Origin of the sequence: Clostridium bornimense, assembly GCF_000577895.1 — a bacterium.
Taxonomy (GTDB): domain Bacteria; phylum Bacillota; class Clostridia; order Clostridiales; family Clostridiaceae; genus Clostridium_AN; species Clostridium_AN bornimense.
This window is the reverse complement of record NZ_HG917868.1, coordinates 749,730-807,400: the sequence shown is the minus strand read 5'-3', so window position 1 is coordinate 807,400 and position 57,671 is coordinate 749,730. Positions and strand designations below refer to the sequence as shown.

Genomic DNA, 57,671 nt, shown 5'->3' with positions numbered 1-57,671 from the left:
ACTTTGTCCAACTAATCCATATATTTCACCTTTATTTATAGTTAGATTAATGTCTTTTAAAACTGATACATCGCCAAAACTTTTAGTTAAGTTTTTTATTTCAATCATAATATTTCCTCCAAATACCTTATACATAATTCCTATTACTATACTAGGTTTTCTATTCATCATCATTTAACTAAATTAGCAATCTTCATAGAAATAAATAAAACTCGAGGAAAACTCGAGTTTTTATACGATCTTCCTCATCTTTCAGCTTAATACTGATGGATTTAGCACCTTAATTTCTCAGGTTGCTGGGCTTCATCGGGCCATTCCCTCCGCCTCTCTTGATAAGTCAATATTTAATTATGTTATATACATTATATTTTGATGATTTAATATTGTCAACACCTTTATTTTTTAATTATTCTATTGTGACATTGCAAATTATATTTGTCCTACATATAATATAATTGAGAAAAATATTCAATTATGCTATTATACGGTTGAGAATAATTTTCATGACCAATAATATTTTATTGTTCATATTCTTATATTTTTTACATAAACTTTAAATTAGGAGGAATATATGAGTTTAATAGAGCTAAAATTAGGACAACCAGCCTTAATCACAAAAATAGACTGTGATAAAAAACTAGTAAAAAGATTAAATGCTTTAGGTTGCCTAGAAGGAACAGAAATAAAAATTAAAAGAAAAGCTCCACTAGGAGATCCTATAATAGTTAATTTTAGAGGGTTTGATTTAGCCTTAAGAAAAAAAGATGCTAAAAATATATTCATCAAGGAGGCATAAAATGTTAACAGCCGCACTAATCGGTAATCCCAACGTTGGTAAAACTACACTATTCAACACTTTAACAGGTTCCAATTATAAAGTTGGCAACTGGGCTGGGGTAACCGTCGAAAAAAAAGAAGGTTTTTTAAATAAAAATATTAAAATTGTAGACTTGCCCGGAATTTATGCAATGGATACTTATTCTAATGAAGAAAAAGTTGCTAAAACTTTCCTTGAAACAGAAGAAGTCGATGTAATCTTAAATATTGTAGATGCATCAAATTTATCAAGAAATTTGTATCTTACTACAGAATTAAAAAAATTCAACAAGCCTATTATACTATTACTAAATATGATGGATATTGCTGAAGAAAAAGGTATCAATTATGATTTAGCAAAGCTAGAAGCTAATTTAGATTTATATATAGTTCCTATTTCTGCCACTAACTCAAAAACTTTAAATAAAGTTATAAAACTTCTCGAATCTGAAGATTTTAGTAGTTTATCTACTTCCTCTAAATATAACTTTACCTCAGAAGCTGAAACTTACAAATATATAGATAGAATTCTAAAAGATTCAACTATCTCTTTAGGAAGTAACGATGAAGATAAATGGACTAAAATTTTAGATTCTATTGTACTAAATAGATTTTTAGCTTTTCCTATATTCTTCTTACTTTTATTTTTAATTTTTAAACTTACTTTCTCATGGGTAGGACAACCACTTTCTGATCTTTTAGGAGATATTATGGAAAACAACCTTATTCCTTATTTATCTAATTTACTAAAAGATTCTTCACCTTGGTTTTCTTCACTTATTGTAGATGGAATTATTGGAGGTGTAGGTCAAGTTATTGTTTTTCTTCCTGTTATCCTTTGTTTATTCTTAGGAATATCAGCTTTGGAAGATAGTGGCTATATGGCTAGAACCGCTTTTATAATGGATAAATTGATGCGAAGTATGGGATTATCAGGCAAAGCTTTTATTCCTTTTATTATAGGATTTGGATGCTCTGTTCCTGCTGTAATGTCATCTAGAACTCTAGAAAGTGAAAAAGATAGAAAACTTTCTGCACTTTTAGTACCATTTATAAGTTGTAATGCCCGTTTACCTGTTTACACATTGTTTGCTAGTGTATTTTTCTTTGGTTATGAAACAGAAATTATTTTTTCATTGTACTTACTAGGTATATTTGTAGCTTTTTTAATGGGAATTTTACTTTCTAAGACTTCATTTAAAAATGATGATGAACCGTTAGTTATCGAAATACCTAGATATCAAATTCCAAACATAAAAAATCTTTGTCGTAACACTTTAGAGAAAGCTTCTGGATTTATAAAAAAAGCTGGAACTTTAATTTTCTCAATGTCTGTACTGATTTGGATTCTGTCTTCTTTTAATTTAACAGGATATATAAGCAATGATAATATTAATGACTCTTTTCTTGCTTATATAGGAAAATTTATTGCACCTATTTTTACTCCTCTTGGATTTGGAGATTGGCAAAGTTCTGTTTCTCTTATAACTGGTATAATGGCTAAAGAAGTTATATTAGGCACAATGGGTGTAATTTATGGTGCTGGGCAACAGCTATCTAGTGTTTTACCATCACATTTCACAGCTGTTTCCTCTTACTCCTTTTTAGTATTTGTACTTCTTTATACTCCTTGTATATCTGTTATTGGTGCTATGAAAAAAGAATTCGGAGGTAAATTTGCTACCTTCTCAGTAATATTTCAATTTGTTGTAGCTTGGATTGCAAGTTTTATAATTTTTAATATTGGATCTGCAATATTCTAAGGAGGATATTTTATGGAAATAGTTATAGGTGCTTTGATAATATTATTAGCTATATATCTTCTTTATTCTAATATAAAAAAAAGCAAATCGGGATGTCACTGTAAAAATTGTTCATCTAAATGCCCTGCATATAAAAAAGATGATAAAAGTAATACTGGCTTAAAATAAGCCAGTATTATTTTTTTTAAATTATATCTCCATTAATTATGTCAAAACCATCAATACTTATAATATTTCCTGTTGCTGAACTATTAGCACTTCCTGTATACTCTATTGTTATTGTGTGTGTTCCTGATGATAAGTTCTTATCTGAATATACATATGTCCTTGGTACAAAATTATTACTATACATGTCTACATTATATACTTTCCCATCTATTGTTACTTTTGCTATTCCTCTATTAGATTTTTTTGATGCTATTATGCTTATTCCTGTTCCTGTAAACTTAAATGTTGCTTTTGATCCTTTTATATTTGTTCCTAGCGCTTTTCCTTTGCTATAGTCTTTATACTCTAATATATTCCACTTGCCGCTATAACTTATCTTTTCATTATCTTCTTCTATTCTCTTTGTTATTGGCTTTGTTTCAGTCTCTACAATATCTCCATCTATTATATCCACTCCATCAAAGCCCATTGTTGCATTTGCATCACTTGTCATTGATAACCCTGTATACTCTATGGTTATTGTATGCTTTCCTGATGATAATCCCTTCTTCTGGAACATATATACTCTTGGTTGTGATGTGCTACTATACATATCTACTGTATATACTGTTCCATCTATTGTTACTTTTGCTATTCCTCTTGTATTATCCTTTGGTCCTATTAAGCTTATTGATGTTCCTGTAAATGTAAATTCTGCCTTTGCTCCACTTTGGCTTGTTGTCTTTATAGTACTTCCACTGTATTTATCTCCATTTACTGTCTTCCAACTTCCTGTATACTTGATATTTGTATTTGTTTCTTCTACTCTTACAGTTTTTCCTTTTACAACATAATTCATTTTTCCATAAATAACATTACCTTTTGAATCCTTCACATCAACCCATATTTTATAATTTCCTGATGATTTTGGTGTCCATGTTACTGTATTTGATGTTCCATATTCTCTTAACGTACTCCATCCACTATTAGATTCATATATAGAAAATCTATATTCTTTTGCATTATTAGCCTTTGCAGTTATCTTTATTGAAGTTCCAGTTACTTGTGGTGATGCCTTATCTGTTGTTATCACTATGTCTTCATCTGATTCTTCTACTGTACAACTTGCACTATCTGAATCACTATTTCCATCACTATCTTTAACGTAAACTAATAATTCATAGTCTCCTGCAACTGATGGTGTCCAAGTTGCTGTCTTAGTAGTTGAATAATCTCTTATTACTGTTTCCTTACTATCTTTTCTAGCTACAAATTTATATTGTACTGTTCCACTTCCACCAGATGCACTTGCTGATAATTTTACTGTTTCTCCTACCTTTACAGACTTGGAACTTACTGTAAAACTATCTATTGATAAATTGATTGTTTTCTTTTTTATTGTATAAGTTATAGAATCATAATCTCTATTTCCATCTTCATCTTTTACAGTAACTTTAATATTGTAATCTCCCTTAGTATCCGGCTTCCATGTATAAGTGCTTTTATCAGAATATTCTTGTACTACTTCTCCATCTATTTCAAATCTATAAAGAAGATCTCCAACACCACCTGATGCATTTGCAGTAATTTTAATTGTACTACCTTCTAATTGTGGTGATGCTAAATTAGTTGTTATACTATCTAAAGAAAGTTCTTCATTTCCTTTAACCTTTTTAAATTTGTATTCTTCTTCCGCTTTATTATTTCCATTTGTTGCTACCAATTTTACTGTTATAGTGTCTCCAACGTTACTATCTTCACCTATAGTAATTTTTTCACCATTAGTATAAGCTCCTTTTTTTACACCATCTATATAATAAACTGCTGATGTAGCATTAGTATATCCTAATGTTAATGTCAACTTGTCTACAAACTCTCCTCCAGATTGTGATATAGAAACTGTTGGTTTCTTATTTGGATTATCATAAGGCTCCCATGATCCATCTTTATAAATCATAGATCCTTCAACGGTTAATCCTGGAGTATCTATTCCAGTTGGATATTTATTACCTTCCTTAGTTCCATCAGTAAATATTATTCTTGCATTACTATAGTCTTCTGGCATTTCATAATAATATATTCCATCATCACCTTTTGTCATAGGTAATCCTGGCCATTTAGCATTTTCTTTTACTGTAGCTGCTGTAGGATCATCATTATAAACATATGCATAAGCATTAGGCCATGATGATGGCTTTTCCATATATGCTATATTTCTTTCATTTGGATCCTTTTTCTTAAAAGTATAAGTTACTGGATCTGAAGTTTTTGTTCCATCTGTAGCTGTTAATGTAACTTTTACTGTTTCTCCTACTTCTTTATCCTTACCAATTGTAATTTTTTCTCCATTAGAATATGTTTTCTTTGCTCCACCATCAATACTATAAGTACCTGATGTTGCATTAGTATATCCTAATGTTAAAGTTAAGGAATCAATAAAGCTTCCTCCTTCTTGTGAAATTGTTGCTTTTGGCTCCTTTACTATAACTGGTTCTTTATATATAAATGCAGTTTTACCACTTTGAACTTTACCTGTTAACACTCCACCAGAAACCCTAAATGTTCCACCACTAGTTCCTAAATCCTTATATTCTCCATCTGGTAAATCTACTTTAACATTAACGTCAGCTCCGCCATCCATATTTATTACTGCTACACCTTTATTTCCACGTTTTATTATCAATGTGTTATTATTTATTGCTTCAATATATTCCTTTTCTCCAATCATAGCATTGTGAAATTTATTAGTTGCTATTACTTCAGCATCTTTCCACATATTTTGTGATACTCCCATAGGTCCACCTAAACCATAAGTACCTGGCCACTTCGCTGTTCTTTCTACCATTCCTGTAAAAGCTGGCCTATCATAAAATAATGGAGTTCCCTTTTCTCTTGATGCCACTATTGTATAACCTTTTTCCATTTGCCAATTATTAAAATATCTAGTACCTCCATTTACGTTAGGAGTACTCCCTGTATCATTAGCAAAATGATCATGTGTTTCAATATATGTTACTAACCTACTAGGATCTGCACCATCACAACAATAATTAAGAATTGCGTTAACATTACTTATGTTATTATTATTAATAACATTATCTCTAAGATTACGTGAATAACTATCGGCGCCAGTAAACATAATTTTATTATATTCTGTATAATTAGAAGTAGCATCTTGTAATACTTCTCCATAAACAAATGCATCTGACTTCTTTTTATAAATAGCATCTAAAATTGTAGGCCAAAAATCACTTCCACCATCATCATTAGGAAGCTCTATATGTTTTGCCATATCAAATCTAAAACCATCTGCACCATCATCGATACACTTATTTAAAAATTGTATAACATAATTTTGAACATCCTTATTAGAAGTATTTAAATCAGGTAAATCAACAGCTAAATCCCCATGTGTTACTTTCCATCTATTATTTTCATAATCACTACCATTTATTACCCCTGCATTATGAAAATATGCATTATTATCTTTTAAACTTGGATCTGTTTCATTATCTCTTATTAAATGATTTGCTACTACATCTACTATTATCTTTACTCCGTACTTATCTGCTTCTTTGCACATCTCTTTAAATTCTTCTTCAGTACCAACAATATGATTTCCTATTGAATATCCAGTTGGACGATACGTGAAAACCCATTCCCAAACATTCTGTCCTGGAGAACTTGAACACTGTTGTATTGGAGATACTTGTACTGCAGAATAACCATTCTCCGCTATTTCTTTCATTCTATCCTTAATAGTATTAAACCTCCATGTAAATGCATGTAGTATAACTCCATCTTTTGTTTCTTTTGCTAATCCATATTCATTTGTGTAATCAGTTGCCGCATGAACTTCAATTTGTGGACTTATTTTTATATCACCACAGATTAAACTAACAGTCAAGATAGTTGTAGTTACTAAACTAGTTAATCTTTTTAATGCTTTCCCCATATTTACCCTCCTTGATTTTTAACATAATAACGTTTACATTGATAATAATAAAATTTTAGAAATTTACCAATAACACCTTCTTTTTAATATTATTTTACGAGGATAACTAGTATATAAATTTCTATTAATCAAATAAATATTTATCTAGCAACTATAAATCATAATTAAAATTATACATCAACGTCACCAAATGAAATTACTATAATTTATATAAATATTTTACTATATTTTATACATTTTTTCAATATAATTATATTTTTTATAAAAATAAAGAGTATTTTATCCTGGCTTTTGCCATTCTAAAATACTCTTTATTACTATATTTTATATATTACATCTCTTCTACAGTTTCTAATCCAATTAAATAAAGTGCTTTTTTAATTACTATAGAAGTTGCTTCTACCAACTTTAATCTTGCTTTCTTAACTTCTTCTTCTGCTGTACCTATTGGTAATGCGTTATATACTTTATTAAATGCTTTTGCTACATCTATAACATATCTAGTAACTACAGAAGGTTCGTTTCTTTCTATACCATTTAATATAGCATCATTTAATCCATCTAATGTCTTTATAAGTTCAAACTCTTCTTTAGATGTTAATAAGCTATAATTTACATCTCCTTCAACTGTTCCAAACTTTCTTAAGATAGACTTCGCTCTAGCATAAGTATATTGTACATATGGACCTGTTTCTCCATCAAAAGAAAGCATATCATTCCAATCAAATACAATATCTTTATCTCTTGAATTTTTAAGGTAAGTAAATACCATTGCACCTATACCAACTTTTTCTGCAACTTCTTCTTTATTTTCGAGATTTGGATTTTTTTCGTTAATTATTTCAAGAGTCTTATTTACTGATTCTTTTAATAAATCATCAAGGAAAATAACTTCTCCTTTTCTAGTTGAAAGTTTTCTATCAGCAAACTTAACTAATCCAAAGCTAACATGAACACAATCCTTAGCCCACTCATGTCCTGCTAATTCTAAAGTTTTAAATACTTGCTTAAAATGTAATGCTTGTGGTCCTCCAACTACATAAAGACTCTTTACAAAATTGTATTTTTTCTTTCTATATAATGCTGCGGCTAAGTCTCTTGTAGCATAGATTGTCGCTCCATCTGACTTTAAGATTATACATGGTGGCATATTATATTCATCTAGGTTTACAACTTGAGCGCCATTACTTTCTGTAAGAAGATTCTTATCTTTTAACTCCTGTACTACAACGTCCATTTTGTCGTTATAGAAAGCTTCTCCATTATATGAGTCAAATTTTACGCCAAGTCTATCATAAACCTTTTGGAATTCTTTAAGTGAAGATTCTCTAAATTTCTTCCATAATGCTACAGCCTCTTCATCTCCATCTTCTAATTTTTTGAAATACGCTCTTCCTTCATCTTCTAATGATGGATCTATATCTGCTTCATCATGAAATTTAACATATATTCTTAAAAGTTCTTTTATTGCATCTTTTTCAAGAGCCTCTTCATCAACCCATCTCTTATATGCAGATATTAACTTACCGAACTGTGTTCCCCAATCTCCTAAATGATTTATTCCTACAGAATTATATCCTTGAGAATTGTACATTCTATATAATGCATTACCAATAGCAGTGGAAAATAAATGTCCAACATGGAACGGCTTTGCTATATTAGGTGATGAGAAATCTATAACAACATTTCCACCTTTACCAATATTAGAATTTCCATACTCTTCTCCAGCTTGTAAAACACCTTCTAATACTTGTTTTCCAAAAGCCGATTTATCTAAAAAGAAATTTAAGTATGGTCCTAATGCTTCAACCTTCTCTAAATTGTCCTTATTAATTTTTTCTGCAAGGTCAATAGCTATTAAATTAGGAGCTTTTTTCATAACTTTTGAAAGAATAAAACATGGAAATGCAAAATCTCCCATATCTGATTTAGGTGGTATTTCTATTTTATCTACTATAGTATTGGCATCTAAATCAACTATTTCTGCAATTTTTTCACTAATTAAAACTTTATAATCCATATTACAACCTCCATATATAAATAATATTCACAAAAAATAAATCCGTCTCATATAAAGAGACGGATTATCCGCGGTACCACTCTATTTGACATAATGTCCACTTGTATAAGAAACTCTCCAACAGCTCTTTTCGCATATATCCACTGTAGAACTTCCACCATCATCTACTCTCTATAAGCTTATTATATGTTACTTTTCTCTTTCACCGAGTTAAAATATTTAATTACTTAATTAAATATTATTTTATTCCTTAATTATTGTCAAGATTATTATAAACTATTTTCCCATCTATTATTGTATACAAAATTTTACTAACATATTTAAATGGATTATTATCAAAAATCACTAAGTCACAATCTTTACCTACTTCAATACTACCGACTCTTTTATCAATTCCTGAAATTTTCGCTGCACTTATTGTAATCATCTTTAAGGCATCCTCTTCATCCACTCCATTTTTACATGCTTCAATAGCAGTATTAAGTAAACCTGAAAATGGCATTACAGGATAATCTGTAGTTAAAGCCATTTCTAGTCCTTCATTGAACAATTCTGTAATAGTACTTATTCTTTTATTCTTTAGCTCTTGTTTTCCTCTAGATGAAAGCATAGGTCCAACTATAACTGGTAATTGATTTTCTTTTATATATTCTTTAATAAGGTGTCCCTCTGTACAATGGTCTAGAGTTATATCTATATTAAACTCCTTCTTTATCCTGATTGCAGTCGCTATGTCATCAGCTCTATGACAATGGCATTTTAATGGGATCTCTTTATTTAAAACTTTCACTAAAGCTTCTAATTTTAAGTTTCTTTCATAATACTCTCCCTTTGATTTTAGAATATTTACTCTATGATTATAACTCTCAGCCTTATAAAAATTTTCTCTTAAAATTGCTGCCACTCCCATTCTAGTTGACGGCATTTTATTTTTACTTTTATAAATTCTTCTTGGATTATCTCCAAAAGCCGCCTTAAGTGCAGCTTCTTCTTTTATTACCATTTTATCAACTACTATTCCTTTAGTCTTTATAGCAGCAAAGGTTCCACCAATTACATTCGCCGAACCTGGACCTGTAAGAACAGTAGTTACTCCTGCTTCTCTAGCGTCTTGAAATCCGCTATCAAAAGGATTTATACCATCTATAGCTCTCAGCGATGCTGTAATAGGATCAGTGCTTTCATTAATATCTATTCCTTCACCGGCTCCTACATCTTGACCATGTAATCCTACATGGCAATGGGATTCTATAAAGCCTGGAGATACATATGCACCATTCAATTCAATAGATTCACATCCCTCTATATTTATATTAGCCCCAATATCTTTTATCTTGCCATTATCTATAAGTATATCACCATAGAAGATCCCATTAGTAACTGTATGAATCTCCCCGTTTTTTAACAAAATCACTTTATCACCTTACTTCTTAACATTTACTCATTGTTCTTTATTCCTCTTAATTATATATACTAACAATACAAGTGCGAATAATAACCATATTAAGTATGGTAATAGTAATATAGCTGATAATATATCTAATTTAATTAAAGAAATTATCAATGATATTACTAATAATATTAATATAATGATAGTAAATAATGCAAGTTTCCTTTTCTTAAACTTAAAAAAGATAAAACTCCATAAATAATTAATTATTAACTGAGATATAAATAATGTTAATTGTATAACTGTGTTTTCTCCGGTATTAGTAATCAAAATAATTCTATATAATGACCATGCCATAAGTATGTATAGTATTATCCATATGATCTTAAATAAAATAGCTGGTGGCGCAAATTTAGGTCTACTAAAACTATAATACTCTTCTTTTGTATTTGGATTAAATAACGATACTACTATAGACATCATTATCATAGCTAAAACAATAGCTACTAATAAAATAAGGTCATATTCTCCTTTAAATGATATAAGCTCCACATTCTCCCCCTAATTTATTATTACTTTATATAAATCTATATGATTTACGTAAAAAAATATTACCAATAATTAAACACATAACTATTGGTAATACTTTATACTATAAATTCATAATCCATAACCAATATACAATTATAGATATAATAGAAAAGGAATATAAATATGGTATATAACTATTTAGAGGATCATAATCTAATTTTTCTACAGTAAGTATCATATTTAACACAAGTACCATATCTAAAATAGTTAACAAAAATACCATAGCTAAATTAGTAATAAAATAATAAAATATTATCCATAAAACAAATATAAGTATTTGCAGACCAGCTATAATTATTACTTCTTTAACTATTTTTTTTGAATAACTACCTTTACTTTTTAGTGGGTATACTTTATATATGGTGTATGCCAACAAACCTAAATATATAATCCATAATAGAAAAAGAATGATGGAAGCTGCTGAACTGATCATAAAAAACCTCCATTTTAAATTAATCGATTTCTATTAATATATGTTACTAATATTAATTTTGCTATTACTATATCTTTTATGTTAAAATATAATTTACAACACTAGGAGGTGTGAATATTGAACTTAGGAAAATTCAATAATTTAAAGGTTGATAGAAAAGTAGAGTTTGGTTATTACCTTATTGACGCTGATGGTAATGATGTTCTATTACCTAAAAAATCATTAAATAACAAGAAAATTGCTGTAGGTGACAATGTAGATGCATTTATATATAGAGATTCATCTGATAGAATTATAGCTACATTAAAAGAACCTTTATTAACGGTAGGTAAGATAGGATATCTTAAGGTTACTGATATAACAAAATTCGGAGCATTTGTAAGCATTGGTCTAGAAAGAGATGTACTAGTTCCTTTTAAACAACAAACTTTCAAACTAGTAAAAGGCGGATCATATCTTTTTAGCCTTTATGTTGATAAGACAGGTAGACTCGCTGCTACCCCTAAAGTAGATGATTTTATCAAATTTGCAACTGATATAGCAGTTGGAGATATCGTAGATGGCTATGTTTATGGATTCTCTTCTGTTAATTCTGCTTATGTTGCAGTAAAAGGTTTATATAAAGGTATATTAGTTCATAATGAATATTTTGATACTCTTCATCACGGTCAAAAACTTACTGTTAGAGTAAAGAAAATATATGAAGATGGCACTCTTTCATTAACAACAAGAATTAACTCACTAAAAGATGAAAGATTACTTATTGAAGATAAAATTTTAAATCTTCTTAAAGAAAATGATGGTTTCATTCCTTTCTGTGATGCTAGTTCACCAGAAGAAATTAAAGAAGTCTTTAATTGTTCAAAAAATTACTTTAAAAAAGCTTTAGGTGGTTTAATGAAACAAAGACTTATTACTCAAGACTCTGAAGGAACTTACTTAGTTAAATAACATTAATGTTAAATTTAGAAAAATGGCTGTCGCAATAACGATTAAATTTCGTAAGCGAGAGCCCTTTTTAGTGCACAGGAATTAAGAAATAAGTAAGAGTAAATAGCTTTCATTTATTTGAATCCCCATGATTTTCCCAAGCATCTATATATTTCTCCATATTTTCTTGCATTTTCAAAAACAACTTCTTTTCCAACAAGTATTCCCATGGAACTAAATTTACTCATATCGTAACTGATATTATTTATATATAACGGTATACTTTCAAATCTATTAACATACATATAATCTTTAATTATTTGTTCTACTTCAGATATTTCTACTTTTGTATCTAATAAGCTCTTTTTTATAACAGAGTTATTTTCAATATAAGATACTACAATAGATCTTTCTGTTTTTGAAACTGCAACGTACTTCTCTTTCTCCATATTTAATATTGAACATTGTTCAACAAAGGATATTTTACTTGCATTTAAATATTCCTTAGAATATTCCTCTAAAATTACTTTGTCTATATAATTTGCATCATCTTCTAATAAGCAAAATAAGCTATTTTTTATTCTTTCATTATTTTTACTCCTAAAATCGCCTTCTAAACTACTACTATCATAAAGATAGTGATAAAAAGGTACATTAGGATTTAATTTTGCATTTTCTAAAAATAGAATCTCTTCTTTACCATCAGGATACCTATGGTAAAAATTATTTTTGCCTACTGCTAAAAAATAGCCTTCTTTTTTGATATTAAACATATCAATCCCCCATTTGATAAAAAATCAGATATTTTAATATATTACTTATACTATTTTATTCTAAATAAAGTTATTTTTCTATATTTTTACATTTAAATTTACAAACTTAATTATTTTTTTATCAATCTACATACTTTTTAATTAAAAAACCTAAACTATTTAAAATAAATATAGTTTTAGTGTTGACTTTTTGTTAATTAATAATTATTATTAAATAGTAATCATTAAACAATAATAATTATTAAATAATAATTCAAATTTAGGAGGATGATTTTATGTCATTAATAAATAAAAAAGTATCAGATTTCAAAGTTCAAGCTTATCACAATGGAGATTTCAAAGAAATTTCTTTAGATTCAACTAAAGGTCAATGGTCAGTATTCTTCTTCTATCCAGCAGACTTTACTTTTGTTTGCCCAACAGAATTAGGAGACCTTGCTGATAACTATGAAAAATTCAAAGAAATCGGATGTGAAGTTTACTCAGTATCAACAGATACTCACTTCGTTCACAAGGCATGGGCTGATGCTTCAGAAACAATTGCAAAAATTAAATACCCAATGCTTGGTGATCCAACAGGAACATTAGCTAGAGATTTTGGTGTTATGATTGAAGAAGAAGGTTTAGCTCTAAGAGGAACTTTCATCGTAAATCCAGAAGGAGAAATCAAAGCTTACGAAGTTCATGATTTAGGAATTGGAAGAAATGCTGAAGAATTATTAAGAAAAGTTCAAGCTGCTCAATTCGTAGCTGCTCACGGCGATCAAGTTTGCCCAGCAAAATGGACTCCAGGAGCTGAAACTTTAACTCCAGGATTAGATTTAGTTGGTAAACTATAATATTTAAAATTCCTTAATTAAATCCCTATAGAAATGTTTTTATAGATGGGGCTATTGCAAAAAGCTTATTTGCAATGCCCCATTATATTAATAATAAATTAAAAATGTAGAATTGATATCACAATATGTCAACTGTACATTTTTAATTTAAATGCTTTTAGGAGGTATATATGAATACAATTTATGACTTAATTATAATAGGTGCCGGACCAGCTGGGATATCATCAGCTATATATGCTGGACGTGCAAAATTAAATACACTAGTTCTTGAAAAAGAAAGCATCGGTGGACAAATCAAAACTACTTCAGAAATAGTAAATTATCCTGGTGTTATTCATCATAGTGGTAGTGGATTAATGGAAGATATGAGAACTCAGGCTAGCAACTTTGGAGTTAAATTTCAAGATGCTGAAGTAACTTCTGTAGATTTTAATGGTGAAGTTAAAAAGTTATATACTAATAAAGGTGAATTAAAATCAAGAGCTATTATAATTGCTACTGGAGCTTCACCAAGAAAACTTGGATTCCCTGGTGAAAAGGAATTTGCTGGACGCGGAATTGCATATTGTGCTACTTGTGATGGAGAATTTTTTAAAGATTTAGATGTTTTTGTAGTAGGTGCAGGATTTGCTGCTGCTGAAGAAGCTATATTCCTTACTAGATTTGCAAAAAAAGTTACTGTTATTGCTAGAGAGCCAGAATTTACTTGTGCAAAATCTATTGCCGATAAAGTACTAGCACATCCTAAAATTGAAGTTAAATTCAATACTGAAATAGTTGAAGCTTCTGGTGACGGTGTTTTAAATCATTGTAAATTTATAAACAATATTACAAAAGAAACTTTTGAATATACTGCTTCTGAGGAAGATGGAACATTCGGTATATTTATATTTGTAGGATATCAACCACAGACTTCACTATTTAAAGATTCTGTAGATATGGATAACTTTGGATATATAATTACTAATGAAAATATGGAAACAAATATTCCTGGAGTATATGCTGCTGGTGACTTAAGACCTAAAGTTCTTAGACAAGTTGTAACTGCAGTTGCTGACGGTGCTATTGCTGCAACTTGTGCTGAGAGATATGTTTCTGAAGAAAAAGAAAGATTAGGAATAAAAGATGACTTTGAACCTACACCAGAAAAAGTAGAAAAAGACACGACTACTTCTACTACAAATGAAGTTATAGGCGGACAAAGTAAATTATTAAATGATAACTTACGCAATCAACTTAAAGGTGTTTTCTCTAGATTGACAAAAGCTGTTACATTAGTCTCTATTGTTGATGAATCTTTACCTAAATCTATAGAACTTCGTGATCTAATATTAGATATTTCTAATCTTAGTGATAAACTAGAAGCTGAAATCTATAAAAAAGGTGAAAATCCAGCTATTGAAAATAAAATAAATGCTGATAAATTTCCAATAGTTGCATTCTTAGATTCTGATGGAAACTATAGTGGTGTTAAATTCCATGGCGTTCCTGGCGGACATGAATTAAATTCATTTGTACTTTCTATTTACAACTTAGGAAGTGATGGTCAACCTATAGAAAACTCAACATTAGAAGCTATAAAGAGTATCGATAAACCAACTAACATAAAAGTTGCTGTATCTCTTGCTTGTCATTTCTGCCCAGATGTAGTTGTAGCATCTCAAAGAATCGCTATAGAAAACCAAAACGTGGAGGCTGAAATGATTGATTTATCTGAATTTGGAGATATAAAAACTAAATTCAAAGTAATGAGTGTACCAGCAATTATTATAAATGATAAAGAAATTCACTTTGGAGCTAAAAAGATAGATGAAATAATATCTATAATTAAATAATACAAAAGAGGAATGTTACACAATAAATTTTGTGCAACATTCCTCTTTTTATTATACTGAAAAAATTACTTTCACTATTACTTCTTAAAATCTTTTATTTCTCTTCTTCAGTAGAATCAGATATCCTATCCATACTACAACACCTATAACACTTACAAGTTGTGCCATTTTAAAGGGACCTATCATCAAACTATCAGTTCGTAATCCTTCTATAAACACTCTTCCTAAAGAATATAGACCTATATATGTAAAAAATACTACCCCAACAGTCTTTACTTTTATTATTAAGTATATCAATATCACAAACACTAATATATTCCATATTGACTCATATAAAAATGTCGGATGATAATAAACCCCATTTATATTCATGCCATCTATAATAAATTTAGGAAAATGGCTTATAAACTCTGTACTAACAGGTCCACCATGAGCCTCTCCATTAAGGAAATTTCCCCATCTTCCTAAAGCTTGTGCTAATATTATTGAAGGCGCCGCTACATCTGCAAAATCTAAAAATCTAAATTTTTTTATTTTACAATAAATCAGTGCAGTTATTATAGCAGTTATTATTCCACCATGAATAGCTAATCCACCTTCTCGTGTATTTATAACATCAATAAAGCTATGATAATTTTCATAATTGAAAATTACATAATATAATCTAGCTCCTATAAAACTTATAGGCAATATAATTAATACTGCTGTCAAAAGATCATCATAGTTTACCTTTCTTATCTTACATGTATAACTTGCTACTAATAGTCCTAATAACATACCGGTAGCTATTAATATACCATACCACTTTATTTCTAATCCTAGTATAGTAAACGCCGTTGGATTCATAACTATTTCTCCTTTATATATTATTGTTATTTTATATTGTAAATATCTATTATACTAATTGCAACTAATTCTCATTTATATAATTAAAAGATTATATATCTAAAATATGTTCTGAAATAGTCGCTATCATTTTTTCTGAACATTTTGATATTATATATCCACCTCTATCTCCTATAATATAGGCTAGTGTTCCTCCTACAAAACTGCAAACTACTGCTCCAACGTTTCCTAATAACATTCCTATATTCATTCCTATTATTGTTCCATTATTAGAAGCTATTACTGCTGTAAATGTTGATATTGTCGCTTCTATCATCTTTATTATTCCATTTTTTATTGTCAATTCTCCTGTTGATATTCGTATAAGTACTTTTATATTATCTACTTGCACCGAAATTATATTACTTAACTTAGTAAATGACGTACTTTTAGGTATAAAAACTAAAATTCTTTTATCTGTAGCACTCTTAATAACTATGGCAGATACAGATTTAATAGTAAAATCTATTGCTGTAAATATAGACTTTTTAAGTATCTCTCCCTTATTCATCAATTCATTCTTTATGACCTCTTCTATTCCCTCTATACTCCCACCAACAATAGCCCCTTGAATAGCTGAATATGTTATAATACTTCCACTATTTATATGTTCCATTTCTTACTCCAAAAGTCACAGTACTCATATATTTATAATAGTTATAAACCTTGCGATAAGTTACTACTTATATTCTTTAGTTCATTAATAAAGTATATGATATAATCAACTTATAACAATTTTTTGAAATTAAGGAGTAATCGAAATACATAATTTAAGTAAAATATATTTACCTATAACTGCAACACCATAATGATAAAAAAGAAACAATCTCCACCTTTGCTATTAGATTTTATCCATGGACTGCAATTCTATTTTCAGAAGATTCTATGACTAATGTACAGAATAATTTTTTTAATCCAAATCAACATTTTTCAAAATTAAAATCATCTATCGAACCTATATTATTTGATATATCTACTATGAAAGAATAAAAGTAACTGAAAAATTACTTCTTAATAACTTACATTTAAATAAGAGAAATTTCATATTAGAAAATGCTCTATTTTCCATCTTGAAAAGTAAAGGAATTTTAAAAAATATTGCAAATTTACTATATACTAACATCATTAGTAGATAAAATAACATTAATAAAATGAAAGAGAGGTATATTATTTATGATGATTTCAAAAGAAACATATCTTGAAATAAAAACATGGATATATAGAAATGCAAGAAATATTGAATTAAGTCTTTGGAAATATCATTTTGAAAATGGAACTAAAGAGGATGTACTATCAGCTTTAAGTGTTTATCAAAATGAAGATGGTGGCTTTGGTAATGCTCTAGAACCTGATAGTTGGAATCCTAACTCTTCCCCCTATACAACACTGTATGCTATTAATATTTTAAAGAGTATAAATTATTTTGATTTAACTCACCCTATCTATAAAGGAATTACAAAATACCTGTTTAGCGAAAAAGATTTTGAGGAATATGGATGGAGATTTTCTATACATAGCAATGATCACTATCCACATGCTCCTTGGATGAATTTTAATGAAGAAACAAATATCACAGAAAGCATTGGAGTAACTGCAGAACTATCTGCCTTTATTCTGGAATATATAGATAATAATACTGATTTATATCAAAAAATAATAAACTTAATACATAAATTATTTTATAAGCTTACTAGTGATAATAATTTAGGAGAAATGGGTATAGGTGGTTTCATTGTACTTTTCAATACTATAAAAAAATTAAAAATGCGTGACTTTGATTATACTTGTATAGAAAAAAAATTAAATTATCTTGTTAAAAATTCAATTGAATATGATATTTCAAAATGGATATTTTATGGCGTACGTCCATCTAGGTATATTAGAACTCCAAATAGTATTTATTATGAAGAAAATAAGGAAATTCTCCGTAAAGAATTAAATTATATTATTGAAACAAAACCTAAAGATGATGTTTGGGGAATCACTTGGACATGGTTTGAGAATAATGAAAAATATCCAAAAGAATTTACTCTTAGTGAGAATTGGTGGAAAGCCTATAAAGCAATAGAAAATCTATCCTTACTAAAAAATTTTGATAAATTAGAATTATAGATTATATAAAAAGGCTATCGCGATAACAAATAAGATTTTGTAAGCGAAGCCTTTTATTGTACATAATTAACTTTATATTCTTTCTAATCCTTGCTCTAAATCAGCTATGATATCTTCAACATTTTCAAGACCTACTGATAATCTTATTAACCCTGGAGTTATCCCTGCTGCAACTAATTGTTCATCATTAAGTTGTCTATGAGTTGAACTTGCTGGATGTAAAATTAATGTATGTATATCAGCTACATGAACAGCATTTGATGCTAACTTTAATGAATCCATAAACTTCACTGCTGTTTCTCTTGTTCCTTTTATTGAAAAAGAAATAACTCCACTGCATCCTTTAGGTAAATACTTCTTGTATAATTCATAATACTTATTATTAGGTAATGCTGGATAATTTACAAATTCAACTTTTTCAGAATTATTAAGATATTCTGCCACCTTTTTTGCATTTTCACAATGCCTTTCTATTCTAACTGGTAATGTTTGTAATCCTAAATTTAATAGAAAAGCTGAATTAGCTGATGGGTAAGCACCTAAATCCCTCATCATTTGAACTCTGGCTTTTGTTATAAATGCAGCCTTTCCAAAGTCTTTTGTATATATAACTCCATGATAGGATTCATCTGGCTCAGTAAACTCTTTATACTTTCCATTACACCAATTAAAATTACCACTATCTACAATAACACCGCCCACTTGTACTGCTTGTCCATCCATATATTTTGTTGTGGAATGTATTACAATATCCGCTCCATATTCAATAGGCCTACAAAGTATAGGTGTTGCAAAAGTATTATCTATAATAAATGGTACATTATTTTCATGAGCCACCTTTACGAATTTTTCAATATCCAATACTGATAATGCTGGATTTGCAAGTGTCTCACCATATACAGCTTTAGTATTTTTCTTAAAATATTTTTGCAATTCTTCTTCTGGTAAATCTGGATCTACAAAAGTACACTCTATTCCAAATTTTTTTAACGTAACAGAAAATAAGTTTATTGTTCCTCCATATATCTTTGATGCACTAATAAAATGGTCCCCAGCACTTAAAATATTAAGAAGACTTATTAATATTGCTGCTTGTCCTGATGTAGTGCATAGAGCTCCTACTCCACCTTCTAATGCTGCAATTTTTTCTTCTACTGCAGCAACGGTAGGATTAGATATTCTCGAATACATATGTCCTTCAACTGTAAGATCAAATAACTTTCCAATATGTTCTGTAGATTCATAATTGTAAGTAGTACTTTGATATATTGGTAAAGATAATGGCTCCCCATTTCTTGGTTTATATCCTTCATGTAAACACTTTGTTTCAATATTCATTGAATAGCCCCCTTTTTATATTGTTTATGTAATATTATAACATTGATTTTAAAATAACCGTAGATTTTATTAAATCTACGGTTAGTATAACTACCTTTATTCTTTTATAGATGGTAAAGAACTTAAATTATTACCTTCACTTTGATCTGGCAAACTTCTTAAATATTCTTCTCCATTTCTAGTACTTATAGCTACCCCAGATATTCCTCCAGACCTAGCTATATTAATAGCTTCTTCTTTTGACACCTTAGCACCATCTGAAAGTTGATACCCTATCACATCTCCTGAATGTTTTATCAAAGCTGTTATTGACTTAGCATCACTGCTGGCTGTAGGTACTTCTTTGTTAATATTAACAGGTAATCCCCCCATCATTCCATCATGATTCTCATCCATAAATAACACCTCCAAATTACTTTTGTGGTATTATCTTTTCCAAGTTATCATTTATTATTCATATACATAAACATATGAAGATTTTTTTGTTATTATAATATTCTTGTTTATGGAGAAATCAAAGATGGATATATCCTAAATGTTTCTGCAATAGAACATATCTTATCAACTAATGATACAATAAATGCTTCTTTAGATCTAGGTATTTTAATTGTTAACGGCCACATATGTTTTAATATTATATCTCTTTCCGTATCGTTTATATCAAAATATTTAATAGCATTATCATATGCTATTTTAGGATGTCTAAATCCATGCCATTTTTTACGCCCTTCTTTTATATGCCAATCATACAAAAAGAAATCATGTAATGCAGCTCCTCTAATAAGACTTCTAGCATCAACATTAATATGAAATTTTCTACTTAGAAAATAGCTATAATATGCTACAGATAAACTATGTTCAAGACAAGATACTTTTCCATGTTGAATAAATGTATTCATGGACCTAAACTCTTCTAATTCCATGAATTCTTCTATACATTCCATATAATAATCTATTTCTTTTTCTTTTAATAGCATATATCAAACCCTCATTCTACTTACTATTAGTATATTCATCTAATAATGGATATAATTCCTTATCAATAATTGATATTTGTCTTCTTAAATTTTCTTTAGTAACTTCTTCATCTTTTAAATAGTCTAATTTTTCAAATATACTTATTAATCTAAAATATAACTCTGTATCATATTTTAGAAGAGATTTTATCTTACTATCTTTCCACATCTCTATAAATAAATAAAATTCCTTTTTATGAATTTCAATTTCTTCATCTATAATTTTATATTTTAAATATTTATCCAATATTTTTTTTATTTCATCATTATTATCAATGTTATCATAATAAAATCTATTAATATTAATTCGTTTTAATAAAACTTCTTCTTTATTAAAAATTTTAAGATTGCTAATAAATTTCTTTATTAGTTTTTTATTAAACTTTCTTCCTATTTTTATTTTATCCAAATGTATCTCTAATATGTATAAATCTTTAAATATCCGATCCATAACATATTTATCTTTATCATATTTACTTTTGTATCCTAAATAATAATTTGAAATATTATAAAGTACATCTCCAATGATAATCCAATCTCTTATATCATCGTCTTCATCTGATAATTCCTTTGCTACTTTTTCATATCTATTTAAACATGTCATTATATATTCTAAACTTAATTTACTTCCAGCATTATGTTTATTCAAAATGTTTATAATATCTATTACTTCATTGCAATTATATTCTCCACCCATATATTCACCCCAATCAAATATAACTACTTTGTATATATTATTATAGCATTTTTTTACATTCATTCAATATCTATTATCCATATTTATTTATTTTTTACATTTTTTATCTTGAGCATTATTAATAATAACCTTTTATTCCTTTAATATAAAACTGCTCCAAAATAAAACTTATTTTGGAGCTTCAATGCTATCTATTCTGTAATTTCATTGTTTGAGTCTTCATCATTAGTAGTTCCACTATCTATGTTGTTATCTTCATTATCTGTACTTTCTTCAGTAGAATTGCTGTTTGTATTATCGATACTTTCTTCAGTAGAATCATTATTTGTTTCATTTGTATCTTCTACATCGCTACTATCTTCACCATTAAATAATCCTGTGAACCAGTTCCAAATCTTTTTGAAAAATCCTTCTTCACTTCCATTTGAGTCTTCCGTATTTGATTCAACATTAACAGTTGTATCATCAGTAGAATCAATTTTTACATTGTCTCCAAGAACGCTATCATTAGTTTCTCCTAAAATTCCTGAGTCTTTATCATTACTATTAAATATTCCTGTAAACCATTCTCCTATTCCAGAGAACCAGTCTTTCATTCCATCAAAAAATCCTTTGTCTACTTTTTCACCCATAGCATCTAATTTATCAGATATTGTTTTTCCTATGCCCTTTAATGTATCTTTCATTTCTTTATAGTCATAATCTTGCTCTGCTATTTTTTCCATCAATGATTGAATCTGTGCTTGCTGTTCATCAGTCAATGTTACATTATAGTTATTCGTTACATTATTTATAGTTTCAGCTATTTGATTTGTATCGCTTGTACCATTTTTTATTATCTCTGTCTTTATATCGTTAATTACTCCTGTTGCTTTTTCTTGACCAATCTCATCACCTAAATCACCGGTAGTAATTAACTCCTCACAAGCTAATTCTTTCTTCTCTTCATCTAATTTTTCTCCTGTAGCATCTTCAAATGCTTTCATTATACCTGTTAATGCACCTGTACCTGATACTGCAAATGGACTTGCAATTACACAATCTGCATCAGTTAAACCAGCTGTTGAAAGTGTTGTTGCTACCATAGAACTTGTTACCCATGTAACATTGGCAGTCTTTACATTTATACCATTTCCGGCTTCTTTTGGTTCTACATATGAACATGAAAAAGTCTTTGTCCCAATTTGTGCTTCTGAAGCAACTCCTTCTAAGTATTGTCTTTCTTCTTCATTGTTAACTTCTAATACCACTACTTCGTTTTCTTCTACACCAAAATATTTTAACATTTTCTCTTTTTGTTCTTCATTTAAATTTGCACCTAATGTTACTACTCTAGAACCATCTGCAAAAGCTACTGTACTACTTCCAAGTACAAGGGCAACACATAGACCTAAAGAAATCAATCTCTTTTTTAACTTCATTGTTATTCTCCTTCTTAATAAATTATTATTAATCCACAAATACATAATACTACAGTTTTATGTATTTTCCCACAATTTTTGTTTATTTTTGTAATATAGTGACAGACAAACATTTTATATTAGTAGAAATTTTCTAAAATATTATATCATAACTATATTAATAATTTATTAACATTATCTTAATAACAACTTACATTACAAAAAAGATTTATGATAATTCGCATTTCACAATTCTTAATAGAAATCAATTAAAATAAATAGATCTGCTACTACTTATATTAGCAATAACAGATCTATATGAAAGGTAGCTTTCATTAGCCACATACAACACTGCATTATCCTATAAATTATAAAATAAATTTTTATAACAAACTGATGACACAATACTTATAAGCTAAGAAATTCTCTAAAGAAATTTCATCCATAACTAGTCCCTCTTACTTATTCTCTAATTACTATATGTTAAAAAGGCTGGCACTCACGAAATTTAATCGTATTGTGACAGCCTCCTTTAGCATTATTTCATTATCTTACATATATTATTAGTAAATTCAACTGGATCATTTATTGGTAATCCTTCTATAAGTAATGCTTGATTATATAAAACATTTGTATATAAATTAAATTTATCTTTATCATTGTCATAAGCTTCTTTTAAAGATTTAAACACATCATGATTTATATTAATTTCTAGTACCTTTTCTGCTTTTACATTTTCATTATTAGGCATAGAATTTAAGACTTTTTCCATCTCTATAGTAAGATCTCCTTCATTTGATAAACAAACTGGATATTTCTTCATTCTCTTTGAAGCTTTAACAGTCTTAACTTTACCATCTAGAATAGTTTTCATAGATTCAAATAAGTCTTTATTTTCTTTTTCTTCACTTTCAGTTACTTCTTGATCTTTATCTTCAATACCTAAATCTCCACTAGATACTGACTTAAATTCTTTTTCCTTATATGACATTAACATTCTAATTGCGAATTCATCGATGTCTTCTGTAAAGTATAAAATTTCATAACCTTTATCAGATACCATTTCAGTTTGTGGTAATTTTTCTATTCTTTCAATAGATTCTCCAGCTGCATAATAGATATATTTTTGATCTTCTGGCATTCTTGATACATATTCATCTAATGTTACTAACTTCTTTTCTTTTGAAGAATAGAACATTAATAAATCTTGAAGATCCTCTTTATGAGCACCGAATTCGCTATATACACCATATTTCAATTGTCTTCCGAAAGAATTATAGAATTTTTCATACTTATCTCTTTCATTTTTTAATGTATCTAATAATCCATTTTTGATTTGTGTTTTAATATTTTTAGCTATAAGCTTTAATTGTCTATCATGTTGTAATATTTCTCTGGAAATATTAAGTGATAAATCTTCTGAATCTACTATCCCTTTCACAAAACTAAAATAATCTGGGACTAAATCAGAACATTTATTCATTATCATAACACCATTAGAATAAAGTTCTAGACCTTTTTCATAATCTTTTGTATAGAAATCATATGGTGTCTTTTCTGGAATATATAATATAGAATTATAACTTACCATTCCATCAACACTTACATGTATATGTTTTATTGGCTTATCATAACCATAATGCTTTTCAGCATAGAAATTATCATAGTCTTCATCAGTCAATTCATTTTTATTTTTTCTCCAAATTGGTACTCTACTATTTATAGTTTTTTCTTCTATAATATCTTCATATTCATTTTCTGTACCTTCTTTTAATTTTCTTTCTGTAACATCCATCTTAATAGGATATCTTATAAAATCAGAATACTTTTTAATTATAGATTTAATTGTATATTCTTCTAAATATTCATCATAATTTTCATCTTCATTATTTTCTTTTATCTTAAGAATTATATCCGTACCAGCAGAGTCCTTTTCACATGGTTCTATTGTATATCCTTCAACCCCTTTTGACTCCCATTTATAAGCTTCATCACTACCAAAAGCTTTACTAATAACTGTTACTGTATCTGCTACTAAAAATGCAGAATAGAAACCTACACCAAATTGACCAATTATATCATGACCATCTTCAGTATCATTTTCTTTCTTAAATTTTAAAGAACCACTTTTAGCTATAACTCCAAGATTATCATCTAATTCTTCTTTTGTCATACCTATACCAGTATCAGAGATTTTTATAGTTCTATTATCTTTATCTATATATATCTTTATATAATAGTTATCTTTATCGAAAGTAATAGAATCATCTGTTAATGCTTTATAATAAATTTTATCAATAGCATCGCTAGAATTTGAAATAAGTTCTCTTAAAAAAATTTCTCTGTGAGTATAAATAGAGTTAATCATTAAATCTAATAATCTTTTTGATTCTGCTTTAAATTGTTTAGTTTCCAAGTTAAACCTCTCCCTTCAATATGACCCTTAAATCTCGTTTTGTTAGCAGTCAAATTAGTTGAGTGCTAACCTCTATAATTTATATACTCCTTTTTTCATTTAATGTCAACAACCTTAATAAAAAATTCAACTTTATTTTTATCTATCTCTTCTTTAACCATTCTTAGAAACAAGTGAAAAATAAAAAAACTGAACCACAATAAGTCCTATGACCTTGTGTTTCAGTTCCTTATTTTATAAATAATTAAATTTTAAAATTATACTCCATTTATAAAATTGCTAAAATAGCAAAGTTTATTATAAATAATCCTGTACATACCCATAAAATTGGATGAATTTCTTTTGCTTTTCCTTTGCAAGTTTTTACTATACAATAAAAAATAAATCCTGATGCAATTCCATATGATATACTATAACAAAATGACATAAATATAGCAGCAAAGAATGCTGGAATAGCCTCTTCTAAATCATCCCATTTTATTTCCTTAAATGAAGATAACATCATAATTCCTACTACAATTAATGCTGGTGCTGTTGCTTGAGATGGCACAATTCCTATAACAGGTGATAAAAACATACTTAGTAAAAATAATATGGCTGTAACTACAGATGTTAGTCCTGTACGACCTCCTGCTCCTATTCCTGCTGCACTTTCAACATAAGTAGTAGTGTTTGAAGTACCTAAAATAGCTCCAACTGATGTAGCAATTGAATCTGCAAATAATGCTTTATCCATCTTAGATTTAAACCCTTTTCCATCCTCAAGAGCTTTTTGATCTTCTTCACTAAATATTCCTGTACGACGACCTGTACCGATAAAAGTTCCTATTGTATCAAAAGTATCTGATAAACTAAATGCAAATATTGTGATTAATACTAAAGGTATTTGTGAAGTATCCTTAAATAAAGATAATAATCCTTTATCACCAAAAGCAACACAAAAAGTATCTGATAATTGTCTAAATGAATCTCCTAATCCTGTTGTAGTATTTATAGCAGATAAATCAACAACACCTAATGGTATTCCTAATATTGTAGTAACTGCTATCCCAATGATAATTGCTCCTTTTACTTTAAAAATTAAAAGAACCACCATAAGAATAATTCCGATTAATGATAAAATAACAGCTGGTGTATTGAAATTAACAAGAGCTGGAACTGCACTACTATTAGCTACAGATGTTCCACTTTCTAAAACTGTATAAGTCCCTGGATCTGATGTAAAATTTATAAGTCCTGCATTTTTCACTCCAATATAAGCAATAAATATACCAATTCCTCCACTGATAGCATGTTGTATGCTTTCTGGTATTGCTTTAATAATTAATTTACGAATCTTTGTAATAGTTATAGTTACATTAATTAAGCCACAAATAAATACCATAGCTAATGCTTGTTGCCATGTGAATCCTAAAGCTCCACAAACAGTAAAGGTAAAGAATGCATTTAATCCCATACCTGGTGCTTGAGCATATGGAACATTGGCAAAAAGCCCCATTACCAAAGTACCTATAGCTGCAGAAATTATTGTAGCTAAGAAAACTGCTCCTGTAGGCATTGGATTATCTGCTGTACCTGCAAGGCTTAACATTGATGGATTTACAAAAATTATGTATGCCATTGCAAAAAATGTAGTGATACCAGCCATAACTTCTGTTGAAATGGTTGTCCCATTTTCTTTTAGTTTAAAAAACTTTTCCATAAAAAACTCCTTCATTTAAAATATTTTATAAACAAACTTAAGAATATATATTATTTATCTTTTGCTTAGTTGATAAATTTTACAGGTATATTATATCATTTTTATATATAATTTTACATCAAAATATAAATATTGAAGCTGTTTCTATTTAAAAATTTTTTATAAAAAAAATAAAAAAATATTTTACAAATTACATACATATTATGTAAAATATGTTAATATATTATTAGGGCAAAGAATAAAAAAATTTAATGAACCACTATACAATTAAATTGATTTTTTATTTCACATTTAATTGTTAACGTATTCAACTCGAGCTTTCATTAAATTTTATAAAAGATTCCTCATTTATTTCCATTCTTAATTATTTCACTTACTGAAGTATTTCTGAATTCTTATAAAATAAAAATTATGTTAAAGTCCCCATATCTTTTATTTATAAGTTAAATTGTAGAATATTTTGGTTTGAAAATGGACTTTAGAATGGAGGAAACCTATATGAAAATATCAGGTATTAGCGGCACCAAGAAATTCAACTTTAGTTGTAGCCCAAAGAATGAGAGATTCTTAAGTATTTTGATATTTTTATTTGGTATAATATGTGTTGTTGCATATGTACTAATAAACGTCCTCAAATAAAAATAAAGACCTTTCAAAGTTATATGCCCTAAACCTATCTTTGAAAAGTCCCTATACTAAATAAAAGTATCCTATAAGGAAGCAATTATGCTTCCTTATTTGATGTGAAAATTCCATCTACCTTTAGTATACACTATTTTTTATAAAATTATTACATATTTTGTTTAAATAAATTTAATCTAACTATATAAACAACGAAATAGTTGATCTAAAAGTTCTTATTAATAACTTAAAAATCAACTACTTAAACTTTTTATTAAATATACATTTTTCATAAACTTCATCCTTTGTTAAATATAGTATAAATTATTTTACGACATTAAATAATTCATAAAAATAATCCTTATCATTTTCTAACGTTTCATTGATTTTTGTATAGTGTAACTTATTATTTCTATCATATATACAATGAGTATGCTTTATAGTAAATTCTTCTTCATTACTAACTTTGTATGCCGTTACTACCTCTTTAACATGTTTTTTGCGTCTTGAAACAACAACCCTATAATTATGATCCCCAATTATCTTTTCATAATAACACTCAGGATTATTATTTGACATTCTAAACACATAGTCTGGATCCTTTAATATACCTTCTATTTTTTTTAAAGTCATTTCAGGATGCTTTACTTTAATATGACTATGAAAATTTGCATTATACAAAAGAATTTTTTTATGAACCTTCCCCTCAAGCTTAAAAACCATTAGTTTTTCTTCAAAATAGTATTTCATAATATTGCCCCCAAAATAAAAGTTAACTTAGTAATCATTAGTTACTCTTTCTCATTTGTACTTATAATTTATCTATCGTTCTATTTAACATTCTCTTGATATATTAAATCTATATATGATTTTTTCCTATTTTTTCTTTATATGCTATAATATAAAAATCTAATTTATTTAACAATATGGAGGTAAAAATGAATAGTTTTTTTTATAGTATAAATGCTACAATTCCTATATTCTTACTTATGGTTCTAGGATATATACTTAAACAGATTGGAATTCTAAATGATGAATTTGTTAAGGTATCAAATAAATTTAACTTTACAATAACATTACCTGCTCTTTTATTCCATGATATTTCTACAACTAATATACGGGAATCATGGGATTTGAAATATGTTTTATTTTGTGCCATTGTAACTACTATCTGCTTTTTTTCAATATGGATTTTAACTAAAATATTAATGAAAGATAAATCTATGGTAGGTGCTTTTGTACAAGCCTCTTTTAGAAGCAGTGCTGCTATTTTAGGAATAGCTTTTATTCAAAATATATGTGGAACCTCTGGCATGGCTCCATTGATGATTATAGGTACGGTACCTTTATATAATATATATTCTGTTATAGTTCTTACTTTAGAGGGTTCTACTTCATCTACAGAAAATATTATAGATAAAATTAAAGATTCTTTAATAAACATTGCTAAGAATCCAATTATTCTTGCTATTATAGCAGGACTTATTGTGTCCTTAATAGATATAAAATTCCCAATAATAATTGATAAAACTATAAATAACCTTGCTGTTATGGCATCCCCATTAGCTCTTATAGCTATTGGTGCAGGCTTTGAAGGAAAAAAAGCCTTAAAAAAGTTGAAGCCAACAATCATTGCATCAGCAATAAAGCTTATACTTCAACCTGCTATTTTTTTACCTATCGCTATATTAATGGGCTTTACAGATGCAAAGCTAATAGCTCTTGTAATTATGCTTGCTTCTCCTACAACGGCTAGCTGTTATATAATGGCTAAGAATATGAATAATGATGGTGTTTTGACTTCTAGTATCGTAGTCTTAACTACTCTTCTAAGCTCTATAACATTAACATTTTGGATATTTATATTAAGATCTTATAATTTAATATAAGGAGGAATTCTATGAATAAAAAAATTATTTTTTTTGATTTAGATGGTACTATCACTGATCCTATGATAGGAATAACTAATTCCGTCAAATATGCATTAAAATCTTTTGGTATAGAAATTTCTAATAATAAAGATTTATATAAATTTATTGGACCTCCTCTTCAAGAATCTTTTAAGGAGTATTATAACTTTAATGTCACTGAAACAGATTTAGCAATAAAAAAATATAGAGAATACTTCTCCGATAAAGGTATCTTTGAAAATTCTCTATACACAAATATGGATTTGTTGTTAAAATCACTAAAAGATAATAACAAAACTGTCATTTTAGCAACATCAAAACCTACAATATATGCAGAAAAAATATTAAAATACTTTAATATATATAAATACTTTGATTTTGTAAGTGGTAGTACTTTAGACGGAAATATATCTAAAAAAATAGATATTATTAAATATGCTTTATCCTCTAATAACATAACTTCTCTGTCAGATACAATAATGATTGGTGATAGAAAATATGACATCGTTGCTGCAAAAGAATTAGGAATAGACTCCATTGGTGTTTTATATGGTTATGGAGATTATGAAGAGCTTACTAACGCTGAAGCTACATACATAGCAAAAAATATAATGGAGCTATCAAAACTTCTTAATGTCCCATTATACTAATTACTATATTTTAATACAGGTACCTGTAGATAAATACTGTAATCTTTCTTTTAATATATCCTTTAACTGATTATAAGGAACTAGTCCTGTACAATGGCATGTATAGTAAAAAGTATCTTTACTTTTTAAATAACGTCCTATCTCATTAATTAAAGAAGGATCTTCACTTTTCTTATAGCTAGGACTCGAAAGGTGAAATCCTCCTAATACATACCTTGGTTCTTCCCCTTTTATATCAATAAACTTATCTATTATATTCGATATTCCTCTATGGGAACATCCAGCAATTAATACTAATTTATCGTTATCTTTTATAATTAAACTTTGTTCATGATTAAAATTATCTTTTATAAATTTTCCTTCTTCTTTCATAAGTAATACATTATTAGATTTTGATAATAAGTTATTATTTTTTACACCAGAGAAAATTTCTAACTCTTCATCAAGTCTTAAATATTTATCTACAAAAATAATTCTACTATTATTTTTTATTCCTTTATCTAAACCTATCTCTTCAATAATATCTGTAGGTCGTTTTGAATAATGCTCTTCAAATCCATGTTTATTAATATAAATATTTGCTCTAGTATTCACCTCTAAGAACTTTTTTAATCCTCCACCATGATCATAATGGCCATGAGAAATAATAACTAAATCAATATCCTCAATATTTACATTTAGTTTTTTTGCATTTTCAAGAAATAAATCTGTCTTTCCTAAGTCAAATAATATTTTATGTTTATTAGTTTCTATATACAAGCTTAACCCATGCTCATTTTGAAACTTATCAGAAATTGCTGTGTTTTCTATTATCGTTTTTATAATCATAAATTTCATCCCCAAACTTCAAATATATGTATATTTGTTATAGTATATCTCCTTTTTCTTACATTAACAAGTTATAGGTAATAAAAATAAAATATTAAGAGCTTTGCATATAAAATTAATTGCAAAGCTCTTAATATTCTTACTTACTCCATCTTTTTAACTTTGGAAATACTTCCTTCATCATTGCTCTAGCAGATTCCTCTGTCATGGTACTATTTGCATTTACAACATGAGGAATACAGCCCTCTATCATTTCATCCATAGATATATCTGCTATAAATTCTCCATCTTTAAAACAATATTTGCAATAATCTTCATTCTTACTTCCATCTAAATTAGTACCAAATAATTTTTCTCCTTCTCCCATCGGCATAGCACAACTTTGACAATAATTCATATTTTCCATTGATATCCCTCCATAAATAATTAATTTTTATAAATTTATAATATCAATGATAAACTGACCTATGTTTGTCATATTATAAATATTTTTTTAAAGTTTTCCTTAATATTTTCTCTATTTCATCTCTTAAATATTGTGGTTCTAAAACTTCAACATAAGAGGAATATGAAAGAATATAACTATATATCCATGACCCTACAGGATAAGTTGTATTTACAATAAATGAGCCATCTATATCTTTAGAAATTTCATCTTCTGAAAATTCATCATACACTCTATATCCTTGAGATTTATCTACTTTTAACTTTATATTTATAAATTTAATATCACTATCATTAGAAACATCTTGATAACACTCTTCTTCAAAACTTCTTGCAAAATGCTCACCTATATTCTTTACACTTCTTATTCTATTAATCTTAAAAATTCTTATAGCTTCTCTTGCCCTACAAAATCCTACTATATACCAGGATTTTCCCTTAAACATTAATTGTAATGGTTCAACACATCTATTAGTTTTTTCACCATAACTACTATAATATTCTATTTCTATAACCTTCTTTTTAATAATGCTATCCTTTATAATATTGAACTTTTCTTTTTGTCTTTCACTCCAATCAGAAAAATCTACATCTATCCATTTTTCATTATTCTTACCGAAGAAATTACTCACTTTAGAAAGTACGTCATCTACATTAGTATAATTTATTGCGCTTAACCCTTGTAATGCAGTTATTATCTCGTTTTGTTCATTTTCAGAAAGCATTGACTTATTTAAAACAAAATTATCTAAAATTCCTATTCCTCCACCCTTACCCTTAGTCGTATATATTGGAATTCCAGAAGAAGATAGTAAATCTATATCTCTATAAATTGTCCTTTTTGACACTTCAAACTTATCTGCTAATTCACTTGCTGTTACAGTTCCTTTATTAATTAATATATATATAATTTCAAATAGTCTATTAAATCTCATTCTCTCACCTATTTACAATTTATTATCTTTATTATAACAAATTCATTTGATATAATTATATCAAATTGAAATATTTGGAGATGATAAATTGGATAACTATACGGATTTCAACGAAATAATAGATGTGAAAAAAATAAAACAATATAGGCATAAATCTGAAAAGCGTTGGTATATAGCTCTCGTGATAATAAACATACTGATTATTGGTTCCGTAATATCCGTATTTGCTTATAATTTTAAAGAAAACTATAAAAATATTAAGGAATCCATAGTTGAAACATATAATAATCCTGATACTGCAGAAAGCGATATTGAGAATATTCCTACTGATGTTAAAGTGTTGTGCTATGGATTATTGCTTTTTTTAATTCTCCCATTTTCAGTTAATTTTATGTATGCAGGAGTACGAAGTAGAGCAATAAGAATAACTGAAAGGAACTTTCCCGACGTATATGAACGAATAGTAAAGTATTCAAAGATTTTAGGATTAAGAAAAGTACCTGAAGCATATATTGTGCAAGAGAATGGAGTATTAAATGCCTTTTCTGCTTTCATAATTAGAAAACAATATATACAAATTAATGCGGATCTTTTTGAAATAGCTTACAGGGAACATCACGATTTAGATTCCATTTCTTTTGTTATAGCTCATGAGCTATCTCATATAAAATTAAAACATGCTACTTTTCTATATCATATTTCTATTCTCTACTCTAGTGTTATTCCTATTTTAGGATCCACAGCTTCTAGGGCAAGAGAATATAGTTGTGATAGATTAGCACAAAAAGTTACTGGTAATAGTGGTATAGAAGCAATGCTCTCACTTATGGCTGGAAAACACTTATACAAAGATGTTGATATAGAAGATTATCTAAAACACGCAAATGAAGTAAAAGGCTTTTTTGTATGGTGTTATAATTTATCTTCTAGCCATCCTATCATGACAAAAAGAATAAAAGCTTTAGAAATGGAAGAAGGAAGTGGACAATTATATTAAAATAAATATATGGAGGTTTGTTTATGGAAAAACAACAATACGTATGTCCAAAATGCGGATGTACTCACTACGAACATGATCAATTCCAAGCTACAGGAGGTAACTTTGCAAAGATATTTGATGTTCAAAATAAGAAATTTATAACAATAAGTTGTGCTCAATGTGGCTTTACTGAATTATATAAAGCTACATCCAGTGATGGTTGGAATGTACTTGATTTCTTAATGAGCTAAATAATTATTTTAATGCATCAGTAATAAAGGGGCTGTCGCACAAATGAGTGTGGCAGCTTTTTCAGCAAAATAGAGCAAATAAAAGGCACATACAGGGCACAAGTATCAGGGCACAAGGCATAGGTATAGTAAAATTCCTCTCAAAGAGGAATTTTCACCTTACTTGTGCCCTGTGCCTTCTAACCTGTGCCCTATTTTCACTACATTATTCTGCATACTTTCCTATTATAGAAAAGCCGTGATTTATTGGACCACTGCCCTTTCCTAAATCAAGCATTGCTGCTAAAGCATCAGAAATATAATCCTTTGCTTTGGCTACAGATGTATTTAAGTCATATCCCTTTGCAAGATTTGATGTAATAGCACTGGATAATGTACATCCTGTTCCATGAGTATTGGGATTATCTATACGCTTTCCATAAAACCACTTATAATTGCCATTATGATATAACAAATCATTAGCATCATTTAATTGATGTCCACCTTTACAAAGCACAGCACAATTATATGTTTCACTAATAATCTTAGCAGCCTCAACCATATCTGTTTCCGTTTCTATCTTTTTACCACAAATAACTTCCGCCTCTGGAATATTCGGTGTTAGAATAGATGCAATCGGAAATAATTCTTTTTTTAGTGACTCTATAGCATCATCACTTATGAGTTTTGATCCACTAGTTGCCACCATAACTGGATCTACAACAATATTTTTAGCTTCATACTCCTTTAATTTATTAGCAATTGTCTCAATCAATGTAGTAGAAGATACCATACCAATTTTTATAGCCTCTGGATAGATATCAGTAAAAATATTATCAATTTGATCTTCTAAAAATTCTGGTGTTACTTCCATAACTGATGTTACTCCAGTGGTATTCTGAGCAGTTAACGCTGTTATTGCGCTCATAGCATATACACCATTTGTAATCATTGTCTTAATATCAGCTTGGATACCAGCACCTCCACTAGAGTCACTCCCTGCAATTGTTAATACCGGTTTCATAATAAATTCCCCCCTTTTCATTTTTATCGAATTTCATAGTTTGCGCCTTTGTCTAATATATCTTTATCAATACTATAAATTGCATCTATTATACGATTACGATAAGTGGCATTACCATCACCTTCTTGCATCCTTGACCATGCAACCTCACCAGCAACCCCCATAGTACACACTGCTGCTGCTACTGCTTCACACTTATTTTCAGGATTGGCTACAATAAATGCTGTAATCATCGCAGATAACTGACATCCGGTTCCTGTAATCTTACCCATTTCTGGTCTTCCGTTACGAATAACATAACACTTATCTCCATCACTAACTAAATCAATAGCACCAGTAATAGCAATGACACTGCTCGATTTTTTCGCAAAATCCTTTATAAATTCAACTCCAGCATCAAGGTTTTCTTCTGTTATTGCATCTGCTATATCAGCATCTACCCCCCTTGTACTTCCACTACCAAATGCTAATGTTTTAATCTCAGAAATATTCCCTCGAATAACATCAAATCTTAACTGCTCTACTAAATTAATTGCAGTATTGGTTCTAAGAGCACTGGCTCCTGCTCCAACAGGATCTAACAAAAGCCTATGATTTAATTCATTTGCTTTCCTACCAGCCACAAACATAGCCTCGATGCTTCTCTTGTTCAAAGTACCTATATTAATATTCAAACCACCACAGATAGATGTAATATCTTCCACCTCCTCAGGTTCATCAGACATAATAGGACTCCCACCACAAGCTAACAATACATTTGCCACATCATTTACTGTTACATAGTTAGTTATATTATGCACCAATGGCATCATACTTCTTACATTTTCAATACAAGTTCCTAGCATAATATTCCCCTCCGATTTTTTAGAATATATACAAAAAAGCGGATATACCAAGGTTAGTATATCCGCATAAAAGTACGTCATAATATATTCCTACGTTGGCATTATCCAAATCAGGTTAAGGGTCAAGGCCTTCAGCCTACTCTCAGCCCACTAATTTGTGAGCTCCCCTATTTTCACAGTTACTATACCATCAATTTACTCAGAAATCAAGTTTTATACTAGCTGTTACTTACTATATACTTTGACACTTACATATATTCAAATTATTTATTACTTTGAGATTTAATCATATCAATAGATGATAGATTCTTCTTATAAAATACTATAAAACATATCATAGTAGTTAATGCTGCAATTACATCTGCAACAGGTTCTGATAAAAATACTGCAAATAATTGATTTTTCATAAATAACGGTAATATAAATATTAAAGGTATTAGTAATAATACTTTCCTTAGTAATGCTAATACTAAAGATACTTTAGCTTGTCCTAATGCTAAAAATGTTTGTTGACACGCTATTTGAATACCAAATATAAATATCCCGGCAAAATATATTCTTATACTCCATTTAGTTATTTCCATAAGCGCTGAATCATTATTAAATATACTAACAAAAACCTGCGGCATTATCATAAGTGATGCCCACATTATTGTGGTATATAAAAAACATATTGCTAAACATATTTTAAATGTCTTTTTAACTCTATCCATTTGTTTAGCTCCATAATTATAACTTATTATAGGTTGAGCACCTTGTGTTAACCCCATTGTAGGTTGCAACACTATTTGCATTATACTACTCATTATTGTCATTGCACCTATAGCTAAATCTCCACCGTACTTAGCCAATTGGCTATTTAATGATATCAACACTATACTTTCAGTAGATTGCATAATAAATGGCGATACTCCTAAAGATACTATATTAAAAATTATTTTTTTATCTAACTTTAAAAATTTCTTACGTATCTTTAATATGCTTTTCTTACCCAATAAAAACTTTAATACCCATATTGCAGAAACCCCTTGCGCTGTAACTGTAGCAAGTGCTGCTCCTTTTACACCTAAATTAAACCCAAAAATTAATATTGGATCAAGTATAACATTTATTACAGCTCCAATCACAACTGTAAGCATACCTATCTTAGCAAATCCTTGAGTATTAATATATTGATTCATTCCTAATGATATTTGTACAAATATTGTTCCAAGTAAATATATAGTTATATAGTCTACCGCATACCCTATTGTGGCATTACTTGCTCCAAATGTCCATAATATCGGTTCCTTAAAAATACTAAATCCAACAGTCAAAATAATTGATAATATAATTAATAACATAAAACTATTACTAAGTATTTTTTCTGCACCTTCATTATCTTTTTCTCCCATTTTTATAGCCGCTAAAGGTGCACCACCCATACCAACTAAAGCGCTAAATGCAGAAACTATTAAAATAATTGGGAAAGCTACACCTACTCCTGCCATAGCAATATCCCCATTAGTCATTCTACCTATAAATATTCTATCAACTATGTTATACAATACATTTACTAGTTGAGCAATAATGGCAGGAGTTGACAATTTAAATATTAATTTTCCAATACTTTCTTTTCCTAAATCAGTATTTAAACTTTCCATTATATCTCTCCTTTAAAGCAAATTTATATTAACAATAAACTATTATAAACCATAATTTTAGAAAAATAAAAGTTTCCATTATAAATTTTCTGTTAATATATATAACAAGAAAATTTTACTGATGGAAACCTTTTATTTTACCTATTTTCAAAGCTATATTATTTTTCTTTTCTTGATATTAAAACCACGTTCTCTACATGCAACGAGCGAGGTGGATTGATGTCTTTTACATTGTCGGTAGTCGGAAACACGTCAAAGGCTCTTTTTGCACTATCGGTAGGCGGGAACATTTCGACCTAATCTTTGCAAATAATAATAGTACCTTCCATAGCATAATAATTTAATGTCACTCGGGGATATTCATTTGCGAAGTTTAAAATATACCTATGATATTCTTCAATACCACATGGATGAACTTCAAAAACTCTATAAAACTCATTTGTCTCTAATCCATTTTTTAGCTCTGCATACCCCACTATGCCATCTTCTTCGCTGCCTTTTTTCCTTATAAAAATCTTTTTAATTCTAAAATCAAAACTATATATCTCATCATTTGGTTTTACTAACAACGGTAATACTTTTATTTCATTAGGTAGCTCATTTATGTCATTCTGAACATCAATAAAAAATGATATATATTCAACAGCATGAGATTGAGCATTTTCTTTAATAACCTGCTTGAAAGTAATGTTTTGAATTCTTTGACTATTATTTAGACAATTTGGCAACTGATTCTTAACCTCAGTAAGAATAGCTTCTGCAGTTTGTTGAACATAATCATTTACTTCTTTAACCTTATCCAAAGCATTCACCATCGGATAAAGTGTACCATCATATACGAAATCTTTAATAAAGAACTCATCTTTAGAACCTAAAAGAAAGCTGGTCTTAATCGTAACAAGAATTGTCTTTATATGCTTAATGTAGTTATCAAAAGCTTGCAAATATAAAAATGTTGGATTAATTTTATTCGCATCCAATAATACCTTTAACTTTGAAAATGATGCAACAGTGCCTAGCTTTCTGTTTACTTTTCCTATTAACCGCCTATCCGTAATATCAAAGGATTCATCGCCAAACAAAGCAGCATTAATAATTTGAAACATGATGTCCATACTCATTCTAGCATAGTGAAAAAACTCTACTATGGTTTTCCTTAAAAATATACCATCATCAATAGTTAAACCTGCAATTTTTAGATCTGTACAATGCAAGTCACTTTCCTTTACTGATGCCGAACCGGTTTCAATTGCCTGTTGTAAAATCTTTGACTGTTGTGTTTTTAACGAATCCACTCTGTTTTTATGAACATTTACTAACAGTTGGTATGACAGTTCCATATAAGAGAGCATCTCTCTTAAACTATCAATATATTGCCATGTGTCATATACTTTTTGATGTGCCAATTCTTTTTGAAACTCTTTAAGATTTAAGCTCATTTTATATTTCCTCCTATTCGCATCCATCAAATATAAATAATTGGTTAATCGGCAAGTATCTCCTTAAAAATCTTGTTATATCAATATCTCCAACAGTCACTCCACCGCAAAGTGAACCTTTGAAAGTATGTACCTCACCTTTGGTATCTGTAATGGTCATTTCCCAAGTTCCTATATCGGTAGCATAGCAAGTCAATTGATCACTATCTAGATACTGGGAGAAAAGCTCCAATATTTTCTTTACTGCGGATTTCCCTATATTAAACTGTTGCTTTCTAGAAATCTCGAACCGACCAAAACCATTTCCATATTTATATCCTGTAAACCATATGCCACCATTAGCAGATATGGTCAAATGCTGTTCTACTTCGTCATCAGGAAGTGGTTCTGGACCGAAGCATATATTATTTGAAATAATTCTTACTTTTTGTATCTGCAATTGGAACACCTCCTCCGTAACTACTTAATACTTCTTCGGAAACTTTTCTTTTCCAAGCTGCCATAGGTATTTGTCTATGTCTTTTAGGTTATAGGATTCAAGATTATAAAACTTACTGAATTCCAGCAATATTTTTTTGAATTTAACATAGTCCTTTAGGTCGTGATTACTAAAACTATAAAATCCATCAACATCCCGAAAATAACGAAGAAGCCTATCTACATAACTGTCATAGATAGGGAAGTTCAGGGGTTTATGATGGCTACAATATTTTGTTGCAAAGGAATAAAAATTTTTTACCGTACCGTTATCCATATCGACTCTTGCTATTTCATTTACTAAAGTAACATCACCCGCCGCCAGTCTTTCATCAATATCTAAATCGATGATGTGCTTTGCTACTTTAAATGGTGAGAATATATTTGTACTGTAAAAGTCATTTAAGACCGATACTTTTACAAGAACATCATCTATATCTTTATTGTCAGGGTAAGTCTGGTAAAAGAGTTTGTTTAAAGCACTTTCCTGTAATGCGTAGTTTTCTAATTGCTCCCAAGCTAATAAATACCTATCCACTTCCTCACAACTTGGCCGCAATACATCAGGTCTTGCGTCTTTTGATTTTTTGGTTCTAGGAACTTTTTCAATAACCATTTTTTCAATCTTGGGAGGCTGATTTGTCTTAGCAAATTCTATGTAGCCATCCACACTTCCATAGGTATTATCGATAAATTCCTTAAATATTTTGAATGTACGCATATAGCCATAAGAATTCATTCTAGGGTTCTTGTGGGATTTCTCATTGCTGAACTTAATTTCTAATAGTTCACGTGCTTTTCTTAAAGAATTATCGTCAATAAATATATCCCAAAAATCCATGCCAATGTCATGGCGATAAGGATAAAAGGAATCACTGTAAATTACACTTTTATCTTTCAGATGTTTATAGTTATCATTTAAATATTTCTTGAACTGCTTCCTTAGTGCTTCTATATGTGAATTGCTGATTCTATTCTTCAATTTTTCTCACCCTCAGCAAGTCTTAAAGTATAACTACTGCCTTTCTTTTCTTTAATAATCTTTCCATCTTTAGCAAGCCCATCTACCGCCTTACGTATAGTGGCTTGTGGTACCTCGGGAATTAACGGGTAAAGTTTCCGTTGAGAAATACCATTATCGTTACTAATAATATCTAATAAAATCGTATCAAGCCGACTCTCTTTCTCAAAACGAATTTTGTATGTATCATAATTTTCTGTAAGCTCTATAAGGTAATCCTTAGTGCTTTGAATGTAACTAAAACAAGGATCTTTAGAATTGTGACAGTGTTCCCACATATCATCAAAATAGATTTGACCGCCTTTACTCTTTTTATAACAGTAATTCCTAAAAGCTTCGAAAGCATCTATAGCTTTATGACATTGCTCAATATTCTTATCTATAGAATCCAGCGTACCTACTTTAGCTGTCTCAGAATATATGGCATCCTCATATTTCTGGATTGCCGATGCCCATTTTTGTGAGAAATTAAATGACAACTCTTCTTCCTTTTCTGTTCTGTGGAACTTTGGATTTATACTTTTTTTCTCATCGGCTATAGCTTTTTTCAAATCATGCTCTAATTGATCTACAGAAGTCCTACCTGTCTGCAAGATTTCTTTATTCCCGCTTATTGCTGCTTGAACTTTATCATCATACTCAGCTTTCTTCTTATTACAGCGATTACAAACTCCATCTTTCCACTTGTGACCAAACAGCCTACATATTAATGACAAAACGATCCCCCCCCTCATGAATAGTTAAATTATTTACAAACCTTTTCGTACCTCTGCTGGTTAGATGAGGTCTTTTCAACTGCTTTTATATTACCTTCCATTTTATTTACGTAGTTTAAAAATAAAGTCCCAAGCAGAAGTCGATCCTTTCTGGGTATTCTATTCCATACATAACCCTTGAACAGGTCTTTAACAAGAAAGACTTCACCTTCATTCAAGTTTTCAGTTTCCTTAATAGCTTCTTCTAGTAGCTCATTAACATCACTCATGTTGTCATCTCCTTATCAATAACAATATCAACAACATTGTTAATAAGATTATATGCCTTTTACCAATTCCAGTCAATAAAAAGAAAACCACCAATCAAGAGAATATATCTCCTGAATGGTGGTCATTTATGAAGGCTATGTTTATACATCTACTTCTACACCAGATTTAAATTCAATAGTTAGTTTATCATCATAAACCGTTATTTTCTCTATAAGTCTCCTTACTAGTTGCTCATCATACTCCTCAAGGAGGGTGGATTGTTCATTTAGGAACTTTTCCATATCTTCTAGTCTTTGCTTGGAGCCTTTTTTGCCAGCTTCTTCTGCTAAAGCCTTATGTCTTTCCTCTCTGAGCCTGTAAATCTCATCGGCTATATCGTTATAATCCTCTTTGGAATTGGCCAGTCTCAAAAGGTCTTTTTGTAATTCCTCTAGCTTTTTATCTATCTCGGAAACAACATTATTGCCCGTTTCACTTATCACTGTTTCTATATTTTCCTTTAAGATAGTTAAAAAGCCATCCTTTTGCCCTATTAGTTTATTAATTGCCTCTACCGTAGCAATACCTATCATATCCTCCAGCACGGTTCGGGAATGACAAGTTAACCCTGTATTCTCAAGTCTACTGACGCATCTCCAAACAATCGATTTTTTACCTCGGTTATTCCAATGAACTCTACGGTATATTTCGCCACACTCACCACAGAAGATAATTTGCGAAAATACATGATTTGAACTAAAGTTTCTTTTCTTTCCACTAGTACTTATATGTCCTCTACTTCTACGAACTAACTCTTCTTGTACCTGCATGAAAATTTCACGCGGGATAATGGCTTCATGGTTATTCTCTACATAATACTGAGGTACGATTCCGTTATTCACAACCCTCTTTTTTGTAAGAAAATCTACCGTATAAGTTTTTTGGAGCAGTGCATCACCAATGTATTTTTCATTGCTTAATATTTTCCTTATAGTACTGGTATGCCACCTTTTTTTCCCCGCACCTGTAAGTATGCCATCAGCTTCAAGTCCTTTTTTGATTTTATCCATACTTGAGCCTTCAAGATACTCTCGGTAAATCCTTTTGACTATTTCAGCTTCCTCCGGTACAATTACTAATCGCTTATTTTCATCTTTGGTATATCCTAAAAACCTAGAACAATTGACCATTACCTCTCCCTGTTGGTATCGGTATTGATAGCCAAGCTTTACATTCTGGCTTAATGACTGGCTCTCTTGTTGCGCTAAGGATGCCATAATGGTAAGCATAATTTCACCTTTGGCATCCAGTGTATTGATATTTTCTTTCTCAAAATATACCGCTACATTTTTATCTTTAAGTTTCCTGATGTATTGTAGACAGTCCAAGGTATTTCTAGCAAATCGGCTTATTGATTTGGTAATAACCATATCAATTTTCCCAGCCATACACTCATCAATCATTCGATTAAATTCGTCGCGATTTTTTGTATTTGTGCCGCTGATACCATCATCAGCAAAGATCCCTGCAAATTCCCACTCTGAATTCTTCTTAATAAACTCTGTATAGTGTTCAATCTGCACTTCGTAACTACTAGCCTGCTCATCACTATCTGTAGAAACTCGGCAATAAGCAGCGACCCGAAGTTTTGGTGTTTCATCTTCTTTTCGATTGTTGCCTACACGTTTTATTGCAGGTATAATCATTACATTTTTATTAGCTGCCATCTTGCTGCACCTCACTTTCTATTAAGCTGTATACATATTCCGCTTGTGTAAAAGGATTTGTATGCTTCTGAATTACTTGTCCTATGGTAAAATTCTTAGAAATAGTAGGTTTATCTTCTGTCTTGGGTTCAAAGATTCTACCTAGCTTTTTTGCTCTCTTTACCCTCTCTGCTTCTGCTTTTTCGTAGGTTTCTTTATCAATGATGGCAGGGTAATAATCATCACCAAGATAACGTTCATTTCTTAGCATCCTTCCAGCAGTTCCATGATAAGCATCTATTCCAGCAGACTTTGCCGCAACCGATAAGGAAAGGCCTGATAAGTAACCCTTATACAAATTCCTAACCTTTTCAGCTTTTTCTTCATCAATAACTGCTATTCCATTCTCTATCCTATAGCCATAAGGCGTATGTGCCACTTTTCTCACATCCTTTCCCTTAGTGTGATTCCACATTTCAGAACGAAACCTATCTCTACCCTTGAGTAAACGATAATTTTTTCAATATAATCATTGAAAATTTGCTCGCTAAAGGTATCTATCATTTCAGCCTTATTTGTAAACTTTATTAAGTTACTGACTTCCTGCACCTTTGATAATTCTCCATTTAAAGCATGAATTAAAGCTTCTTTTTGCCCCATATAATTATCTGCTTCCATTTGCAGTTCATTGTTTTCTCTGTTAAAAAGGGCAGGTTCTAGATAACCCTTTGCCATAAGCTTTACAAGCAGTTCTCTCTGTTCTGCATTTTTTTCAATTTGCTTCTCTAATTCCTGAATTCTTGAAAGGTTATCTGAGTTGCTCATTCCACGCAAAGCATCTAATAGTGGTTGTAGAATAAGTTTTCTTCCGAAAATCAGCTTGTTAATCATAGTAACAAAGGCCGTCTTTATATCCTCATCTCGAATAAACTGCATGGAACATTCTGTTATCTGCTTTAAGTGTTTACTACAACACCAGGCTACATATTTTCTTGTGCCGGATGAATGAATTCGTCTTTTAAAGGTGCTACCACATTCCGAGCAAATAATTTTTCCGGAGAAAGAATACCGGTTTTGGTACTTATCATTACGCTTTTCTATTCCCTTTTCTTTTGCCCTTTGATTTAAGGCAGCCTCTACTGCTTCAAACACTTCATGGCTGATAATTGCCTCATGGTGATTTTCTATTAAATATCTGTTTTTCTCACCATAATTGGTGCGCTTATTAAAACGGGAATCTGTATAGGTTTTTTGCAGTATAACATCCCCGGTATATTTCTCATTTTTTAGAATTCCTCGAATTGTTGTAGCAGTCCAACGACCACCTCTTTTAGAAGGGATACCCTTTTGATTAAGATCATCTGCTATTTTCTGTGTACCCTTGCCTGATAATACTTCTGCAAAAATATACTTCACAATTTCTGCTTGCTCAGGATTTACCACCATTTGACCGTCAATGTTGTCATAACCATATGGTGGGTATGAAATCTTAAAAGTTCCGTTCTGAAATCTCCTTTGAATTGCCCACTTGTTATTTTCCGAAATGGAGATTGACTCACTTTCTGCAAGCCCGCTTAATATAGAAAGCATCAGTTCACTTTCCATTGATTGGGTATTGATATTTTCTTTTTCGAAATAGATATAAATCCCAAGGTCCAACAGTTTACGAACCATCTCCAAACAATCCGTAGTGTTTCTTGCAAACCTACTAATGGACTTTGTAATAATTAAGTCAATCTTCTTGTTTTCACAATCTGACAGCATTCTTAGAAGTTCCGTTCGGTTTTCTTTTTTAGTGCCACTAATTCCCTGATCATAATACAAGCCAACATACTCCCATTCTGGGTTTGCCTTTATGTAAGTCTCATAATGGGATTTTTGTGCTTCTAGGCTCACTAACTGTTCATCACTGTCCGTAGAAACACGACAGTAAGCAGCTACTCGTAATTTGGGCTTGATAATTGATGTACCCTTATTCCCATCTATTTTTGTTATCTTTTTCATCGTCTCACCTCCTTTTTGGTAGGTCACATATTACCTCTGAACGCCCAGTATATCAAGGAATATCGGGCATTATCTGTGCTAACATAGGTGAGAAAGTTTCGCGGTTTAATAGCATAATTTTGTTGAACTCTTCCTTTGAAATAAGACCCTTATCAAGCATTTGATGTAATAGCTTTTCCGCCCTATAATAATCAAATTCTCTTTGAAGAGCCTCGGCACTTAGATATTTCCTTTTTGGATTTAATAGGTGATCCTGTTTATCTGTAATTTTAGTAATCTGCATATAGGTAACCTCCATTTCTACAGGTAGACCCCTGCACCTATATGCAAAAATCCCTAATGATTCGAACCCCTAAAGGTCAAAAAAAAAATGACCCGAAGAGCTATTACACTCCTCAGGTCATAGGTAAAAGTGTTAATCATACTTTATAAACGCATCCGTAAAGCCAGCCTTTTTCGCTTTGGCAAGCTGGGCCTCAGCATTGGCTTTGACGGAATAAGCACCGATTTGAACGCGGTAGTATTTCTTTTTCTCTGATTCTGCAGGTTTAGCTCCTTCACTTAGAAGTTTTTTCACATCTGCACGAAATGTGTCCATGCTCTTCCCATGCTTCGGAAACCAGTTTTTCGGATCCCCGTGATTACTTGCGATCCCTCTTTGGTAGCCTTCATAATGGCCAATGATATCTTTTTCAGTTAAGTTGTAGAGTTTGCAAAGGTACACACAAAGCTCTACCGCTTCCTTATAAACCGCATTAAAATACGTGGCATCGGTCAATCCGTCCTCGCATATTTCAAAGCCAATATGTGTATCATTTGCACTTCCTCCAGCATGCCACCCTCGATGGTCCCATGGCAGAGTTTGATAAGTGGCAATTGAACCATTCTTAAGCTTTCCAATGAAAGCATGGACGCAAACCTGTCTTCCGTCAGGTCTATCCTGATTCCAGTGATTATTGTACTGATTTACACCTAATAGACCATCATCCGGTCCAACGTATCTACGAAGATAAGGATTGTTGGCACCGGTGCTATGAACCATGATACCTTTCGGTGTAATCTTTTTTCCTGCCTTATAACATGCATTTTCAGTCAGAATAAGTTTTCTTAGATTCATTGTTCCTTACCTCCTTTATTATGCAACTGAACAAGAATATCTTTTAATTTTTCTGGTATTGGTAGTCCTAGCCGGCCAGCATTTTCTAGCATAGATACTCCTTCATTGGAGCAATAGAAAAAGATAATGGCAGTCCGGAGCACACTTCCATCTCCGATCAGGTTCGTATCAATCAAATGTCCAATTCCAACTAGAATAAAAATGAGCACTTTTTTAAAGATGCCCTTAAACCCTATTTCACTTGATAGCTTCTTTTCAACAATGGCACACATGACACCGGTGATATAATCAGCCACCATTAATGCCACTAATGCATATAAAAATCCATCAAAACCTCCTAAAAACCATCCCAAGAGTCCGCCAAGTACAGTAAATGCAGTTTGTATCCAACTCCAAATTTCCTTCATTATTTTTACCTCCTTCATGATTGGTGCATATATAAAAAGAGTGTCTGCATTATCGCAAACACTCTTGGTTCAGTGTGTTAATTTATATTTGTTTAGGTAAGGCTTCCCATAACCTCATATCCTCCTGTCCCAGAGACCATATCGCAATCCCCCTAAGCTTCCATCGATACGCTGCCTCATTTGCCCAATAGACTAGGCTATCCACGTCTTGGTAGTAAAGAATCGAGAAACCATCAGCATCCCCGAGAAATAGGCGCGAAATCCATACATTAATGTCCTTAGGCACAATCTTTACTGAATAGTCATTTCCACAGATCAATGATAAAAGCCCCGAGTGAAAGAAATCATAATCCATGGAAATATCCTGACTTCTTGTTGAAGCTTCCTCCACATCACTGTTAACTGTAAAAACCTGAAACTCACTATCCCATGTAACACCAGTTCTTTCTAGTCTCCCATACTCCGTTCTTGTTCCATCTGGGAAGATTACATCAAATCTTTCATAAGGTTCATAAGTCCAGGCATCTCCTAATCTTATTAATTCACATAGAATACGTCCATCAGATTGAACTCCGGCATAACCACCTGAATAACCATCAAGCGACGCTGTGAATCGCAAAACACTACTTGCTCCAGAATAAACCCTTACAGAATTACTACGTATCCTCATTTCAATGGTGTACATTCTTGGATTTGAGCGAAGATCTGATGATGGAGTTTTAGAAATTTCGGTTGCATAGCTTCCGATTAGAGTAGAACCATTATATAGTTCAATACGCTGTGAATTAATGTTTAAACAGCAAAAGATATCTCCACAAAAAATGCCTGCTCGGTCACTTCCATCTGAAGGAAAAGCTAATCTCGCTCTTAGATGGACATCTGAGAAACCATTATAATTCCACGCTAACCTCCCATGCCCATCAAGCTGTGAATAAGGGCGAGCAGCTGAATCATTCTTGTTCTGCCACACCTCCCACTCTCCGCTTAGTGTTGTCCAATAGCTGGATGGAAGCGGATTTTCATCTCTAAAGTCTTCATACCAAATTAGTGCTGAATCAGGCTTTCTACGAAGCACTTCAGTTGTCAATTTAAATCCTCGATCGGGCTGAACCATTAAACCGTTCACATCTTTAAACTTGCGAGGGGATAGCATGAAGTCAGCCTCTCCAGCAGTAGGTTCTTCAGTAAAGCTTGAACATACCCGAAATCCGTAGAACTGTACTCCTAGTACTGAGGAACTAACTGTGACAGTATGGGTTCCAGCTGAAAGAAATACACCCGAAGCCAAAGAGCTCCAGCAAGTTGTTCTCCAGTATGGCCACCATAACCTACTCTCACTAAATACCTTATTCATTCCGTCAAGCGAAACATGGATAGTATTCTTGTCCCAGAAAGGAAAAGAATAGCGAATGGCTACATCATAAAAACCAGCAGATTCTATTTCAAATTCGTAGTTGGCTTCACCTTCATCTCCAAGTGTAATAAATTGAGATGAAACTGATACACTACCAAAATAGTTATCAGGTGTTCCACCACTACGATCTACATAGATTGTGCCAAATTCAGTTTTTTGCTGCTTACTATAGGCGGTCAAATATCTGCGACGATTGTAGGATTCCTCAAGTAATGGGTATGTTCTTGAAACAGCATCCCAGCCTTCCATGTAGTCATACACATGGGGCAAGGCCCAAGGCACCTTATCATAATCATCCCAATATGCAATGATTGGTATCATTGGTTGTGGCGGCCCGTCATCAGTAAAGTTATATCCTCCAGTCATCCAAAGCTTTGCTGCATAATAAGTGTTTGAAATACCACGATATGTTATTCCAAGATTATCTGGTGTATCATGTATTCTCCAGTTCCAACCATAGGCGGGCAATCCCAAAAATATTTTTTCAGGACTCATAACCTGAACTGCATAATCATAAATACCTTCCAACCAATCCCTCGGAGATACCGGTCCCGGAGCAGAACCAGCCCATGCCATGCCATAACTCATAATCGCTGCCGTATCGCAGTACGGATTTAAGTCTTCATAGACACACCAATTTTCGCCACCAACCGAGCCTTGTACTCCCGTCATTCCCGGTAAACAAATATTAACGAGTTTAGAAGAATCATAGGCTTTGACAGTATTATATATGTCACGAAATAGGGCATTGGCAGCATCCTTGTTCTCGTAGCCACCTCCACGTTCCAAGTCTATATCAACCCCTGCACACCAAGGATACTTTTTCATAATGCGAATTATCTCAGTAAGAAATTTATCCTTCGCACCATTGGTATTATTTCTAAGGGCAGTAAAAATAGAAGCTGTACCATGATTCATAATAGTTAGTAGCCATTTGATATGAGACCAACGGTTAATATAGGTAAGCATACTGGATATGCTTGTTCCTGTTTCTGTTATTGTCCCGGTGATATCCACTTCAAAAGTAAAAATACCCACCGTATCAATTCGATCACCATAGTCTCGTAATGCTTGATACATGCGGGTATTCCCCATGAAACTCCAGACCATACAACGCTTACCTTTTAAATAGTCAATCAAAGGCGCTCACTTCCTTCCTGCATTTCTTGAAACTCAAATAATACCCGGGCTGATTTTCTGTCTTCTAGCTTTATCACATGTTTGCTATCACCGGATGCTGTATATTGAAAAAAACCTTCCTTTTCAGTTGGGTTTCCGTTCTTTAAACACTGTCTAGTTGATGCTAGTAGCGAAAAGGTATCACCTGGACTAACTGCCTCTTTAAATTTCACCTTGTGCGCCCCTGCTCCTTGAGACAATTGGATACTACCTGCAGCCATATTTTGGTTAGGATAAATATGACAGTCAAGACCAGTGGAAGTTGAACCCAGATTGAAGAGAATAATCGTCTCTCCGCTACGAACCACTCCGTTATAAAAGCGAACAGGAACTATTGTCTCACTCTCCCGATATTTTTGCAGCATGCTCTCTGTGTTAGTTGTATAACCGGTAAGGTGATTCCCTTCCTGTGCTTGAATATCAGTAAAATATACCGTGCCTGTACAATCTTCAAGAAGTAGATTCACTGTTACGCTTACTACTCGTTTATCCTCTTTACAATGAATCGTCTCGGTAAATCTGGTAAATGTAACTGACATTTGCACCACCTACCCATCCAGCGTCCATTGTATTTCTGACACATGACCAACCCAGCCCGTAGCAACAGAGCCACCTTGCAAAAGCATATCCGTAAAGAATACCTCACCAGTACAATCAGTAATGAAAAGACGGATGGTAAGCGACTTTATCTTGCCAAAACCTCTCGGTGTAATAGCATGAGCTGTCTGTGAAAAATAAGCCATAGCGCTACCTCCTTCCTAATATAGATCAATAAACCTAGTTTCTGTCGAACCGTCCTCATATTCAATAACAACTTCAATTCCAACTTTTCCGTTTGGCCCTTTCTGTAGGTTTTCCGATGCAATCTGCGCTGAAAATGTGTAACTCTTCCTACTTGCAGGATACACAGTCTGGGATAGACTTTTTGTCATTCCTAAAACTCCCTCAGCTTTAAAAGAAGCTGATCCTGATACACCATTATTAGGGTCCACTGTAAAGCCTGAACTAAGCCAATAGGTTAACCCATCATCAGCTCGTGAATTTCGTAGATGATTAAAAGGCACTAAGTCTTTTACTTCCTGACGGTCAAGAACATCAGCTGAAGATAAAATATCAGCAGCTTTATCCCAAACAGCAGATGAATCCCCTAGTTCTCTTAACGTTGTTGATAGCTCCAGCACTGTTTTCCATGGTTCTTGGAGATTATATTGTCTGCGTACCACACGAGTTTTGACAGATAAATTCAAATCTTTATCATCCACAGTTACTATATCACCTAGCTTCCATGCCTCATGCTCATAGCCTGTCAACACCGATAAATCCATAGCAGAAAGAACATATGAAATTCGTGGCTTTGCATACTGAGCTAAGCGCATATTAGCAAATTCGAGCAACTGATAGGGATTGCTAATTGATGAAGCATCCAGCGTTCCTACTCTAACTTCTGATGAATAGCTATAATCCTCAACATACTCCTTATTACCATTGATAGAAGCAAATGTCATACCATCTTTACCATAAGCATAAAGGCGAGTGATTAGACTTCTAGTATCCACTACGCGCTGTATACTTTTCATGTTCTTTCTATAGCAAAATAATGCCCCACTATCAGTACCTCCAAATGTCAAGAGATGTACCAAACGATTGGCACTATCGAAAATCAAGTCGCCTCCATGAATATTCTGTATTGTTCGTAGGATAGCTAATGCATTCTTTTCTGTTGATTGCCATGTACGTTTAGTATTTACAGTTACGTTTCCTAATGACCAGCCAGTATTAAGTAAGGCATAGCGCATAGGGACTTCTGGTGTCTCTGCAACAAATTCCATGGGTTCTTTTTCAGCACTAAAAGAAAGATCATAAAATGCTGCTTCCGCATATACTTGAGTTACAACTCTTCCATCGGAGCTTTTCTCATCTGTTATAGTTCGAATACGATAAACATCATTAACAATCTGCACCTGTTTTTCATTGTCTAATGTCTCTCGCTTGGAATCATGAAATGGCAGTTTAAACTCCAGAATATCAGCGCCATTTACTTCACTTGTTACTACAATATCAAAGGCATTTTCTAACACTGCTTCCCAAGCCCCGTTAGTATCCAACACAACTGGTCTTGCAAATCCAAGTCTCTCATAAGGAGGTTTTGGTATATCATGTAGTTGTATTTCAAGAAGTTTAGGAGTTCTACTGGTGTCTTGAGTAGATAATGTAATTCGATAACGAATATATTCTCTGTTTGGAGATTGTAATTCCCCACTTGTTCCAATAGCCTGCCATTCAGTCCAACTAGACAAATCATCTGATGTAGAAGTTTCAACTAAGCTTATCGATGTTATACCTGCAATGTATTCACTTGTAACTGATACTCTACCCGTTCCAGAAAGCCCACAGGCAGCTGCTATCGAATAAAACTGGCCACTTTGTGCATAGACTCCGCTTGTTGCTTTTAGTATGACAGAACCAGGGTCCACAAGAGCATCAACATCAGCAGTGCTGTCTCCACCGTTTGCCAAAATTGAAGATTTAAAATAGAAAATAAGATCCTCCATGGTAAGCGAAGAATCTTTTTCATAGAACCAGTCATCAAATCCTCCTGCGTAATAATAGGTATTTGCATGCATCCCCATCACAATGTCCGCAACACAGGATTGATTTAAGTCTCCCGTGAATGTTCGAACTGGAGATTGCCAGACAGCCCCATCACTTCGATCGCAAAGTAAGTTCTGTACCCTTTTGCTGTTTACCTCAATGATTGATGCAATAAAGTACCACCCGTTATTCTTTAGGGGAATAGTAGGTGTTTCTGTCTGGTCATATATCAGGGAGCCGGAAGAATTATACAGCATTAATCGCAACCTTCCCTGAAATAAAGAAACATAAAAAATTGGTTGGCCGGGGCCTTGTCTAGTATTGAAAATTGGGATATACGTCTGTCCCACAGAATAAGTAGTCGGGTTTATCCATCCACCAACAACAATCTTTTCACCTAAATCACTAAAAAAGCTACCGTCATTGGTAGCCACTAAATGCGTCTTTTCACTTGTTGGATTAATGATATTCTGCCTAAAATATCTTCCTAATCTACCAGATAATAAGTTGGCTGATGTGCCTGACCATCCTGATACAAAGAAGTTTCTGTTATGGCCAGAATCATCTGCAAGCATGTTATTGCTATCTGGTGCGGCTTCATTAAATCGCCAAAGAGCAACTGTCTTCTCGCTTACAGGAAACTCACCTGTAAAATCTGTCTGTGATGTTAAGATTGATTTAATTGCCACAAGCTCACCTCCATCTGCTTTTAGCCATAATCTTCAGCTCCGAAAATGTTGCTCCCACCACTGAAACTGTTATTTCATTTTCACCTTTGTGCAGTATAGGAAAGTTAAGTTCATCCAAGCCTGCAAGCCCATTTCTAAGTGTATTTCCGTTTGCATCGGTTATTTTTGCAGTTACTAATCCACTATCAATGACAAGCACTTCATCTGCTGCCAAAGCTCCAAACACTCGTAGCTCTTCGCCATTTGTCGTAATAGAGATGTAGGTGGATGATGAGCTGCTGATTGTCCCCTTAAGTTGATAAACCGGTTCTGAATCAGCATTCCCAGTTAACCTTTTAATTTCATGAGCACCAACACTTGAAATCGTAAATTGTTCATCTGTCAATGCATAGGCGTGTGGATCTGGACAAATAAATTTTAATTCAAAGGCTCCTGCAGTTCTAAGTAATCTTTCACAATCTACTTGTTCAGTAAGCCGAGCATAAAAGTATCGATCAGGAATATCCTCTAATACAAGCTGCTTAAGACCATTCATTGGATTAAGCCATTCTGCAATAGAATCTAAAACGCTTACTAAATCTGCAAAGCTCTTTTGAGGATATACATTACAGCTGATCGTTATGATCCGCTCTGAGCTATCACAACCAAAATCTGCAACTCCCGCCTTTCCTGGAACAATCTCATACGAGTTTCGTAGAGCGGGCGATGCCTGCCACCTTGTAAGTTTTGCTTTTACCTTCATATTTTTTGAATTGATACCATTATAAATGAAGCCCATACATCGCCCTCCTTTATGCAGTTATGAATCTTCCTTGTGCTCGTGATCCTGTCTGCATCAAATTGTATAGCTCCTGTGAAATCTTCCGAATGTCGTCCTCACTTCGAACAATCATCTGCTGTATCGTAATTAATGAACCTTCAAAAGTTCCATAGCTGCTACTAATGCCAGCTCCATTCATATTCAGATTGGAGTTGATGTCAAAATCAGTAGGGATAGCATTTTGCATATCCTTACTAACACTATTCATTGCTTTTTCAAAACCAACACCAATACCCTCTCCAAGGTTTTCGCCTATACCAGCAAATAATGTAGATGGTGAATGAATGCCAAAGAAATTTTTTATTTTATCGACAACACCACCAAAAAAGCCTGAAATTTTATCCCAAAGCCAGGCTCCAGCATCTGAGATACCCTGCCATAATCCTTTGATCAAATTGGTTCCAACCTGAGCCATTTGCCAAATTGAGCCTGTAAACCCTTTAACCAGTGCTGTAATAATTTGAGGTACAGCTTTTACAACCTCTACAATAATCGTTGGAAGGCTCTTAATCAGTGAAACTAACAGCATGATTCCCGCCTGAATAATCTGAGGTATGCTGCCAATAATAGCATTCACAAGAGAGGACACAATCTTTGGTATAGCAGTAATAACAGTCGAAATGATCTGTGGAAGATTTTGAACCAGTGCTACTAACAATTGCACTCCGGCATCAATAAACTGCGGAATTGAGCCCAACATCGCTGTTATTAGCCCGTCGACAATTTGCGGAATTGCTTCTACAATTACTGTGATGATTTCTGGTAAAGCTGAAATTAAAGATGTTAGAAGTTGAATACCCGCTTCGATTATTTGAGGTATTGCACCAATAATAAAATCTACTATCCCAGTAATAATGACCGGCAATGCTGCAATCAACACTGGAAGAGCATCCAAAATACCCTGAGTTAGTCCAAGTACAAGCTGAAGTGCCGCCTCTAGGATCATTGGTAGGTTATCCAAAAGTGCCTGCACAATTTGTATCACTGCTGATACCGCAGCCGGAATTAACTGTGGCAGTGCTTCTGCAATTCCACTGACAATAGTTCCGATCATTTGTACTCCTGCCGTAACAAGTGCTGGTAAAGTTTCAATGATTCCATTGACTAATGTCATCAGTAGTATGACAGCCGCCTCTGTTATCTTCGGTAATGCAGAGGTAAGTCCTTGAACTAGAGAAATAATTATTTGAGAAGCAATATCCACTACAATTGGCAACTGCTCAGAAATAAATTGAACTGCTTCTTCTAAGATTCCACCAAAAGCATCAATTAAGCCTTGAACACCATCTTTCTCAAAGGCTTGAGATAATTCATCAATCCAACCATTAACCATCGGAAGAACAGTTCCAGAAAGCATGGTTGTTAACCCTTCAGCAAGCTGCCCCTTTAACGAAGCAACTCCATCCTCAAGAGTTGCCATTTGCCCAGAAAAAGTTTTGGATTGTGCTTCCATTGAACCATAGAAACGCCCACCTTCTGATGTTGCTGATGCAAATGCCTCCGCGACCATGTCTACAGAAATTGCCCCTTTTGACATTTCCTCCTTGAGTTCACCGATGGATTTTCCGGTCTTACGTGAAATTTCCTCTAATGGGTTAAAGCCTGCATTTATCATTTGCATTAGGTCTTGCCCTGTTAACTTACCGGTTGAGGACATCTGTGCAAATGCTAAAGTTAAACTTTTGAATTTTTCGGCATCCCCCTGAGATATATCACCCAACTGTTTCATTCTTATTTGAGCTTCTTCTGCAGACATTCCAAAGCTCATAAGAGTTTGGGCTGATTGAGCAAGATCTTGCATTCCAAATGGAGTAGCCGCTGCTTCCTTTTTCAGATCATTCACTAACTTTTGTGCTTTTGCCTCATCGCCCAGCATGGTAGTAAACGATGCAGTATAACTTTCCATTTGAGCGTTGTATTCAACGCCATCCTTCATCGCACCCACAAATGCTTTTCCTATTCCCGCAATAGCCGAGCCTAATGCTTTTACTCCACCGATTATGGCATCTGATAGCAGATTTGCTTTAAGTACATCTCCCAAAACAGAGGTTTTCTTAGTGGCATCATCCATTTCATTGCCAACATCATCAACATTATCAGCAAGTTCATCGGCTGCATCAGCAGCATCTTCCATGTTGTCAGCACTTTCATCTGTAGCATCGGAATGATCACGCAAACTCTTATTGTTATTTTCAAGTTCTCGTTCCATGCCATTGAGCTCAGCCAAAGCTTTATTTAATTGAATCTGCCAATTTTGAGTTCTACGATCATTTTCTCCGAAAGAAGTGGAGGCATTATCTAGTGCAGATCGTAGTGTCTCTATCTTTTCTTTTTGTGCATCGATCGTTTTTTCTAATATTTCATTACGCGCTGTTAAGGCTTGGATGGACTTATCATTTTTATCAAACTGGGAGCTGATTAGAGCCATCTCACTACCTAAGACTTTAAATGCCTGGTTAATATCACGAAGTGCATTTTTAAATTCCTTTTCGCCTTCCACTCCGATTTTTAAACCGAAATTATCTGCCAAGATTACCTCCTCCTTTCGTTGAAAAATCAAATCCCATAAGGAATAATGTCATCGATATAAAGTTCCCGCTTCGGTTTTGACATCCCAAGGAACTGCTTATGACACTCCCATAAATCCATAAGCAAGCCAATAGGTGTAAGCCATGTTTCCTCTTCAGTGCGATTTAAATGAACAGTTCCGTAATATAAAAGCCGGGTAAAGAGTTCATTCTCATTTACCCGGTTTGCACGTTTTTTGAGTCATCTTCAGACTCAATATTCCTTTTTGTTCCCTTGAACATAGCTTCTGTTAGAGCACTCTTATATGTCGCTAGTTCCAAAGGAGAAGTAAGAAGCTCAACTTCTTCTTGAGTAAGAAGCGGCTTTTTGTTATCTGGATTTCGCAGGTTATGAATGAGCAGGCTCTGATTGGCCATTAAAGTTATCAGCCAGACTATTTCATCCAGTGCCATTTCGAAGTTCTCAGACTTCATCAATTTTTCACCCAAATTTTCAAGGCCACCATATCTACCCGCAATTTCTTTCGTGGCTTTAGTAGTAAGAATAAGTTCATACTCCTGCCCGCTAATATTAATCATTGCACTTCGTTCTTTATCCATTTCAATTCCCCCTTACTCTCCAATTCCACTAGAAGCTGCGAATGTGGGCTCATACACTTCGTTGAACCAGCTATTAATAACCGTTGAAGTTACCCCTTCATCACCCTCGTTAACTTCCGCCTTCCATGGATGCTTACCTTGACCATCTAGCTTATTTCTTCGAAGCACTGTTCCTTCGATAGTTGGGGTTGAAAAAGTGATACTATCGCCTTTTGTCGCTAAGTTTGTTGCAGGAATTCCAAACTTCACACGATACAGCCAAAAGTATCGGTATTTACCGTTTGCTTTTTGTGCTCTTAAGCCAATCGCAACTGGAGCTCCACCATCCTCACTGGTTGAGATGAGCACATGATTGTCATCAATGGTAGCTCCTGTTAAATCTCCGGCAGCTGCTACACCTATATCATCAATACCGAGTGTAAGGGTACCGCTTTTAAATTCTTTTACAATCTCAGCAGCACCATCATCTGCATAAAGAGTTGCCTCAGCAAGCTCAACGGAAAGTTCTGCACTGATTGCTTTTGCCAGAGGTTTCGGTGTTTCATAGGTTTCATCACCGTTTATGTCTTCAGTGATTTTTGCATAATAAAGCCTATCAAGACCTATCGTAGCCATTTCTTATTCCTCCATTTCCAATTGAAATTCATATGATTTAGCCACATCTATGGCATAATGGTGATAATCGGTATCATCCTCATGTCCGATGTATCGACGATCCGTTATCGTAAAATCCGCACCTAGAAGAGTGCGGACAATTGCATTTTTTATAGCTGTATAACTACCTTTAACAAATAAGGAAAGTCTGGCTTCCTGTACTTCATATCCTGGTGCATTATCAGCATGAACTTCGAATAAATCAATAAGTGGTGTAATTACAATATAAATATCAGGAGGAACACCAGAAAACCGTCCTGTCTCTACTGGAATATTGCACATATCTGCAATGAATTTGAGTTCATTTAATATACTCATAAGTTTTCTACCTCCTGCTCAAACCTTTTCTTCATAGCGTCAATACATGCTTTTCTTGACGCACTTCTTGCAGGCTTTAAAAATGGTTTTGGTGGCTGACCTGATTTTCCATATTCAATAATATTGGCTATCTTGGCATTACTTTCGCCATTTCTTCGTGGCTCCTTGAAACCCACCTTCACGTTAAAATTTCCATTCCTATCTACTTTTGCCGGAGACAGTCCCAGGGAATTGACAAGCTCACCAGTAGACCGACTTTTCTCTTTTGTTCCACTACCAACTACAGCTTTCAAATTTGACATTACCTTTTCTAAAACAATTTCTCCGCCTGACTCAAGTACTTTTGGAATAATTTCATCCGTCTTTTCTCCCAGTCTTGATAGTTTTAGAAGGAACTCCTCAGGCATTTTAACTTGTACTTTAGCCACTTGACCCCACCACCTTTTTTGCCAAAACTTCAATATATATGCCTCTGCCTTTTACATCTTCAACATTTGTAATCTCATAACGACCATCACTACACACAATCACCGTATTGGTAGACACCTCAACATCAGGTATCTTACGAAAGCAA

56 protein-coding genes, 1 pseudogene and 2 riboswitches (2 of these 59 cut by a window edge) are annotated in these 57,671 nt (G+C 32.0%); of the genes and pseudogenes, 11 read left to right on the top strand and 46 right to left on the bottom strand.

The features are described 5' to 3' along the window. Positions 1-108, bottom strand: the beginning of a protein-coding gene (locus CM240_RS03625) for a methionine ABC transporter ATP-binding protein (RefSeq protein ID WP_044036547.1). Its footprint begins 867 nt before the window's first position; only the first 108 of its 975 coding nucleotides appear in the window; the start codon lies at positions 106-108; the stop codon falls past the left edge of the window. Positions 109-242: 134 nt separating this feature from the next. Then, positions 243-339, bottom strand: a riboswitch (SAM riboswitch). Positions 340-571: 232 nt separating this feature from the next. Here CM240_RS03625 and CM240_RS03620 point away from each other — a divergent pair. The 3 genes from CM240_RS03620 to CM240_RS17195 are packed head-to-tail and all read left to right on the top strand — an operon-like array spanning position 572 to position 2,747. Next, on the top strand, positions 572-796 hold the full coding sequence (locus CM240_RS03620; protein ID WP_044036545.1) for a FeoA family protein: 225 nt from the start codon (positions 572-574) through the stop codon (positions 794-796). Between the two features lies 1 nt (position 797). Further along, positions 798-2,579, top strand: a complete 1,782-nt coding sequence (gene feoB, locus CM240_RS03615) for a ferrous iron transport protein B (protein WP_044036543.1) — start codon at positions 798-800, stop codon at positions 2,577-2,579. Between the two features lie 12 nt (positions 2,580-2,591). Beyond that, positions 2,592-2,747 carry a FeoB-associated Cys-rich membrane protein gene (locus CM240_RS17195; RefSeq protein WP_084485361.1) on the top strand — a complete coding sequence of 52 codons (156 nt, stop codon included), beginning with the start codon at positions 2,592-2,594 and terminating at the stop codon, positions 2,745-2,747. A 16-nt stretch (positions 2,748-2,763) separates the two neighbouring features. On the opposite strand, the gene CM240_RS03610 is transcribed toward CM240_RS17195, so the two are convergent. From CM240_RS03610 to CM240_RS03590, 5 genes are all read right to left on the bottom strand, one after another. Further along, positions 2,764-6,681, bottom strand: coding sequence for a triple tyrosine motif-containing protein (locus CM240_RS03610; protein ID WP_044036542.1), 3,918 nt, complete (start codon positions 6,679-6,681; stop codon positions 2,764-2,766). 331 nt (positions 6,682-7,012) lie between these two features. After that, entirely contained in the window at positions 7,013-8,701 is a 1,689-nt protein-coding gene (gene argS, locus CM240_RS03605; protein ID WP_044036534.1) for an arginine--tRNA ligase, read from the bottom strand. Positions 8,702-8,951: 250 nt separating this feature from the next. Further along, on the bottom strand, positions 8,952-10,112 hold the full coding sequence (locus CM240_RS03600; RefSeq protein WP_044039702.1) for an amidohydrolase: 1,161 nt from the start codon (positions 10,110-10,112) through the stop codon (positions 8,952-8,954). Between the two features lie 30 nt (positions 10,113-10,142). Continuing rightward, on the bottom strand, positions 10,143-10,643 hold the full coding sequence (locus CM240_RS03595) for a tryptophan-rich sensory protein (protein ID WP_051483663.1): 501 nt from the start codon (positions 10,641-10,643) through the stop codon (positions 10,143-10,145). A gap of 100 nt (positions 10,644-10,743) precedes the next feature. After that, a complete protein-coding gene (locus CM240_RS03590) occupies positions 10,744-11,115 on the bottom strand; it encodes a hypothetical protein (RefSeq protein ID WP_044036532.1) in 372 nt (123 codons plus the stop codon). Positions 11,116-11,229: 114 nt separating this feature from the next. Here CM240_RS03590 and CM240_RS03585 point away from each other — a divergent pair, with 114 nt between their 5' ends. Beyond that, positions 11,230-12,066, top strand: a complete 837-nt coding sequence (locus tag CM240_RS03585) for a CvfB family protein (protein WP_044036531.1) — start codon at positions 11,230-11,232, stop codon at positions 12,064-12,066. 113 nt (positions 12,067-12,179) lie between these two features. On the opposite strand, the gene CM240_RS03580 is transcribed toward CM240_RS03585, so the two are convergent. Next, a complete protein-coding gene (locus tag CM240_RS03580) occupies positions 12,180-12,818 on the bottom strand; it encodes a hypothetical protein (protein ID WP_044036528.1) in 639 nt (212 codons plus the stop codon). Between the two features lie 275 nt (positions 12,819-13,093). On the opposite strand from CM240_RS03580, the gene ahpC reads away from it, so the two are divergent. Both ahpC and CM240_RS03570 read left to right on the top strand, forming a co-directional pair. Then, positions 13,094-13,657: an alkyl hydroperoxide reductase subunit C gene (gene ahpC, locus CM240_RS03575; protein WP_044036526.1), complete on the top strand. Its 564-nt coding sequence runs from the start codon at positions 13,094-13,096 to the stop codon at positions 13,655-13,657. Positions 13,658-13,827: 170 nt separating this feature from the next. Then, positions 13,828-15,492, top strand: a complete 1,665-nt coding sequence (locus CM240_RS03570; protein WP_044036525.1) for an FAD-dependent oxidoreductase — start codon at positions 13,828-13,830, stop codon at positions 15,490-15,492. Positions 15,493-15,576: 84 nt separating this feature from the next. Here CM240_RS03570 and lgt read toward each other — a convergent pair whose 3' ends face one another. Both lgt and CM240_RS03560 read right to left on the bottom strand, forming a co-directional pair. Continuing rightward, positions 15,577-16,338: a prolipoprotein diacylglyceryl transferase gene (gene lgt / locus CM240_RS03565; protein WP_044036523.1), complete on the bottom strand. Its 762-nt coding sequence runs from the start codon at positions 16,336-16,338 to the stop codon at positions 15,577-15,579. A 91-nt stretch (positions 16,339-16,429) separates the two neighbouring features. Beyond that, positions 16,430-16,993 carry a hypothetical protein gene (locus CM240_RS03560; RefSeq protein WP_044036522.1) on the bottom strand — a complete coding sequence of 188 codons (564 nt, stop codon included), beginning with the start codon at positions 16,991-16,993 and terminating at the stop codon, positions 16,430-16,432. 557 nt (positions 16,994-17,550) lie between these two features. Between CM240_RS03560 and CM240_RS03555 the strand changes: the two genes are divergently transcribed. Continuing rightward, positions 17,551-18,489, top strand: a complete 939-nt coding sequence (locus CM240_RS03555) for a hypothetical protein (RefSeq protein ID WP_341349772.1) — start codon at positions 17,551-17,553, stop codon at positions 18,487-18,489. A 72-nt stretch (positions 18,490-18,561) separates the two neighbouring features. Here the strand turns inward: CM240_RS03555 and CM240_RS03550 are convergent, their stop codons facing one another. The 8 genes from CM240_RS03550 to CM240_RS03515 all read right to left on the bottom strand — a co-directional run bounded on the left by CM240_RS03550 (position 18,562) and on the right by CM240_RS03515 (position 28,429). After that, positions 18,562-19,827, bottom strand: a complete 1,266-nt coding sequence (locus tag CM240_RS03550) for an O-acetylhomoserine aminocarboxypropyltransferase/cysteine synthase family protein (protein WP_044036520.1) — start codon at positions 19,825-19,827, stop codon at positions 18,562-18,564. A gap of 96 nt (positions 19,828-19,923) precedes the next feature. Further along, positions 19,924-20,223, bottom strand: a complete 300-nt coding sequence (locus tag CM240_RS03545; protein WP_044036518.1) for a DUF3892 domain-containing protein — start codon at positions 20,221-20,223, stop codon at positions 19,924-19,926. Between the two features lie 107 nt (positions 20,224-20,330). Then, positions 20,331-20,804, bottom strand: a complete 474-nt coding sequence (locus CM240_RS03540) for an HD domain-containing protein (protein WP_044036516.1) — start codon at positions 20,802-20,804, stop codon at positions 20,331-20,333. 16 nt (positions 20,805-20,820) lie between these two features. Beyond that, positions 20,821-21,603, bottom strand: a complete 783-nt coding sequence (locus tag CM240_RS03535) for a hypothetical protein (RefSeq protein WP_044036514.1) — start codon at positions 21,601-21,603, stop codon at positions 20,821-20,823. A gap of 128 nt (positions 21,604-21,731) precedes the next feature. Continuing rightward, entirely contained in the window at positions 21,732-22,961 is a 1,230-nt protein-coding gene (locus tag CM240_RS03530) for a DUF1002 domain-containing protein (RefSeq protein ID WP_051483662.1), read from the bottom strand. Positions 22,962-23,478: 517 nt separating this feature from the next. Continuing rightward, complete coding sequence (htpG, locus tag CM240_RS03525; RefSeq protein WP_044036512.1) at positions 23,479-25,356, bottom strand: molecular chaperone HtpG; 1,878 nt, start codon at positions 25,354-25,356, stop codon at positions 23,479-23,481. 268 nt (positions 25,357-25,624) lie between these two features. Then, a complete protein-coding gene (locus CM240_RS03520) occupies positions 25,625-27,058 on the bottom strand; it encodes an NCS2 family permease (protein WP_044036510.1) in 1,434 nt (477 codons plus the stop codon). Positions 27,059-28,003: 945 nt separating this feature from the next. Further along, entirely contained in the window at positions 28,004-28,429 is a 426-nt protein-coding gene (locus tag CM240_RS03515; protein WP_051483661.1) for a hypothetical protein, read from the bottom strand. Positions 28,430-28,617: 188 nt separating this feature from the next. Between CM240_RS03515 and CM240_RS03510 the strand changes: the two genes are divergently transcribed. After that, positions 28,618-29,568: an AEC family transporter gene (locus CM240_RS03510; protein ID WP_044036508.1), complete on the top strand. Its 951-nt coding sequence runs from the start codon at positions 28,618-28,620 to the stop codon at positions 29,566-29,568. Between the two features lie 11 nt (positions 29,569-29,579). Further along, on the top strand, positions 29,580-30,239 hold the full coding sequence (locus CM240_RS03505; RefSeq protein ID WP_044036507.1) for an HAD-IA family hydrolase: 660 nt from the start codon (positions 29,580-29,582) through the stop codon (positions 30,237-30,239). Between the two features lie 3 nt (positions 30,240-30,242). Here the strand turns inward: CM240_RS03505 and CM240_RS03500 are convergent, their stop codons facing one another. The 3 genes from CM240_RS03500 to CM240_RS03490 form a co-directional block, all read right to left on the bottom strand. After that, positions 30,243-31,067 carry an MBL fold metallo-hydrolase gene (locus CM240_RS03500; RefSeq protein ID WP_044036505.1) on the bottom strand — a complete coding sequence of 275 codons (825 nt, stop codon included), beginning with the start codon at positions 31,065-31,067 and terminating at the stop codon, positions 30,243-30,245. 139 nt (positions 31,068-31,206) lie between these two features. Continuing rightward, positions 31,207-31,473, bottom strand: coding sequence for a zinc ribbon domain-containing protein (locus CM240_RS03495; protein ID WP_044036503.1), 267 nt, complete (start codon positions 31,471-31,473; stop codon positions 31,207-31,209). A gap of 73 nt (positions 31,474-31,546) precedes the next feature. Then, on the bottom strand, positions 31,547-32,446 hold the full coding sequence (locus tag CM240_RS03490; protein ID WP_044036501.1) for a helix-turn-helix transcriptional regulator: 900 nt from the start codon (positions 32,444-32,446) through the stop codon (positions 31,547-31,549). Between the two features lie 88 nt (positions 32,447-32,534). Between CM240_RS03490 and CM240_RS03485 the strand changes: the two genes are divergently transcribed. After that, on the top strand, positions 32,535-33,443 hold the full coding sequence (locus CM240_RS03485) for a M48 family metallopeptidase (RefSeq protein ID WP_051483660.1): 909 nt from the start codon (positions 32,535-32,537) through the stop codon (positions 33,441-33,443). A 23-nt stretch (positions 33,444-33,466) separates the two neighbouring features. Next, on the top strand, positions 33,467-33,676 hold the full coding sequence (locus CM240_RS03480; protein ID WP_044036499.1) for a zinc ribbon domain-containing protein: 210 nt from the start codon (positions 33,467-33,469) through the stop codon (positions 33,674-33,676). A gap of 205 nt (positions 33,677-33,881) precedes the next feature. Here the strand turns inward: CM240_RS03480 and thiD are convergent, their stop codons facing one another. From thiD to CM240_RS03355, 26 genes and pseudogenes are all read right to left on the bottom strand, one after another. Beyond that, entirely contained in the window at positions 33,882-34,679 is a 798-nt protein-coding gene (gene thiD, locus CM240_RS03475; protein ID WP_044036497.1) for a bifunctional hydroxymethylpyrimidine kinase/phosphomethylpyrimidine kinase, read from the bottom strand. 23 nt (positions 34,680-34,702) lie between these two features. After that, positions 34,703-35,524, bottom strand: a complete 822-nt coding sequence (thiM, locus tag CM240_RS03470; RefSeq protein ID WP_044036496.1) for a hydroxyethylthiazole kinase — start codon at positions 35,522-35,524, stop codon at positions 34,703-34,705. Positions 35,525-35,593: 69 nt separating this feature from the next. Further along, positions 35,594-35,703, bottom strand: a riboswitch (TPP riboswitch). 84 nt (positions 35,704-35,787) lie between these two features. Further along, positions 35,788-37,167, bottom strand: coding sequence for an MATE family efflux transporter (locus CM240_RS03465; protein WP_044036494.1), 1,380 nt, complete (start codon positions 37,165-37,167; stop codon positions 35,788-35,790). Between the two features lie 296 nt (positions 37,168-37,463). Continuing rightward, complete coding sequence (locus CM240_RS03460; protein ID WP_044036492.1) at positions 37,464-38,606, bottom strand: hypothetical protein; 1,143 nt, start codon at positions 38,604-38,606, stop codon at positions 37,464-37,466. A gap of 13 nt (positions 38,607-38,619) precedes the next feature. Next, complete coding sequence (locus CM240_RS03455; protein ID WP_044036491.1) at positions 38,620-39,045, bottom strand: hypothetical protein; 426 nt, start codon at positions 39,043-39,045, stop codon at positions 38,620-38,622. Between the two features lie 24 nt (positions 39,046-39,069). After that, on the bottom strand, positions 39,070-40,065 hold the full coding sequence (locus CM240_RS17955) for a hypothetical protein (protein WP_242838489.1): 996 nt from the start codon (positions 40,063-40,065) through the stop codon (positions 39,070-39,072). Continuing rightward, complete coding sequence (locus tag CM240_RS03445; RefSeq protein ID WP_044036489.1) at positions 40,062-40,820, bottom strand: hypothetical protein; 759 nt, start codon at positions 40,818-40,820, stop codon at positions 40,062-40,064. The genes CM240_RS17955 and CM240_RS03445 overlap by 4 nt, the downstream gene beginning before the upstream one ends. 29 nt (positions 40,821-40,849) lie before the next feature. Next, positions 40,850-41,089, bottom strand: coding sequence for a single-stranded DNA-binding protein (locus tag CM240_RS03440; protein ID WP_044036487.1), 240 nt, complete (start codon positions 41,087-41,089; stop codon positions 40,850-40,852). 141 nt (positions 41,090-41,230) lie between these two features. Continuing rightward, positions 41,231-42,796 carry a recombinase family protein gene (locus CM240_RS03435; RefSeq protein ID WP_044036485.1) on the bottom strand — a complete coding sequence of 522 codons (1,566 nt, stop codon included), beginning with the start codon at positions 42,794-42,796 and terminating at the stop codon, positions 41,231-41,233. Beyond that, entirely contained in the window at positions 42,786-43,214 is a 429-nt protein-coding gene (locus CM240_RS03430; RefSeq protein WP_044036483.1) for a recombinase family protein, read from the bottom strand. The genes CM240_RS03435 and CM240_RS03430 overlap by 11 nt, the downstream gene beginning before the upstream one ends. 5 nt (positions 43,215-43,219) lie before the next feature. Then, positions 43,220-44,779: a recombinase family protein gene (locus tag CM240_RS03425; protein WP_044036482.1), complete on the bottom strand. Its 1,560-nt coding sequence runs from the start codon at positions 44,777-44,779 to the stop codon at positions 43,220-43,222. Positions 44,780-44,831: 52 nt separating this feature from the next. Next, the gene (locus CM240_RS03420; RefSeq protein ID WP_044036480.1) at positions 44,832-45,062 is read right to left on the bottom strand and encodes an SHOCT domain-containing protein; all 231 of its coding nucleotides are present in this window, start codon (positions 45,060-45,062) and stop codon (positions 44,832-44,834) included. A 132-nt stretch (positions 45,063-45,194) separates the two neighbouring features. After that, entirely contained in the window at positions 45,195-45,896 is a 702-nt protein-coding gene (locus CM240_RS03415; RefSeq protein ID WP_044036478.1) for an N-acetylmuramoyl-L-alanine amidase, read from the bottom strand. Next, positions 45,893-46,303, bottom strand: a complete 411-nt coding sequence (locus CM240_RS03410) for a phage holin family protein (protein ID WP_044036476.1) — start codon at positions 46,301-46,303, stop codon at positions 45,893-45,895. The genes CM240_RS03415 and CM240_RS03410 overlap by 4 nt, the downstream gene beginning before the upstream one ends. Before the next feature lie 82 nt (positions 46,304-46,385). Next, entirely contained in the window at positions 46,386-48,857 is a 2,472-nt protein-coding gene (locus CM240_RS03405; protein WP_044036474.1) for a glycosyl hydrolase family 18 protein, read from the bottom strand. Then, on the bottom strand, positions 48,854-49,435 hold the full coding sequence (locus tag CM240_RS03400; protein WP_044036472.1) for a hypothetical protein: 582 nt from the start codon (positions 49,433-49,435) through the stop codon (positions 48,854-48,856). The genes CM240_RS03405 and CM240_RS03400 overlap by 4 nt, the downstream gene beginning before the upstream one ends. A gap of 9 nt (positions 49,436-49,444) precedes the next feature. After that, positions 49,445-49,639, bottom strand: a complete 195-nt coding sequence (locus CM240_RS03395) for a hypothetical protein (RefSeq protein WP_009052876.1) — start codon at positions 49,637-49,639, stop codon at positions 49,445-49,447. A 15-nt stretch (positions 49,640-49,654) separates the two neighbouring features. After that, positions 49,655-52,177 (bottom strand): phage tail spike protein, encoded by a 2,523-nt coding sequence (locus tag CM240_RS03390; protein WP_044036469.1) that lies wholly within the window; start codon positions 52,175-52,177, stop codon positions 49,655-49,657. 4 nt (positions 52,178-52,181) lie between these two features. After that, positions 52,182-52,955 (bottom strand): distal tail protein Dit, encoded by a 774-nt coding sequence (locus tag CM240_RS03385; RefSeq protein WP_044036467.1) that lies wholly within the window; start codon positions 52,953-52,955, stop codon positions 52,182-52,184. A 13-nt stretch (positions 52,956-52,968) separates the two neighbouring features. After that, the gene (locus CM240_RS03380) at positions 52,969-55,527 is read right to left on the bottom strand and encodes a phage tail protein (protein WP_044036465.1); all 2,559 of its coding nucleotides are present in this window, start codon (positions 55,525-55,527) and stop codon (positions 52,969-52,971) included. 26 nt (positions 55,528-55,553) lie between these two features. Further along, positions 55,554-55,745: pseudogene (locus tag CM240_RS18190) on the bottom strand (hypothetical protein); the annotation flags it as partial. Further along, positions 55,742-56,125: a hypothetical protein gene (locus tag CM240_RS03375; RefSeq protein WP_044036464.1), complete on the bottom strand. Its 384-nt coding sequence runs from the start codon at positions 56,123-56,125 to the stop codon at positions 55,742-55,744. The pseudogene CM240_RS18190 and the gene CM240_RS03375, both read right to left, overlap by 4 nt. Before the next feature lie 12 nt (positions 56,126-56,137). Then, positions 56,138-56,740 carry a major tail protein gene (locus tag CM240_RS03370; RefSeq protein WP_044036462.1) on the bottom strand — a complete coding sequence of 201 codons (603 nt, stop codon included), beginning with the start codon at positions 56,738-56,740 and terminating at the stop codon, positions 56,138-56,140. Positions 56,741-56,743: 3 nt separating this feature from the next. Continuing rightward, the gene (locus CM240_RS03365; RefSeq protein WP_044036460.1) at positions 56,744-57,097 is read right to left on the bottom strand and encodes a hypothetical protein; all 354 of its coding nucleotides are present in this window, start codon (positions 57,095-57,097) and stop codon (positions 56,744-56,746) included. Next, positions 57,094-57,525, bottom strand: coding sequence for an HK97-gp10 family putative phage morphogenesis protein (locus CM240_RS03360; RefSeq protein WP_009052883.1), 432 nt, complete (start codon positions 57,523-57,525; stop codon positions 57,094-57,096). The genes CM240_RS03365 and CM240_RS03360 overlap by 4 nt, the downstream gene beginning before the upstream one ends. Then, positions 57,518-57,671: the final stretch of a head-tail adaptor protein gene (locus CM240_RS03355; RefSeq protein ID WP_044036458.1), read on the bottom strand. 182 nt of this gene lie beyond the right edge of the window; the window shows 154 of its 336 coding nt (coding positions 183-336); the start codon falls outside the window, past its right edge — the gene reads right to left on this strand; it ends in the stop codon at positions 57,518-57,520. The genes CM240_RS03360 and CM240_RS03355 overlap by 8 nt, the downstream gene beginning before the upstream one ends.

Bases quoted from the DNA above. Each gene is read 5' to 3' on its own strand.
- CM240_RS03620 (WP_044036545.1), top strand. From the start codon at position 572: ATGAGTTTAATAGAGCTAAAATTAGGACAACCAGCCTTAATCACAAAA.
- feoB (WP_044036543.1), top strand. From the start codon at position 798: ATGTTAACAGCCGCACTAATCGGTAATCCCAACGTTGGTAAAACTACA.
- CM240_RS17195 (WP_084485361.1), top strand. From the start codon at position 2,592: ATGGAAATAGTTATAGGTGCTTTGATAATATTATTAGCTATATATCTT.
- CM240_RS03610 (WP_044036542.1), bottom strand. From the start codon at position 6,681: ATGGGGAAAGCATTAAAAAGATTAACTAGTTTAGTAACTACAACTATC.
- argS (WP_044036534.1), bottom strand. From the start codon at position 8,701: ATGGATTATAAAGTTTTAATTAGTGAAAAAATTGCAGAAATAGTTGAT.
- CM240_RS03590 (WP_044036532.1), bottom strand. From the start codon at position 11,115: ATGATCAGTTCAGCAGCTTCCATCATTCTTTTTCTATTATGGATTATA.
- CM240_RS03580 (WP_044036528.1), bottom strand. From the start codon at position 12,818: ATGTTTAATATCAAAAAAGAAGGCTATTTTTTAGCAGTAGGCAAAAAT.
- ahpC (WP_044036526.1), top strand. From the start codon at position 13,094: ATGTCATTAATAAATAAAAAAGTATCAGATTTCAAAGTTCAAGCTTAT.
- CM240_RS03570 (WP_044036525.1), top strand. From the start codon at position 13,828: ATGAATACAATTTATGACTTAATTATAATAGGTGCCGGACCAGCTGGG.
- lgt (WP_044036523.1), bottom strand. From the start codon at position 16,338: ATGAATCCAACGGCGTTTACTATACTAGGATTAGAAATAAAGTGGTAT.
- CM240_RS03560 (WP_044036522.1), bottom strand. From the start codon at position 16,993: ATGGAACATATAAATAGTGGAAGTATTATAACATATTCAGCTATTCAA.
- CM240_RS03555 (WP_341349772.1), top strand. From the start codon at position 17,551: ATGATGATTTCAAAAGAAACATATCTTGAAATAAAAACATGGATATAT.
- CM240_RS03550 (WP_044036520.1), bottom strand. From the start codon at position 19,827: ATGAATATTGAAACAAAGTGTTTACATGAAGGATATAAACCAAGAAAT.
- CM240_RS03545 (WP_044036518.1), bottom strand. From the start codon at position 20,223: ATGGATGAGAATCATGATGGAATGATGGGGGGATTACCTGTTAATATT.
- CM240_RS03540 (WP_044036516.1), bottom strand. From the start codon at position 20,804: ATGCTATTAAAAGAAAAAGAAATAGATTATTATATGGAATGTATAGAA.
- CM240_RS03535 (WP_044036514.1), bottom strand. From the start codon at position 21,603: ATGAATGTAAAAAAATGCTATAATAATATATACAAAGTAGTTATATTT.
- CM240_RS03530 (WP_051483662.1), bottom strand. From the start codon at position 22,961: ATGAAGTTAAAAAAGAGATTGATTTCTTTAGGTCTATGTGTTGCCCTT.
- CM240_RS03520 (WP_044036510.1), bottom strand. From the start codon at position 27,058: ATGGAAAAGTTTTTTAAACTAAAAGAAAATGGGACAACCATTTCAACA.
- CM240_RS03515 (WP_051483661.1), bottom strand. From the start codon at position 28,429: ATGAAATACTATTTTGAAGAAAAACTAATGGTTTTTAAGCTTGAGGGG.
- CM240_RS03510 (WP_044036508.1), top strand. From the start codon at position 28,618: ATGAATAGTTTTTTTTATAGTATAAATGCTACAATTCCTATATTCTTA.
- CM240_RS03505 (WP_044036507.1), top strand. From the start codon at position 29,580: ATGAATAAAAAAATTATTTTTTTTGATTTAGATGGTACTATCACTGAT.
- CM240_RS03500 (WP_044036505.1), bottom strand. From the start codon at position 31,067: ATGATTATAAAAACGATAATAGAAAACACAGCAATTTCTGATAAGTTT.
- CM240_RS03495 (WP_044036503.1), bottom strand. From the start codon at position 31,473: ATGGAAAATATGAATTATTGTCAAAGTTGTGCTATGCCGATGGGAGAA.
- CM240_RS03490 (WP_044036501.1), bottom strand. From the start codon at position 32,446: ATGAGATTTAATAGACTATTTGAAATTATATATATATTAATTAATAAA.
- CM240_RS03480 (WP_044036499.1), top strand. From the start codon at position 33,467: ATGGAAAAACAACAATACGTATGTCCAAAATGCGGATGTACTCACTAC.
- thiD (WP_044036497.1), bottom strand. From the start codon at position 34,679: ATGAAACCGGTATTAACAATTGCAGGGAGTGACTCTAGTGGAGGTGCT.
- thiM (WP_044036496.1), bottom strand. From the start codon at position 35,524: ATGCTAGGAACTTGTATTGAAAATGTAAGAAGTATGATGCCATTGGTG.
- CM240_RS03465 (WP_044036494.1), bottom strand. From the start codon at position 37,167: ATGGAAAGTTTAAATACTGATTTAGGAAAAGAAAGTATTGGAAAATTA.
- CM240_RS03460 (WP_044036492.1), bottom strand. From the start codon at position 38,606: ATGAGCTTAAATCTTAAAGAGTTTCAAAAAGAATTGGCACATCAAAAA.
- CM240_RS03440 (WP_044036487.1), bottom strand. From the start codon at position 41,089: ATGAGTGATGTTAATGAGCTACTAGAAGAAGCTATTAAGGAAACTGAA.
- CM240_RS03435 (WP_044036485.1), bottom strand. From the start codon at position 42,796: ATGGCAGCTAATAAAAATGTAATGATTATACCTGCAATAAAACGTGTA.
- CM240_RS03425 (WP_044036482.1), bottom strand. From the start codon at position 44,779: ATGAAAAAGATAACAAAAATAGATGGGAATAAGGGTACATCAATTATC.
- CM240_RS03420 (WP_044036480.1), bottom strand. From the start codon at position 45,062: ATGCAGATTACTAAAATTACAGATAAACAGGATCACCTATTAAATCCA.
- CM240_RS03415 (WP_044036478.1), bottom strand. From the start codon at position 45,896: ATGAATCTAAGAAAACTTATTCTGACTGAAAATGCATGTTATAAGGCA.
- CM240_RS03410 (WP_044036476.1), bottom strand. From the start codon at position 46,303: ATGAAGGAAATTTGGAGTTGGATACAAACTGCATTTACTGTACTTGGC.
- CM240_RS03400 (WP_044036472.1), bottom strand. From the start codon at position 49,435: ATGTCAGTTACATTTACCAGATTTACCGAGACGATTCATTGTAAAGAG.
- CM240_RS03395 (WP_009052876.1), bottom strand. From the start codon at position 49,639: ATGGCTTATTTTTCACAGACAGCTCATGCTATTACACCGAGAGGTTTT.
- CM240_RS03385 (WP_044036467.1), bottom strand. From the start codon at position 52,955: ATGGGCTTCATTTATAATGGTATCAATTCAAAAAATATGAAGGTAAAA.
- CM240_RS03375 (WP_044036464.1), bottom strand. From the start codon at position 56,125: ATGGATAAAGAACGAAGTGCAATGATTAATATTAGCGGGCAGGAGTAT.
- CM240_RS03370 (WP_044036462.1), bottom strand. From the start codon at position 56,740: ATGGCTACGATAGGTCTTGATAGGCTTTATTATGCAAAAATCACTGAA.
- CM240_RS03365 (WP_044036460.1), bottom strand. From the start codon at position 57,097: ATGAGTATATTAAATGAACTCAAATTCATTGCAGATATGTGCAATATT.